General features: G+C 73.3%; 49 protein-coding genes (2 of these 49 running past the window's edge). 30 read left to right on the plus strand and 19 right to left on the minus strand.

Translation table 11 applies throughout. From position 1 onward, the window contains the following. Positions 1-298, minus strand: the 5' portion of a protein-coding gene (locus tag ACWGN5_RS13430; RefSeq protein ID WP_453514316.1) for an ABC transporter ATP-binding protein. 602 nt of this gene lie to the left of the window's left edge; 298 of the gene's 900 nt are visible here — the first part of the coding sequence; it begins with the start codon at positions 296-298; its stop codon lies beyond the left edge, outside the window. Positions 299-372: 74 nt separating this feature from the next. On the opposite strand from ACWGN5_RS13430, the gene ACWGN5_RS13435 reads away from it, so the two are divergent. Then, positions 373-891: a GbsR/MarR family transcriptional regulator gene (locus ACWGN5_RS13435; RefSeq protein ID WP_453514317.1), complete on the plus strand. Its 519-nt coding sequence runs from the start codon at positions 373-375 to the stop codon at positions 889-891. Here ACWGN5_RS13435 and ACWGN5_RS13440 read toward each other — a convergent pair. Both ACWGN5_RS13440 and ACWGN5_RS13445 read right to left on the minus strand, forming a co-directional pair. Further along, positions 879-2,318, minus strand: coding sequence for a hypothetical protein (locus ACWGN5_RS13440; RefSeq protein WP_453514318.1), 1,440 nt, complete (start codon positions 2,316-2,318; stop codon positions 879-881). The two genes, ACWGN5_RS13435 and ACWGN5_RS13440, sit on opposite strands and share 13 nt — an antisense overlap. Positions 2,319-2,360: 42 nt before the next feature. Continuing rightward, the gene (locus ACWGN5_RS13445) at positions 2,361-3,185 is read right to left on the minus strand and encodes a diacylglycerol kinase (RefSeq protein WP_453514320.1); all 825 of its coding nucleotides are present in this window, start codon (positions 3,183-3,185) and stop codon (positions 2,361-2,363) included. A gap of 110 nt (positions 3,186-3,295) precedes the next feature. Here ACWGN5_RS13445 and ACWGN5_RS13450 point away from each other — a divergent pair, with 110 nt between their 5' ends. Further along, on the plus strand, positions 3,296-4,579 hold the full coding sequence (locus ACWGN5_RS13450; RefSeq protein WP_362363217.1) for an adenylosuccinate synthase: 1,284 nt from the start codon (positions 3,296-3,298) through the stop codon (positions 4,577-4,579). 67 nt (positions 4,580-4,646) lie between these two features. Here ACWGN5_RS13450 and ACWGN5_RS13455 read toward each other — a convergent pair whose 3' ends face one another. The 4 genes from ACWGN5_RS13455 to ACWGN5_RS13470 form a co-directional block, all read right to left on the minus strand. Continuing rightward, positions 4,647-5,477: an oxidoreductase gene (locus tag ACWGN5_RS13455; RefSeq protein WP_453514322.1), complete on the minus strand. Its 831-nt coding sequence runs from the start codon at positions 5,475-5,477 to the stop codon at positions 4,647-4,649. Between the two features lie 249 nt (positions 5,478-5,726). Next, on the minus strand, positions 5,727-6,752 hold the full coding sequence (locus tag ACWGN5_RS13460) for a SpaA isopeptide-forming pilin-related protein (RefSeq protein ID WP_453514324.1): 1,026 nt from the start codon (positions 6,750-6,752) through the stop codon (positions 5,727-5,729). A gap of 269 nt (positions 6,753-7,021) precedes the next feature. Beyond that, the gene (locus ACWGN5_RS13465; RefSeq protein ID WP_453514326.1) at positions 7,022-8,881 is read right to left on the minus strand and encodes a serine/threonine-protein kinase; all 1,860 of its coding nucleotides are present in this window, start codon (positions 8,879-8,881) and stop codon (positions 7,022-7,024) included. A 34-nt stretch (positions 8,882-8,915) separates the two neighbouring features. Next, positions 8,916-10,442, minus strand: coding sequence for a substrate-binding domain-containing protein (locus tag ACWGN5_RS13470; RefSeq protein ID WP_453514327.1), 1,527 nt, complete (start codon positions 10,440-10,442; stop codon positions 8,916-8,918). 186 nt (positions 10,443-10,628) lie between these two features. Here ACWGN5_RS13470 and ACWGN5_RS13475 point away from each other — a divergent pair, with 186 nt between their 5' ends. From ACWGN5_RS13475 to ACWGN5_RS13485, 3 genes are all read left to right on the plus strand, one after another. Continuing rightward, the gene (locus ACWGN5_RS13475) at positions 10,629-11,579 is read left to right on the plus strand and encodes an NADP-dependent oxidoreductase (protein WP_453514329.1); all 951 of its coding nucleotides are present in this window, start codon (positions 10,629-10,631) and stop codon (positions 11,577-11,579) included. Positions 11,580-11,680: 101 nt separating this feature from the next. After that, positions 11,681-12,304 carry an FMN-dependent NADH-azoreductase gene (locus ACWGN5_RS13480; protein WP_453514331.1) on the plus strand — a complete coding sequence of 208 codons (624 nt, stop codon included), beginning with the start codon at positions 11,681-11,683 and terminating at the stop codon, positions 12,302-12,304. Between the two features lie 133 nt (positions 12,305-12,437). Then, complete coding sequence (locus ACWGN5_RS13485) at positions 12,438-13,328, plus strand: glycoside hydrolase family 19 protein (RefSeq protein ID WP_453514332.1); 891 nt, start codon at positions 12,438-12,440, stop codon at positions 13,326-13,328. On the opposite strand, the gene ACWGN5_RS13490 is transcribed toward ACWGN5_RS13485, so the two are convergent. Both ACWGN5_RS13490 and ACWGN5_RS13495 read right to left on the minus strand, forming a co-directional pair. After that, positions 13,325-13,564: a DUF397 domain-containing protein gene (locus tag ACWGN5_RS13490; protein ID WP_453514333.1), complete on the minus strand. Its 240-nt coding sequence runs from the start codon at positions 13,562-13,564 to the stop codon at positions 13,325-13,327. The genes ACWGN5_RS13485 and ACWGN5_RS13490 overlap by 4 nt on opposite strands. Further along, positions 13,561-14,397: a helix-turn-helix domain-containing protein gene (locus ACWGN5_RS13495; protein WP_453514334.1), complete on the minus strand. Its 837-nt coding sequence runs from the start codon at positions 14,395-14,397 to the stop codon at positions 13,561-13,563. The genes ACWGN5_RS13490 and ACWGN5_RS13495 overlap by 4 nt, the downstream gene beginning before the upstream one ends. Before the next feature lie 157 nt (positions 14,398-14,554). Here ACWGN5_RS13495 and ACWGN5_RS13500 point away from each other — a divergent pair, with 157 nt between their 5' ends. Then, on the plus strand, positions 14,555-14,968 hold the full coding sequence (locus ACWGN5_RS13500) for a hypothetical protein (protein WP_453514336.1): 414 nt from the start codon (positions 14,555-14,557) through the stop codon (positions 14,966-14,968). Here ACWGN5_RS13500 and ACWGN5_RS13505 read toward each other — a convergent pair. Then, the gene (locus ACWGN5_RS13505) at positions 14,955-15,851 is read right to left on the minus strand and encodes a hypothetical protein (RefSeq protein ID WP_453514338.1); all 897 of its coding nucleotides are present in this window, start codon (positions 15,849-15,851) and stop codon (positions 14,955-14,957) included. The two genes, ACWGN5_RS13500 and ACWGN5_RS13505, sit on opposite strands and share 14 nt — an antisense overlap. Before the next feature lie 68 nt (positions 15,852-15,919). Here ACWGN5_RS13505 and ACWGN5_RS13510 point away from each other — a divergent pair, with 68 nt between their 5' ends. From ACWGN5_RS13510 to ACWGN5_RS13530, 5 genes are all read left to right on the plus strand, one after another. Continuing rightward, complete coding sequence (locus tag ACWGN5_RS13510; protein WP_369145063.1) at positions 15,920-16,186, plus strand: hypothetical protein; 267 nt, start codon at positions 15,920-15,922, stop codon at positions 16,184-16,186. Further along, positions 16,183-16,581 carry a type II toxin-antitoxin system VapC family toxin gene (locus ACWGN5_RS13515; protein ID WP_453514340.1) on the plus strand — a complete coding sequence of 133 codons (399 nt, stop codon included), beginning with the start codon at positions 16,183-16,185 and terminating at the stop codon, positions 16,579-16,581. Before ACWGN5_RS13510 ends, ACWGN5_RS13515 begins: the two co-directional genes overlap by 4 nt. 112 nt (positions 16,582-16,693) lie before the next feature. Then, a complete protein-coding gene (locus ACWGN5_RS13520; protein WP_453514341.1) occupies positions 16,694-18,055 on the plus strand; it encodes an aminotransferase class III-fold pyridoxal phosphate-dependent enzyme in 1,362 nt (453 codons plus the stop codon). A 68-nt stretch (positions 18,056-18,123) separates the two neighbouring features. Beyond that, positions 18,124-18,825 carry a GntR family transcriptional regulator gene (locus ACWGN5_RS13525; RefSeq protein WP_453514343.1) on the plus strand — a complete coding sequence of 234 codons (702 nt, stop codon included), beginning with the start codon at positions 18,124-18,126 and terminating at the stop codon, positions 18,823-18,825. A 106-nt stretch (positions 18,826-18,931) separates the two neighbouring features. Then, a complete protein-coding gene (locus ACWGN5_RS13530) occupies positions 18,932-19,582 on the plus strand; it encodes a hypothetical protein (RefSeq protein ID WP_453514345.1) in 651 nt (216 codons plus the stop codon). An 87-nt stretch (positions 19,583-19,669) separates the two neighbouring features. Here ACWGN5_RS13530 and ACWGN5_RS13535 read toward each other — a convergent pair whose 3' ends face one another. Beyond that, positions 19,670-20,374 carry an SLATT domain-containing protein gene (locus ACWGN5_RS13535; RefSeq protein WP_453514414.1) on the minus strand — a complete coding sequence of 235 codons (705 nt, stop codon included), beginning with the start codon at positions 20,372-20,374 and terminating at the stop codon, positions 19,670-19,672. A gap of 281 nt (positions 20,375-20,655) precedes the next feature. Between ACWGN5_RS13535 and ACWGN5_RS13540 the strand changes: the two genes are divergently transcribed. The 3 genes from ACWGN5_RS13540 (at position 20,656) to ACWGN5_RS13550 (ending at position 22,374) form a co-directional block, all read left to right on the plus strand. Beyond that, on the plus strand, positions 20,656-20,991 hold the full coding sequence (locus tag ACWGN5_RS13540) for a YbaB/EbfC family nucleoid-associated protein (RefSeq protein ID WP_086825272.1): 336 nt from the start codon (positions 20,656-20,658) through the stop codon (positions 20,989-20,991). 67 nt (positions 20,992-21,058) lie between these two features. After that, positions 21,059-21,658: a recombination mediator RecR gene (recR, locus tag ACWGN5_RS13545; protein ID WP_030747474.1), complete on the plus strand. Its 600-nt coding sequence runs from the start codon at positions 21,059-21,061 to the stop codon at positions 21,656-21,658. A gap of 47 nt (positions 21,659-21,705) precedes the next feature. After that, positions 21,706-22,374 carry a DUF5063 domain-containing protein gene (locus ACWGN5_RS13550; protein ID WP_453514348.1) on the plus strand — a complete coding sequence of 223 codons (669 nt, stop codon included), beginning with the start codon at positions 21,706-21,708 and terminating at the stop codon, positions 22,372-22,374. On the opposite strand, the gene ACWGN5_RS13555 is transcribed toward ACWGN5_RS13550, so the two are convergent. Next, complete coding sequence (locus ACWGN5_RS13555) at positions 22,364-22,774, minus strand: hypothetical protein (protein WP_453514349.1); 411 nt, start codon at positions 22,772-22,774, stop codon at positions 22,364-22,366. The two genes, ACWGN5_RS13550 and ACWGN5_RS13555, sit on opposite strands and share 11 nt — an antisense overlap. Positions 22,775-22,979: 205 nt before the next feature. On the opposite strand from ACWGN5_RS13555, the gene ACWGN5_RS13560 reads away from it, so the two are divergent. The 4 genes from ACWGN5_RS13560 to ACWGN5_RS13575 all read left to right on the plus strand — a co-directional run bounded on the left by ACWGN5_RS13560 (position 22,980) and on the right by ACWGN5_RS13575 (position 27,534). Next, positions 22,980-24,251: an aspartate kinase gene (locus ACWGN5_RS13560; RefSeq protein WP_030323500.1), complete on the plus strand. Its 1,272-nt coding sequence runs from the start codon at positions 22,980-22,982 to the stop codon at positions 24,249-24,251. Continuing rightward, a complete protein-coding gene (locus ACWGN5_RS13565) occupies positions 24,248-25,315 on the plus strand; it encodes an aspartate-semialdehyde dehydrogenase (protein WP_453514351.1) in 1,068 nt (355 codons plus the stop codon). Before ACWGN5_RS13560 ends, ACWGN5_RS13565 begins: the two co-directional genes overlap by 4 nt. Positions 25,316-25,567: 252 nt before the next feature. Then, the gene (locus ACWGN5_RS13570) at positions 25,568-26,296 is read left to right on the plus strand and encodes a SigE family RNA polymerase sigma factor (RefSeq protein WP_453514353.1); all 729 of its coding nucleotides are present in this window, start codon (positions 25,568-25,570) and stop codon (positions 26,294-26,296) included. Then, positions 26,293-27,534 carry a hypothetical protein gene (locus ACWGN5_RS13575; RefSeq protein ID WP_453514355.1) on the plus strand — a complete coding sequence of 414 codons (1,242 nt, stop codon included), beginning with the start codon at positions 26,293-26,295 and terminating at the stop codon, positions 27,532-27,534. The genes ACWGN5_RS13570 and ACWGN5_RS13575 overlap by 4 nt, the downstream gene beginning before the upstream one ends. 139 nt (positions 27,535-27,673) lie before the next feature. Here ACWGN5_RS13575 and ACWGN5_RS13580 read toward each other — a convergent pair whose 3' ends face one another. After that, positions 27,674-28,414 (minus strand): SURF1 family protein, encoded by a 741-nt coding sequence (locus ACWGN5_RS13580; protein WP_453514357.1) that lies wholly within the window; start codon positions 28,412-28,414, stop codon positions 27,674-27,676. 24 nt (positions 28,415-28,438) lie between these two features. Next, complete coding sequence (locus ACWGN5_RS13585; protein WP_453514359.1) at positions 28,439-30,256, minus strand: prolyl oligopeptidase family serine peptidase; 1,818 nt, start codon at positions 30,254-30,256, stop codon at positions 28,439-28,441. A gap of 71 nt (positions 30,257-30,327) precedes the next feature. Between ACWGN5_RS13585 and ACWGN5_RS13590 the strand changes: the two genes are divergently transcribed. Next, a complete protein-coding gene (locus ACWGN5_RS13590) occupies positions 30,328-31,158 on the plus strand; it encodes a class I SAM-dependent methyltransferase (protein ID WP_453514361.1) in 831 nt (276 codons plus the stop codon). 38 nt (positions 31,159-31,196) lie between these two features. Here the strand turns inward: ACWGN5_RS13590 and ACWGN5_RS13595 are convergent, their stop codons facing one another. Both ACWGN5_RS13595 and ACWGN5_RS13600 read right to left on the minus strand, forming a co-directional pair. Then, positions 31,197-31,484: a DUF6191 domain-containing protein gene (locus tag ACWGN5_RS13595; protein ID WP_453514363.1), complete on the minus strand. Its 288-nt coding sequence runs from the start codon at positions 31,482-31,484 to the stop codon at positions 31,197-31,199. Positions 31,485-31,516: 32 nt separating this feature from the next. Beyond that, a complete protein-coding gene (locus tag ACWGN5_RS13600; protein WP_453514365.1) occupies positions 31,517-32,551 on the minus strand; it encodes an Lrp/AsnC family transcriptional regulator in 1,035 nt (344 codons plus the stop codon). A 119-nt stretch (positions 32,552-32,670) separates the two neighbouring features. Here ACWGN5_RS13600 and ACWGN5_RS13605 point away from each other — a divergent pair, with 119 nt between their 5' ends. Continuing rightward, positions 32,671-34,107, plus strand: a complete 1,437-nt coding sequence (locus ACWGN5_RS13605) for a tetratricopeptide repeat protein (RefSeq protein ID WP_453514368.1) — start codon at positions 32,671-32,673, stop codon at positions 34,105-34,107. Between the two features lie 226 nt (positions 34,108-34,333). Here the strand turns inward: ACWGN5_RS13605 and ACWGN5_RS13610 are convergent, their stop codons facing one another. Next, a complete protein-coding gene (locus tag ACWGN5_RS13610; protein WP_453514371.1) occupies positions 34,334-36,172 on the minus strand; it encodes an alkyl/aryl-sulfatase in 1,839 nt (612 codons plus the stop codon). 184 nt (positions 36,173-36,356) lie between these two features. Between ACWGN5_RS13610 and ACWGN5_RS13615 the strand changes: the two genes are divergently transcribed. Next, positions 36,357-36,638 carry a hypothetical protein gene (locus ACWGN5_RS13615; protein WP_453514373.1) on the plus strand — a complete coding sequence of 94 codons (282 nt, stop codon included), beginning with the start codon at positions 36,357-36,359 and terminating at the stop codon, positions 36,636-36,638. Positions 36,639-36,653: 15 nt separating this feature from the next. On the opposite strand, the gene ACWGN5_RS13620 is transcribed toward ACWGN5_RS13615, so the two are convergent. Continuing rightward, positions 36,654-37,811, minus strand: a complete 1,158-nt coding sequence (locus tag ACWGN5_RS13620) for a protein kinase domain-containing protein (protein WP_453514416.1) — start codon at positions 37,809-37,811, stop codon at positions 36,654-36,656. A 204-nt stretch (positions 37,812-38,015) separates the two neighbouring features. Here ACWGN5_RS13620 and ACWGN5_RS13625 point away from each other — a divergent pair, with 204 nt between their 5' ends. After that, positions 38,016-38,894: a glycosyltransferase family 2 protein gene (locus tag ACWGN5_RS13625; RefSeq protein WP_453514374.1), complete on the plus strand. Its 879-nt coding sequence runs from the start codon at positions 38,016-38,018 to the stop codon at positions 38,892-38,894. A gap of 60 nt (positions 38,895-38,954) precedes the next feature. Further along, on the plus strand, positions 38,955-39,653 hold the full coding sequence (locus tag ACWGN5_RS13630; RefSeq protein WP_453514376.1) for a 4'-phosphopantetheinyl transferase family protein: 699 nt from the start codon (positions 38,955-38,957) through the stop codon (positions 39,651-39,653). A 17-nt stretch (positions 39,654-39,670) separates the two neighbouring features. Here the strand turns inward: ACWGN5_RS13630 and ACWGN5_RS13635 are convergent, their stop codons facing one another. Then, positions 39,671-40,672: a helix-turn-helix transcriptional regulator gene (locus ACWGN5_RS13635; protein WP_453514377.1), complete on the minus strand. Its 1,002-nt coding sequence runs from the start codon at positions 40,670-40,672 to the stop codon at positions 39,671-39,673. Between the two features lie 140 nt (positions 40,673-40,812). On the opposite strand from ACWGN5_RS13635, the gene ACWGN5_RS13640 reads away from it, so the two are divergent. The 7 genes from ACWGN5_RS13640 to ACWGN5_RS13670 all read left to right on the plus strand — a co-directional run. Next, entirely contained in the window at positions 40,813-41,184 is a 372-nt protein-coding gene (locus ACWGN5_RS13640; protein ID WP_453514379.1) for a hypothetical protein, read from the plus strand. A 100-nt stretch (positions 41,185-41,284) separates the two neighbouring features. Beyond that, positions 41,285-41,479, plus strand: coding sequence for a hypothetical protein (locus tag ACWGN5_RS13645; RefSeq protein ID WP_453514380.1), 195 nt, complete (start codon positions 41,285-41,287; stop codon positions 41,477-41,479). A gap of 241 nt (positions 41,480-41,720) precedes the next feature. After that, positions 41,721-42,488: a thioesterase II family protein gene (locus tag ACWGN5_RS13650; protein ID WP_453514382.1), complete on the plus strand. Its 768-nt coding sequence runs from the start codon at positions 41,721-41,723 to the stop codon at positions 42,486-42,488. Further along, on the plus strand, positions 42,485-48,883 hold the full coding sequence (locus ACWGN5_RS13655; protein ID WP_453514384.1) for an amino acid adenylation domain-containing protein: 6,399 nt from the start codon (positions 42,485-42,487) through the stop codon (positions 48,881-48,883). Before ACWGN5_RS13650 ends, ACWGN5_RS13655 begins: the two co-directional genes overlap by 4 nt. Beyond that, positions 48,880-51,939 carry a type I polyketide synthase gene (locus tag ACWGN5_RS13660; RefSeq protein ID WP_453514386.1) on the plus strand — a complete coding sequence of 1,020 codons (3,060 nt, stop codon included), beginning with the start codon at positions 48,880-48,882 and terminating at the stop codon, positions 51,937-51,939. The genes ACWGN5_RS13655 and ACWGN5_RS13660 overlap by 4 nt, the downstream gene beginning before the upstream one ends. Then, positions 51,936-56,501, plus strand: coding sequence for a non-ribosomal peptide synthetase (locus ACWGN5_RS13665; RefSeq protein WP_453514387.1), 4,566 nt, complete (start codon positions 51,936-51,938; stop codon positions 56,499-56,501). Before ACWGN5_RS13660 ends, ACWGN5_RS13665 begins: the two co-directional genes overlap by 4 nt. A 30-nt stretch (positions 56,502-56,531) precedes the next feature. Next, positions 56,532-56,733, plus strand: the 5' portion of a protein-coding gene (locus ACWGN5_RS13670; protein WP_453514390.1) for a phytanoyl-CoA dioxygenase family protein. The gene runs 701 nt beyond the window's last position; only the first 202 of its 903 coding nucleotides appear in the window; the start codon lies at positions 56,532-56,534; the stop codon falls past the right edge of the window.

The following is a 56,733-nucleotide window of genomic DNA, read 5'->3' on the forward strand; positions in this document are numbered from 1 at the left end:
GGTCGATGACCTCGCCCCCGGACAGGTTGCGCCAGAGGGTGACGTCACCGGGGACGTACGCGATGCGGCGGTGCAGTTCGACGGCGTCGGCCCAGGGGTCGCGGCCGAGGAGCTGCGCGGCGCCGGAGTCGGCGCGGAGGAGGCCCAGGAGGACCCGGATGGTGGTGGACTTCCCGGCGCCGTTGGGACCGAGGAAGCCGTGGACCTCGCCGGTCTCGACCGTGAGGTCGAGGCCGTCGAGCGCGTGGGTGCGCCCGAAGGACTTGTGGAGTCCGACGACGCTGATTGCCTTCGTCATGCTTCTGAACGTACGGTAGTTTCACAAATTTGTGAAGTTAAGGAAGCGTAGAAACCCTTCGATAGAGTCAGGGGATGGGTGAGAGCGAGATGACGAAGACCGAAGGCGGCGACCAGGAAGCGGTGTCCCGCTTCGTCGAGCGCTTCGCGGGGGAGATGACCGCGGCGGGCATGCAGCGCATGGCGAGCCGCGTCTTCGCGGCGCTGCTCGCCTCGGAGAGCGCGTCCCTGACCTCGGCCGAACTCGCCGAACGCCTGAAGATCAGCCCCGCGGCCGTCTCCGGCGCGGTCGGCTACCTCACCCGGGTCGGCATGGTCAGCCGCGAGCGCGACCCCGGCACGCGCCGCGACCGGTACGTCCTCCACAACGAGCTCTGGTACGAGACCTTCACCCGCCGCGACCAGGTGCTGGTGCGGTGGGAGAAGGTCCTCCAGGAGGGCGCGGAGACCCTGGGCCCCGACACCGCGGCCGGCCGCCGCACGGCCGAGACGGCGGAGTTCTTCGCCTTCCTGCACGGCGAGATGGCCGGGATCATGGACCGCTGGCGCGCCCGCAGGCAGACGCGGGCGGCCGAGGGCCCTCAGGAGGCCTGAGCCTCCAGGGGCGGGGCGAGCCGGTCGAGGAGCACGGCGAACTCCTGCCGGTCCGGCTCGTGGTACGTCCCCGCCGGCCACAGCGGGCGCCCTTCGATCCACGGCACCACGTACGCCCGGCCGTCCACGGTGAAGTCCAGCCAGCCGTGCAGCGCGACCTTGCCCGCGGGCGCGGACGGCAGACCGCGGCGAAGATCCTTCTGCGGACCCGGCGGGATCAGCGGGATCACCGCCTCGGGCCCGGCGCTCCAGCCGCCGTACATCGGGAAGAGCACCAGGACGGGCCCGCCGCCCTGCGGGTCGTACAGCAGGACGTACCGGCGCAGGATGTGGACGGGGGCGGTCGCGGCCCGGGCCAGCAGCCGCACGGACGGCCTGCCGAAGGTCAGCAGCCGGTGGACGGAGTACACGAGCGCGACTACGACCAGCGCGCCGACGGCGTACAGCTTCGGGAGGTCCTCCTCCGGCGGCCCGGTCAGCGCGACGGCGCCCACGGCCGTGCAGAAGGTGAGCGCGATCAGCACCCGGTGCAGTCCGGCGGCCCGCCGCAGGCCCCGCACCCGCCACCACGCCACCTCGCGCACGTCCGCCTCCCGACGCGGCGCCCGGGAGGCCTTGGGCCCGGCCTGCCGGCGGGCGTGCTCGACGAGCTCGGCGTAGGTGGGCCCGGCCGGCGGCACGGGGGGCGCCTTGTCGAGCCGTACGGGAGGACCGTCGACGCGGCTGTCCTCGTCGGGGCCGTCGACACGGCTGTCCTCGTCGCGGCCGTCAACCGTGACAGGACCGGGCCGGGTGACGGTCTCCAGCCCCAGCACCCGATCCAGCGCCGCCCCCTGCCACTCCGGCTGTCGTGGTGACGCCCGGTGCATCAGGCCCTCCGCCTCCGCGCGGGCGACGACCCGGCGCCGCACGTGCGCGTGGCGCACCCGCTTCGCCCAGATCAGCTCGCCGCCGCCGGGCGGGGCCAGGACCCCGCCCGCGCGCGGGTCGCCGCACCACCACAGCACGCCGTCCGGTCCCGGCCGCACCAGTTCGTAGCGCTGCCGGGTCGCGATCACGGTCAGCGGCCACGCCTCGGAGCGGTCCGGGGAGCGCAGCACGACGGTCGTCGCGGTCCGGCCGTCGCCGATCGCCACGGCGGGGTGCGCCGACCAGGTGCCCGAGCCGAGGGCCCGCCGCATCCGCCACGCGTTGAACCAGGAGCCGATCCCGGCGCCCAGCGAGGGGATGCCGATCAGGCAGAGCCCGGTCGCGGCCTGGCCGGCCCAGGTCCCCCCGAGCAGCTCCCCGACGGCGAGGGCCAGGACGAGCAGCACCGCCCCCGCGCCGGTCAGCACGGAGGCCTTCCTCCGGTACCGCTCCAGCGCCCGCGCCGTCGTCTCGACGTCCAGCGCGGACGTCACCGCCTGCGTCTCCGCACGCGTCATCGCACGTCCCCCACCCCTGAGTGCTTGTCCCCGCTGGTGAGGTTATGCGGCTTCCACGGGCAGTGTCAGCCCCCAGGCCCCCGCCCGCACCGTCCACGTCCGCCGTCGCACCGGCCCCGTCAGCCGCCCGTCCGCGCGGTAGCGGAAGTCCGGGCCCGAGACCGTGACCGTGCGGGCGGTCGCGTGCCGCACGGGGGCGGCGGCCGGGTGGACGGTCACCTCGGCCGTACCGCCGACGGGCCGGACCGTGAGGCCCTCAAGGGGCGCGTCGACGTCGGCGAGCAGGATCCCGTCCGCCTCGACCCGCAGCCGGGCGACGGGCGCGGGCGCCGGGCGGACCAGGGTGCGGACGAGGGAGCGGCAGGTGCCCCACACGGACGGCGCGGCGGCGACGGGGAGGGGCGCGCCCGGGACCAGGAGGTCGCCGAGGACGACGCCGTCGCTGTCGTCGACGAGCAGGTCGAGGCGGCGTACGGCGCCGTGCAGGGCGACCCGGGCCGCCGCGGGCGTGGAGCGCGGCACGCCGAGGGCGTGGGCCACTTCCAGGGCGTCCGGGGGGCCGATCGGGACGAACGAGAGGGCCCCCTCGGCGAGCTCCCGTTCGCGGTGCAGCAGGGCGACCGTGCGGAGCAGTGTGCGGTCGTCGCCGAGCACGACGGGGCGCCGCGAACCGCGCCGGGCCAGGGCCCGGGAGAATTCTTCGGGGCCGTCCGGCAGGCAGATCTTCGCCTCCGCGCCCGCGGACAGCACATCTTTCGCGATCCGTACGGACTCGCCGTCCATTCGGCGGGCGACCGGGTCGACGATGACCAGCAGCTGGTCGTGATCCGACACCTCGGTCCTTCCTCGGGTAGCATCTTTGTGCAAGAGCCCCTTGCGCTATTGCGCCAGGGGCTTCGTCTATTCCGGGGCACACCGGTGAGGCGGCGTACGCCCCCTGACCTTGGACATGCCCCACCCGGAAGGGGTGTACGCCTGTGCCCGCACTTGTGCTGCTCGGTGCTCAGTGGGGTGACGAGGGCAAGGGAAAGGCCACCGACCTGCTCGGTGGATCCGTGGACTACGTGGTGCGTTACCAGGGCGGCAACAATGCCGGCCACACGGTCGTCGTGGGCGACCAGAAGTACGCGCTGCATCTCCTCCCTTCCGGAATCCTCTCCCCGGGGTGCACCCCGGTGATCGGAAACGGTGTCGTCGTCGACCCGGCGGTCCTGCTCTCCGAGCTGAGCGGACTGAACGAGCGCGGCGTCGACACGTCGAAGCTCCTGATCAGCGGCAACGCCCATCTGATCACCCCGTACAACGTCACCCTCGACAAGGTGACGGAACGGTTCCTCGGCAAGCGCAAGATCGGCACCACGGGCCGTGGCATCGGCCCGACCTACGCCGACAAGATCAACCGCGTCGGCATCCGGGTCCAGGACCTGTACGACGAGTCGATCCTCACCCAGAAGGTCGAGGCGGCGCTGGAGGGCAAGAACCAGCTGCTCGCCAAGCTGTACAACCGCCGGGCGATCGACGCCGCGCAGATCGTCGAGGAGATGCTCCAGTACGCGGAGCAGATCAAGCCGTTCGTCGCGGACACCACCCTGATCCTCAACAACGCGCTGGACGAGGACAAGGTCGTGCTGTTCGAGGGCGGCCAGGGCACCCTGCTCGACGTCGACCACGGCACGTACCCCTTCGTCACCTCCTCGAACCCGACCGCGGGCGGCGCCTGCACGGGTGCGGGCGTGGGCCCGACGAAGATCTCCCGCGTCATCGGCATCCTCAAGGCGTACACGACCCGCGTCGGCGCCGGCCCGTTCCCGACGGAGCTCTTCGACGAGGACGGCGAGGCGCTGCGCCGCATCGGTGGCGAGCGCGGTGTCACCACCGGCCGTGACCGTCGCTGCGGCTGGTTCGACGCGGTCATCGCGCGCTACGCGACCCGGGTCAACGGCCTGACGGACTTCTTCCTCACCAAGCTCGACGTGCTCACCGGCTGGGAGCAGATCCCGGTCTGCGTCGCGTACGAGATCGACGGCAAGCGCGTCGAGGAGCTGCCGTACTCGCAGACCGACTTCCACCACGCGAAGCCGATCTACGAGATGCTGCCGGGCTGGTCGGAGGACATCACGAAGGCGAAGACCTTCGCGGACCTCCCGAAGAACGCGCAGGCGTACGTGAAGGCGCTCGAGGAGATGTCGGGCGCCCCGATCTCCGCGATCGGTGTCGGCCCCGGCCGCACGGAGACGATCGAGATCAACTCCTTCCTGTAGGCATGTAGGCATGTAGGCACGCCGAAAGGGCCCGCACCCGAGGGTGCGGGCCCTTTCGTGTGTCCGGTCAGGCGTCGAACTTCGTGTCCCGCCCGACCTTGTCCCAGGCGTTCAGGTCCGCCCGGACCTGGTCGAGGTGGGCGTGGATCATGTCGATGGAGTCCTCGCCGAGGGCCAGCCGCAGGGGCGGCTCGTCGGCGGCGAGCGCGGTCAGGACCGCCGCCGCGGCCTTCGCGGGGTCGCCGGCCTGGCCGCCGTCGCCGCCTTCGACGAAGGCGCGGGTGGCGCCGACGGTGTCGGCGTAGTCGGCGATGGTGTCCACGCTGAGGCTGCCGTTGCCGAAGAGGGACGTGCGGAAGGCGCCGGGCTCGACGATGAGGACGTGGATGCCGAGCGGCTTCACCTCGGCGGCCAGCGCCTCCGACAGGCCTTCGAGGGCGAACTTCGTCGCGCTGTAGGCGCCGAAGCCGGGCATCGAACCCTGCCCGCCGACGCTGCTGAGCTGCACGATCGCGCCGGAGCGGCGAGCCCGCATATGGGGCAGGACGGCGCGGGTGAGGGCCGCGGGGCCGAAGAGGTGCACGTCGAAGAGCGAGCGCAGTTCTTCGTCGCCGGTCTCCTCGACCGAACCGACGTGGGTGCGGCCCGCGTTGTTGACCAGGACGTCGATGCGGCCGTGCCGCTCGGCGACCTCGGCCACCACACGGTCGACGGCGGCCAGGTCGGTGACGTCCAGGGTGACGGCGTGGACCTGGTCGGGGTGGGCGGCGACCAGGTCGTCCAGGGTGCCCGCGCGGCGCGCGGCGGCGACCACCACGTCCCCGGCGGCGACCGCCGCCTCGGTGAAGGCGCGCCCGAAGCCGCTGTTGGCGCCCGTGATCAGCCAGACCTTGCTCATGTGCGTGTTCCCCTCGTTGGTGTCCCAACAAGCTTGCCGCAAAAGCCCGTTGCATGGACGCGATCCGCCGGGGAGACGGAACGGCGGAGGGGCGACGGACGCCCTAGTCCGTCGCCCCACCCGGCGCATGGCCACAGCCCCGCGAGGCTGGCCGGCCCCCGGCGGGGCCCCCGCCGGGGGGGGGGCGCCCCGCCCGCCTGGGCCCGCCCCCCCTCCGGGCTCATGCCCTCAGCCGCGCTGCGGCGTCGGTCACGGGTCGACGATGATCTTGCAGTCGTACTCGCCGGGCGGCAGGCCCTCGACGTTCAGGATCGCCGGGTTCGAGAAGCCGGCGCTGTGGCCGTCGCAGATGATCTTGGAGTTGGTCTCGCCCGATCCCGCGTCGTCCACCCGCACCAGGAGGTCGGCGAGCGGCGGGTTCGTGAACACGGCCGTGGCGCCGTACGCCGGCTGGTTGGACGTGCAGTTCGTGCCGGGGACGACGGTCTTCACCACGTTCGTCTGGCCGGCGTTGCCGTAGCCGGGCGGAGGCGCGTCCTCGTTGACCGTGTAGTTGCCGGGCGCGAGCCCCGAGATGCAGACCTCGCCGATGGTCGGGTCCTCGTCGGGAGCCGCCATGGTCGTGTCGTCGGTCACGATCGTGTCGTAGCCGTTGGGGCCGGTGACGTGGAACCGCGCGCCGGCGTTCCGGACGAGCGGGTTCCCTTCCTTGGTGCTCTTCTTCAGGATCTTGAGAGCGCCCTTGTTCTTGATGAGACAGAAATTGACGTGGCTGAGGCCGTAGTACTGGCCGTTGGGGTTGTTCGGGTTCACCGGGGAATGGAGATTCCCGTCGGATGTCCGGCCGCCGGGACGGTAGTCATAGAAGTTGGCGACCGGGCCGCCCTTGGCGATCACGCCGATGGCGGCGAAGTCGCCATTGAGCTGGAAGGCGAACACCGGGCCCAGGACGGTGTTCGAGACGTCGATGGTGACGGTTCCCGAGCCGGTGATGCCGGCGGGCACGACGATCTGCTTCGTCCCGTCCGTGACCGGCTCGTACTTGAACTCGAACATCCCGGGGATCGACCCCATGGACTTCGCGCAGCTCGGCTGGTTGTCGTTGACGAAGACCGGCGTCACGTTGCCCGGGCTGGTCGGCGCCTCTGCGACCCGCGGCTTGGTGGCGGCCACACCCACGTCGGCGAGGGGTGCGGCGAGGGCCGTCGTGACGCCCATGGTGACGAAGGTCGCCACGAGCGCCGCGCGTCTCCGTCGGGTCGCGATAAGTGTCATGAAAATACTCCGCCTTTCGATGCCGGGCCCGGCCTTTTGGCCACGGTCTCGACCGGCGAGCAGTATTGCGGGAAAGGGGATGGATATGACGTGCACCACGCTATTCATCTGCGTGTGACCGCGAGATCAGCGGCTGAATCGGCGAATCTGCAAACCCACTTGGAGCAGATGCCCGGCTGCGGAGTGAGGCAATCGGGTGCATGCCCTTTCGGAATTCACCTTGTTTCAGCGTGAACAAAACAGGGGCCGCCGAAAGCGGCGGCGCCCGGCTATTCCCGGACGAACTCCGCCGGTTCGCCGTCCGCGCTCATGCCGTAGACCTGGAGCCGTTCCTTGCCCTGGTGGCGGACGATGCGGAGGTTGCTGGAGCCGTTCTCGGCGCAGTCCGGGTCCCAGGTGTCCGGGTCGCGGGTCTCGGGGCCGATGACGAGCAGGGAGCCCGCGCCGCCGACGACGGCGGTGGTGGCGCAGCGGACGGTGCCGGAGAGCTGGTTCCCCTGGTCGTCCATGCGCGGGTACGCCTGCTCGAAGCGCACGAGCGGTGCGCCGACCGGGCCCTGGGTGATGGTGAGCTCGTAGGACCAGCGGTCGGGGTCGGGCTGGGTCACCGTGTCCGGCGCCTGCTTCCACCGGCCGACGTACGCGGCGGGGACGATGTCCGTACCGGTCCTGACCCGCTGGAAGGTGGCCTTGGCGACGCCGGAGCCCCATTCGACGACGTCGTTCGAGCGCAGGGTGAGGGTCTGGCGGGCGGCCGGGGTGCAGCGCTGGGCGGGCACGCTCTCGGTGATCTCGGCCTCGCCGAGGACGAGTTCGCTGTCGGTGGCGGAGATCAGGGTGGCCCGGCCGATGCAGAGCTGTTCCCCGGTGACGTGGGTGTAGACGGCCGCCTTGGCGCCGGCCGCGCCCTGGGTGATCTCGATCCGGCTGGTCTCGTACGGGGCGTCCGGCTTGCCCTTGAGGACGCCTTCCCAGGCGCCGAGGAAGGCGGCGGGGACGATCCCGGTGGCGGGCCGGACGGGGCTGGTGGTGCCGTTCTTGCCGCCGCCCCCGCCCCCGGTGGTGCTGCCGTTCCTGGGCCAGTACGTGTACGCGGCGCCGGCCGCCGCCGCCAGGACGAGCGCCGTGACGGCCGCGAGCAGCGCGGTACGGCCCCGGCGCCGGGGCGCGGCGGGCGTGCTGGGGGTCGTGGCCGCCGAGGGCGGCGGGGGAGTGTCGGAGACCGGGGAGGCACCGCTCCCCTCCGCCTCCAGGAGCTGCGCCGCGTGCCGGCCGAGGCGGGCCAGGACGTCCGCCGGGAGCCACGGGTCGGCGACCGGGAGCGTCTCGACGATCTCGGTCGCGGAGGGCCGGGTCGCCGGGTCCTTGGCGAGGCAGGCCCGGATGAGTCCGGACAGCTCGGGCGGCAGGTCCGTCAGGTCGGGCTCGTCGTGCGCGATGCGGAACATCGTGGCGTGGACGCCGCTGTCCGCCGTACCGAAGGGAGCGCGGCCGGTCGCCGCGTACGCGAGCACGGACCCCAGGCAGAAGACGTCCGACGCGGGCGAGACCTGGTCGCCGCGGACCTGTTCGGGCGACATGAAGCCGGGGGAGCCGACGACGGCCCCGGTGCTGGTCAGGTTGCCGCCGTCGGAGACGTGGTCGACGGCGCGGGCGATGCCGAAGTCGATGATCCGGGGCCCGTCGACGGTGAGGAGCACGTTCGACGGCTTGAGGTCGCGGTGGACGAGTCCGGCGGCGTGGATGTGGTCGAGGGCGCGGGCCAGCCCGGAGGCGAGGGCCCGGACGGTCGCGGGCGGCAGCGGCCCGAACTCGTCGCCGACCACGGTCCGCAGCGAGGGTCCCGGTACGTAGCCGATGGCGACCCAGGGCGCCTCGGCGGTGGTGTCGGAGCCGAGGACGGGCGCGGTGCCGGTGCCGCCGACCCGTTCGAGGGCGGCGACCTCGCGGGCGAACCGGCGGCGGAACTCGTCCTGGGCGGCCAGTTCCGCGTGCACCACCTTGACCGCGACGGTCCGCCCGCCGGCCGAGCGCGCCAGGAACACCCGGCCCATCCCGCCGACCCCGAGGCGGCCGATCAGACGGAACGGGCCGACGCTGACCGGATCTTCCGCGTTCAATGACTCCACGTCGCCAGAGCATGCCAGACGAGGAGATCGGCGATCAGCCCTCTCCGCACACCGGAAGCCCCTTCGGGGTCGCGCAGGGCAGGTGCCCGTGCGCGCTGATGACGTCCTGGCCGCGCCCCGACCGGAGGTACGTGAGGAAGCTGGCGGTCAGGGAGTCGGTCGGGGGCAGCCCCCAGGTGTAGGCGTACTCGATCTCCCGGTACGGGTAGGGGGACGTGCCGATCTCGTCCACGAGGGGCCGCCGGCCGTCGACGGCCACCCGGTGCAGGCCCTTGCGCCCGTCGGTGGCCCGGAGTTCGGAGTAGCCGAGGGCGCCGGGGAGTCTGGCGACGGTGGCGAGGACCTGTTCGGTGGAGTCGAGTTCGCAGCGGATGACCTTCGACTCGGGGTCGTCGGAGGTCTGGCAGTCCTGGGAGGAGTTGGCGGGCTCGTTGCGTTCGAGGACGCGGCGCTGGAAGACCTGCCGGGTCCCGGAGTTGGCGTCGCGGCTGACGAGGAGGACCGGCCGGTCGACGCCGGGGACGAGCTCGCCCCAGTTGCGGATGTCGCCCCGGTAGACGCGCCGGATCTGGTCGAGGGTGAGGTCGTCGAGGGGCACGCCGTCGTTCACGACGACGGTGAAGAGGGAGACGGCGACCATGTTCTCCCGCAGTTCGGGGTAGCCGCCGGGCTTGCGCCCGTCGGAGAAGGCGATGACGGAGTCCTTGTGCGGTCCGGCCGCGGCCAGCTCCCGGATGCCGGCGGTGGAGCCGTGCACGTCGACGGTGACCGTGGAGCCCTCGCAGTCCTCCTCGTACTGCTCGGCCGCCGCCCGCAGGGCGGGTGCGAAGGCCGTCGAGCCGGTGACGGTGAGGCTGCCGCGGGCGCAGCCGATGGGCGGCGGGTTCTGCTCGCGGACGATGATCACGGCGAGGGCCATGACGCAGGCGGTGAGGACGAGGGTGACGGTCCGGGCGGTGGGGCTGAACCTGGCCGGTTTCTCGTCGGGGGTGGTGCTCCGGTTGCGCCGGATGGAGCCGCCCTGGAGGCTTCCGTCGATCTTGATGTCGCGGTCGGCGACGCCGCCGGAGAGCTGGACGAGCAGCTTGAAGTACTGGCCGCGTTCGAGGGCGACCTTGGGGACGAGGACGGCGTTGTCGTTCCGTCCGAGCTTGGGGGAGCGCTCCAGGTCCTCCCGTACGGCATCCCAGGCGGAGGGGATGGTGGCGACGACGCCCTGGACGGTCCGCTCGCCGAAGGTGATCTTCAGTCCGTGGGGGTCGGCGGCGGCGCCGTAGTCCTCGGAGCTGATGTCGAGCTCGCGGTCGTTCTCGATGCGGAGGAGGACGAGCGTGGATCCGTTGGCGGGCGCGGCCATCCCCACGACCTGGCCCTCCCGCACCGTCATGACCTCGCTGTCCTGGTTCTCCTCCCGGTGGAGCGGGGTGTTGAGCTGCACGCGGTAGCCGAGCCGCTTGCGCTGCGGCGAGAACCGGTCGATCCAGACGACGGCGAGCGTGACGAGGACACCGACGAGGGCCGTTCCCACGGCGATGACGTTCTCTGCGGTTATCCACTCCATGGCCGGGACGGTACGCACGCCTGTACGAGGGCGGGGGCGGCGTAGCGGGCCGCCACCTGGACTTCGCCGTTCGTTCAGCGGCGGCCTCGCGGAGGCGGCTCCCCGGGTGGACCGACAGAGGTTGCCCGGGGCTGTGGAGCGTGGGTGTAATGGCCACGAGGGGGCCTTCCGTCTGAGGAGTACCCGATGCGCGTCGTCGAAGTGACCGCCTACGGCGGACCCGAGGTCCTCCGCATGGCCCGCCGGCCGAAGCCGGAGGCCGGGGCTGTCCCGGGCAAGGTACGGGTGGCCCTGAAGGCGGCCGGGGTGAACCAGGCCGACCTGCGGATCCGCGCGGGCCGGTACGCCGACGCGGTCGGCGACCTCAGGCCCCCGTTCGTCCTCGGGACGGACTTCGCGGGCAAGCTGCTCGATCCCGTGCCCGGAGAGCCGGGGATGACGGTCGGCACCCGTGTGGCCGGTTTCGTGCCCTGGTTCGAGATGCTGACGGGCGACGGCACGTACGCCGAGATCATCTGGGCCGACCCGGAGTGGCTGTCCCCGATCCCGGAGGACGTGGACTTCACGGTGGCCGCGTCGCTGCCGCTGGCCTCGGCCACCGCCCAGCAGGGCCTCGAACGGCTGAACCTTCCGGCGGGAGCGAGCCTGCTCGTGACGGGTGCGAGCGCGGTGGTGGGCCGCCTGGCCGTCCAGTACGCCCATGCGGCCGGGCTGCGGGTCGTGGCCGTCGCCCACGAGGGCGACGAGCCCGAACTGCGGGTCATCGGCGCGGACCACGTCGTGCCGCGAGGCATCCCCGAGGACATCGTCGCGAAGGTGCGCGCGGGCGACCCGGACGGGGTCGACGGGGTCTTCGACGGGGCGCTCATCGGCGCCGAGCTGCTCCCGGTGGTCAAGGACGGCGGCGCGTTCGCCGCGCTGGCCCCCGACCGGGTGCCGGCCGCCGAGCGGGACATCCGCGTCGAGACCGTACGGGCCGTCCCGGACGCGGCCCGGCTCACGGAGAGCCTGCGGAAGGTGGCGGACCGCGAGCTGATCACCCGGGTGGCCGACGTGATGCCCCTGGAGGAGGTCGCGGAGGCGCACCGCAGGGCCGAGGCGGGGCACCGGCCGGGCCGGATCATCCTGATGATCTGAGGGTGACCGGGGTCACAGGGAGAGGGGACTGGACCTCAACTTTGGTTGAGGAAGAAAGATCTCTTTCACCAGCCCCCGCGACTCCCCAGGAGACGAACCCCATGGCCACGCTGCTGCACATCGACACGTCCTTCAACGGCGACGACTCCCACTCCCGCGCCGTCACCGCCGCCTTCCGCAAGGCCTGGGAGGCGGAGCACCCCGAGGGGACGGTGATCTACCGCGACCTCGCGGCGGATCCGATCCCCCACCTGGAGGCCGCCGCCTACTACGCGGACAGCACGGCGCCCGCCTTCGCGCTGCGCGGGAGACTGATCGAGGAGGCCGAGCGGGCGGACGTGATCCTGCTCGCCGCGCCGATGTACAACTACACGATCCCCTCCACCCTCAAGGCGTGGCTCGACCACGTCTTCCTGGTGGGCCGCACCTCGATCACCGAGAACCCCTCGCTCGCCGGCAAGCGGGCCGTCGTCGTCACCAGCCGGGGCGGCTCCTACCGCGAGGGCACGCCCCAGCACGGCAACGACTACGTCGAGAACTACCTCCGGCTGGCCCTCGGCGACATGTTCGGCCTGGACGTCAGCTTCATCGCCCCCGAGCTGACCCTGGCCCCGCACGTCCCGGCGATGGCCGGACTCGTCCCGCTCTTCGAGTCCTCCCGTACGGAATCCCTCGCGGCGGCCGAGTCGCTGGCGAAGGAGCTGGCGGTGCAACTGGCCGCGTAGGGCCGCGCCTTCGGAGAACGACCCCACGGTGGCGCCGTGGGGTCGTTTTCTGGTCTAGACCTTGACAGGTTCAGACCAATCGCGCTTCGCTGTGGCTTCCCACCCGGACCCCACCCGGAAGGAAGTACGCACCATGCTGCGTAAGTTGGTCACCCTGATGGCCGCGCTCTGTACGGCCCTCGGCCTCGCGGTCCTCCTCCCCACCGCCTCGGCGGGCGCCGCCCCCGCCTGCGTGGCCGCCTGGAACTCGTCCAGCGTCTACACGGGCGGCATGACCGCCTCGTACAACGGCCACAACTGGTACGCCAAGTGGTGGACCCAGAACGAGCGCCCCGGCTCCTCCGACGTCTGGCGCGACGAGGGCGTCTGCGGCACCGGCGGGGGCGGCACGGACCCGAACCCCTCCGGATTCGTCGTCTCCGAGGCCCAGTTCAACCAGATGTTCCCGAACCGGAACCCCTTCTACACGTACGCGGGCCTCGTCGCCGCCCTCAAGTCCTACCCCGGCTTCGCCACCACCGGCAGCGACACGGTGAAGAAGCAGGAGGCCGCGGCCTTCCTCGCGAACGTCTCCCACGAGACGGGCGGGCTCTACTACATCGTCGAGCAGAACACGGCCAACTATCCCCACTACTGCGACACGACCCAGCCCTACGGCTGCCCGGCCGGCCAGGCCGCGTACTACGGCCGGGGCCCGATCCAGCTCTCGTGGAACTTCAACTACAAGGCGGCCGGTGACGCCCTCGGCATCGACCTGCTGAACAACCCGTGGAGGGTGGAGCAGGATCCGGCCGTCGCGATGCAGACGGGCCTCTGGTACTGGAACACCCAGAACGGCCCCGGCACGATGACCGCGCACAACGCGATGGTGAACGGCGCGGGCTTCGGCCAGACCATCTGGGCGATCAACGGCAGCCTGGAGTGCAACGGCGGCAACCCGGCCCAGGTCCAGAGCCGGGTCACCAAGTACCAGCAGTTCACCCAGATCCTGGGTGTGCCCGCGGGGGCGAACCTGTACTGCTAGAGGGTCAGACCAGCGACAAACGCGGTCCAGGCGGCGGGCTCCACGACGAACGTGGGCCCGTCGCTGACTTTGGAGTCCCGCAGGTGGACGGCGTGGGCACAGGTGGCGACTTCTACGCAGTTGCCACCGCCATCGTCGCTGTACGAGGACTTGCGCCAGGCGAAGGCGACCTCGACGCAGTCACCGCCGCTGGAGCTGCTGTAGCTCGACTTGAACCAGTGCAGGGGGTCGTTCATCTCGGTGCTCCCGCCAACCGTTCGATGAGGCCCAGCGACTTGCGCGGGTCCAGGGCCAGTGCCCGGATCTTCGCATACCGCTGCGTGTACCTACTCACCTTTGCCCGGTCGGTGACGAGCAGGCTCTCGTCCTGGATCTCCAGGTAGACGAGACGGTCGTGCTCCGGCGTCTCGACCACGTTCATCATGCCGTGATCGCCCACGTACTCACCGCTCAACCCCGCATCCAGCGGCAGGACCTGAAGGTTCACGTTCCTCCGTTTCGCGCACTCCGCCAAGTACCCCAACTGCTCCCGCATGACCTCCTCGTCGCCGATCGGCCGCCGCAACACCGACTCGTCGAGGATCAGCTCGATCTCGCACACCGGCTTCCGGTCGAACAACGCCTTCCGCGCCATCCGGCCGACGACCAGCTCCTCGACCCGTTCCGGGGACGGCTCCGGGTGGCCGCCCGCGATCAACGCCCGCGCGTACGCCTCCGTCTGGAAGAGTCCGTGGACGACGTGGTTCGCGTACAACCACAGCGCCACCGCCTTCTGCTCGATCGGCGCGTACCCCCGGAACTGCTCCGGCAGCTTCTCCAGTCGTACGAGTTCCCTCAGCTCCTCGAAGAAGCCCGTGCCGCCGCCGAGGCCCCGTTCGAGCTGGACCAGCATGTCGTCGCTCACCGGATGGATCAGCCGTTCCATCGCGCTGATCGCCGCTCCCGTGAAGCCCGTCTGGCTTCCCAGGTACTCCTGTGTCCAGCCCTTCTTCTGCCGCATTCTCTTCGCCACGGTGGCCGCCGTCCTGGCCGCAGGGCCCACCGTTTCCTTGTTCTCGGCTCGCGCCATTCACGCTCCCCATTCGGACTCAACCGATCTCAACCGGTCTCAACTGCTCCCCGCCGAATTCGACTGCGCTGAGGGCGTGTTGGCGCAGGTCAAGGGGTTGCCGACGCGCCCGCCGCAGTCGTGGAAAACGCTAGCGCCGACGCGGGAACATGGTGCTGTGAATGCAGAGAACCGGGAAGTTGATGTGAGTTGGATTCCTGTTTCCGGATTCCAACTCCGCAAGGCGGGCGTACAATTCGACGCCGTTCGAGTGGACGGTGACGAAGGGCGCCGGCTCGCCGACTGGATGGAGGCGCTCACCGGGGGAGACCCGGGGCCCGTGGTCATCGAGGCGAACGGCCGGCGCGGGGTCTACTTCCTCGTGCCGCCCGGGTCGACGGCCCGCCGGGCGTGGCCGCGCGGGGTGACGCGGTTCAACGCGGGGCCGGCCCATGTGAGTTACGTACCGGTGCCCGCCCTGACGGGCCGGACCTGGCCGCTGGCGTGGCGCTTCCCGCCGACGTGCGCGGACCGTTTCGTGCATCCGCTGCTGCTGCGGAGTGCGGTGAGCGAGCTGTTCACACCCTCTTGACGACCCAGGTCAGGGCCAGGGCGGGGGTCAGGCAGGAGACGAGGGCGTACAGCTGGTCGTGGCCCGCCACCTGGAAGTCGAGGGCCTTCGGGAGGAGCAGGACCAGGCCGGTCAGCAGGACGGCGAGGGCGGGCAGGTGGACGCCGGGGTCGAAGCGGCGCAGTCGGTGCAGGTCGTCCGCGCCGCCCATCACCTTGATGGTGAAGCCCGCGACCAGGATGAGGGGCCAGATCCAGAGCCCGAGGAAGGCGACGAGGAAGAGACGGACGGTGGAGCGTCTGCCGTTCTCGACGACAGGGGTGTTCGGGTCGCGGGGCGCGAAGTAGACGTCGACCTTGCGGCCTGGCCGGGGCGCCTTGGATCGGGTGTACACGCCCCGGAGGGTGACCTCGCGGGGGCCGGGCTCGTACGGGATCCGCAGGGTGAGGTCGGTGAGGTAGTAGGGGTCGTGGTCCTCACCGCCCTCGTGGAACTCCGGCTCGCTCGCGAGGCGGACGACGGTGACCTCGTACTCGGCGTACCCGGCGCGCTCCAGGCGCTCGGTCTCGCGGCCGTAGGAGCCGCTGACGGTGAAGGCCGTCAGGAAGGCGGCGAAGGTGGCGAAGGGGACGCCGAAGCAGAGCAGGTACCGCAGGACGGGGTTCGGCTTCCGGGTGTCCGGGCGGGGCTTGTGGAACGGGTCGCGTTCGCGGGCCCCGGCGCGGTACGAGGCGAGGACCCAGCCCACCGCGAAGAGCGCCGAGAGGCCGGCGAGGAGCAGCTCGGGCACGAGCGGCGGGTGCGGCGAGACCCCCCAGAGGGCGGCGACGACGGCGGCGGCCCCGCTGAGGACCATGCCCCAGCCGGTGACGGCGGTGGCGGCACTGCGCGCTGACGTGCTCATGGCGCGGAGCATAGACGGGGCGGGTCGTTCGATTGCGTGCATGCAGATATGCATGCAATCATGGGGGCATGGTTGCACTGCAGATTCGTGATGTGCCGGAGGAGATGCGCGACCGGCTGGCGGCCATAGCGGGTGAGCGCGGCCAGTCGTTGCAGGCGTACCTGTTCGACGTGCTGACGGACGAGGTGCGGCGCCGGGACAATCTGGCCGTGCTCCAGGGCTTCTCCCGTGGGCGGTACGGCACTCGGCTCGGTACCGCCGACGTTCTGGGGGTGCTGCGCGCCGAGCGTGCCGAACGGGATGCGGGACTCGGTGTGCCGGGAGATGACGAGTGATCGTCGTCGACGCGTCCGTCTTCGCGTTCTCGCTGCTCGACGAGGGGCCGATCGGGGACCGGTGTCGCGCGGCCCTCGCAGCCGACAGCAGGTGGATCGCGCCGGAGCACTGGACGATCGAGGTGCTCTCGGTGATCCGGGGCAACCTGCTGGGCGGAAAGATCTCCAAGGAGCACGCGGAGGACGCCGTCGCCGCCCTCGCCAAGCTGGAACCTGTCGTGCCGTTGTCGCGGGTGCTTCTCCCCCGGATCTGGGAGCTGCGGGGAAACCTCACCGCCTACGACGCGGCCTACGTCGCGGCGGCGGAGGCGTACGGCTGTGCGCTGGTCACCGCGGACGGCCTCCTGGCCCGTGCGTCCGGCATTCGCTGCCCCGTGGATGTGATCGCCGGCTGAGCGCCCGCCAGGCTGCTCACCGCCCCGACCGGCAACGTGTCGGGTCCGCCACGGTCTCGGTGGACAAGATGGTGATGGCCCGTCCCACCTGCGGTTCCTTACCCTCGGTCCCATGACCCCTCATGTCGAACCCGATCCTCAGGCCGGCGCGGCCGTCAAGGCCGCCGACCGCGCGCACGTCTTCCACTCCTGGTCCGCACAGGGACTGATCGACCCGCTCGCCGTCGCCGGCGCGGAGGGTTCGTACTTCTGGGACTACGACGGCAACCGCTACCTCGACTTCACCAGCGGTCTCGTCTACACCAACATCGGCTACCAGCACCCCAAGGTCGTCGCCGCCATCCAGGAGCAGGCCGGGAAGCTCGCGACCTTCGCGCCCGCCTTCGCCGTGGACGTCCGCTCCGAGGCCGCACGCCTCATCGCCGAGCGCACCCCGGGCGACCTGGACAAGATCTTCTTCACCAACGGCGGCGCCGAGGCCGTCGAGAACGCCGTCCGGATGGCCCGTCTGCACACGGGCCGCCACAAGGTGCTCTCGGCCTTCCGCTCGTACCACGGTGCGACCTCCACCGCGATCAACCTGACCGGTGACCCGCGCCGCTGGGCCTCCGACACCGGTTCGGCGGGCGTCGTGCGCTTCTGGGCGCCGTTCCTGTACCGCTCGCCCTTCTACGCCACCACCGAGGCGGAGGAGAGCGCGCGGGCCCTCCAGCACCTGGAGGACACGATCGCCTTCGAGGGTCCGGCGACGATCGCCGCGATCATCCTGGAGACCGTGCCCGGCACCGCCGGCATCATGACCCCGCCGCCCGGCTACCTGGCCGGCGTCCGCGAGATCTGCGACAAGTACGGCATCGTCTTCGTCCTCGACGAGGTCATGGCCGGCTTCGGCCGCACCGGCAAGTGGTTCGCCGCCGAGCACTTCGACGTCGTGCCCGACCTGATGACCTTCGCCAAGGGCGTGAACTCCGGCTACGTGCCGCTCGGCGGCGTCGCCATCAACGCCGAGATCGCCGCCACCTTCGACAAGCGGCCCTACCCCGGCGGCCTGACCTACTCCGGTCACCCGCTGGCCTGCGCCGCCGCCGTCGCCACCATCAACGTGATGGCCGACGAGAAGGTCGTCGAGCACGCCGCCCACATCGGCGAGAACGTCCTCGGCCCCGGCCTGCGCGAGCTCGCCGAGCGTCACCCGTCCGTCGGCGAGGTCCGCGGCATGGGCGTCTTCTGGGCGCTCGACCTGGTCAAGAACAAGGAGACCCGCGAGCCGCTCGTCCCGTACAACGCGGCCGGCGAGGCCAACGCCCCGATGGCCGCCTTCGGCGCCGCGGCGAAGAAGCAGGGCCTGTGGCCCTTCATCAACATGAACCGCACCCACGCCGTTCCCGCCTGCAACGCCTCCGAGGCGGAGGTCAAGGAGGGCCTGGCGGCCCTGGACGCGGCCCTCTCGGTGGCCGACGAACACACCGTCTGACCGCGGAACGGAGAGGCCCCTTCCGTCTGGACTAGGGTGTCCGGAACCGGACGGAGGGGGCCCGACCCATGCCCGCGAGCGGAGCTGTCACTCGCAACACCTTGCGACAGCAGATCGCGGACGCGCTCCGTGACGAAGTGCTCGCAGGGCGTCTCCAGCCGGGCGAGGAATTCACCGTCAAGCAGATCGCCGAGCAGTACGGCGTCTCCGCGACGCCCGTCCGCGAAGCCCTCGTCGACCTCTGCGCGCAGGGCCTCCTCGACTCCGACCAGCACCGCGGCTTCCGGGTCCACCAGTACTCGATCGCCGACTACCGGGGCATGGTCGAGGCCCGGATGCTCGTCGTCGACGGCATCTTCCGCCGCCACGCGCCCGCGACGACCCCGCCGCCCGAGCCCGACCACAACATCGGCGTCGCGCTCGTCTCCGTACGGCGCCGCGGCGAGGCCGCGGCCCGTGCCGCCCGCGCCGGGGACCTCGACATCCTCATCGGCTACGACATCCGCTACTGGCGCGAGCTGGGGCGGCTCGTCTCCGCCAACGACTACATCGCCGACTTCCTGCACCGGCTCCGCGTGCAGGCCTGGGTCTTCTCGGTGCCCTACCTGCGCTCCGAGCGGGACGTCCTCGGCTGGCTGTGGAGCGGACACGTGGACCTGGTCGACGCGATCACCCGCGGCGACGCGGAGGCCGCCGTCCAGGTCGTACGGGACTACAACGCGCACTCCCTCGAATGGGCCGACAGGCTGGAGGCCCGGACCGTCCGGTGATCCGGGTTGAGGCGGGGGCTCCGGGGGCAGGTGGTCAGCGGGTGGGCGTGGTCGGCCCGGCCGACTACCCTGGCCGTCCCTGCAACTGACGGAGAGCGAGCCTCCCTTGGCCTGTGACCTGTGGCTGGTCCCCCTCGTCGACGTGCTGTGCCACAGCCCCGACAATCCCTTCGCCGAAGAGATAGCCGCCTACGACGCCGTGCTGAGCGCCTCGGGCCTGCCGACCGTGCCCGTCTACGCGTACATGCCGGGGCTCTCCGGCGACGTCGCCCCGGTCGCCGGCTTCGACTACGAGGCCCTGCACTTCCTGCGCCGCGCCTACCTGCTCCAGATGTGCCAGCTGCCGGTCGAGCCGGTCGGCGAGCTCGGCGGGGACTACGAGCAGCTCCTGGAGATGTTCGAGGCGACCGCCCAGCAGTCCCACCTCGTCTGGCACTACGACCACGCGGGCGCGTACGTGCCGGTGGACTTCCCGGTGCCGCTCGCCAGCGACGAGCTCCTCGAAGGCGGCGGGCCGCTCGGCTCCTCGTACGGGCTGCTGCGGGAGCTGGAGTTCGTGGCGCCCGCCATCGGCATCGACCCGGCGAACCCGCCGGCGGCCCCGGAGCCGCCGGACCGGCCCACCACCCTGGAGGAGCCGGCCGCGGCCGTGCCGTACGAGGACCACCCGTTCGCCCGGGAGCGGCACGTGTGGCTGGGGCTGCACGCGGCGGCGACCCGGAGCCTCGCCCAGGGCTCGATGATCATCCTGAGCTGAGCCCCTTCGGCCCCCGCGTCATCACGGGCTGAGCCCCTTCGGCCCCTGGATCATCACGGGCTGAGCCCCTCCGGCCCCCGGACCGCCCTAGCGGGCCTCCGGGGGCCGCTGGCGCGGCATGTTCGGCCGGGTGCCCGGCGGCAGCGGGAAGCGGCCCGAGGGGTGCGAGCTCTCCGCCCTGGCCGGGACCACGCCGACCGACTGGAGCGCCAGCGGCGCCGGGCCCGAGCGGAACTCGACCATCCAGTCCGCCGTCTCGGCCCGTACCAGCTCCGTCACGTCCTCCGAGAAGCGGCGCAGCACGCCGAGACATCGCTCGGCCGCCTCGCTGGCCGTGCCCTCCGTGGGGCCGAGGACCTCCCGGACGCTCTCCGAGGCCCAGTCGAACTGGAGCGCCTGGAGGCGGCGCTGCACGGCCTGGGCTGTCGCCACGTCCCTTATCCAGCCGGACGTGAGCCCGAAGTACCGGTCGCAGGCCATGCAGGCGGCGCCGAGCAGCAGCGACAGATAGCCCCAGCCCGCGGTGCCCTCGGCGACCCCGGTCAGGTCGAGCAGCGGGAGCGCGGCGCCCGCGATCACCCCGGCGGCCGTGCCGATCCGCAGGATCCGGGCGGCGCGGCGCTTCCAGACGCGGTCGGAGAGGTACCACTCGGCGGTGCGCAGGGCGTTCCCCTCGACCCAGCGGTACAGCTCGTCGAGCCGTTCGGCCGGCTCGCCCCAGTCGCCCAGGGGGAACGGCGTACCGGTCAGATCACGGGTGACGTCTCCCCCGGGGGGCCCCGGCGGCTGCATCTCCGGCTGCTGGCTCACCGGGGGACTCCTCTGTTCAGCTCAGCGCTCGTGTCCTTCTGTGACGTGCGGTGCACGTGGTGCCTGCCCTTCCTACCGCCGAATGGTGGGCGATGGGCCCGGAATCCCGGGATTTCCGCCCGCAAGAGGGTCTTGATCAGGTAGAGAGGCCCGCAGTTTCTCACTCGAAAGAGTTGCGTCGGCACCCCGGTCGAGGAGCACGTAGGCTCGGCATACCGACGTTCCGATGACCAGGACGTTCCGACCAGCAGGAGTGAGTGACCGTGATCCCCGGTGGTGGCCAGCCCAACATGCAGCAGCTCCTCCAGCAGGCCCAGAAGATGCAGCAGGACCTCGCCCGGGCGCAGGCGGAGCTCGCCGCGACCGAGGTCGACGGCCAGGCGGGCGGCGGTCTCGTCAAGGCGACCGTCACCGGCTCCGGCGAGCTGCGCGGCCTGGTCATCGACCCGAAGGCCGTCGACCCGGAGGACACCGAGACGCTGGCCGATCTGATCGTCGCCGCCGTGCAGGCCGCCAACGACAACGCGCAGCAGCTCCAGCAGGCCAAGCTCGGTCCGCTGGCCCAGGGCATGGGCGGGATGCCGGGCCTGGGCTTCTGAAGCCCTTCTAAGGCTCGCTTCCAGCCACTACCGTAAGAATCAAGCACTCCCGAGAAGGGCGCTGACGGTGTACGAAGGCGTGGTTCAGGACCTCATCGACGAACTGGGCAGGCTGCCCGGCGTCGGTCCCAAGAGCGCGCAGCGGATCGCCTTCCACGTCCTCCAGGCGGAGCCCACGGACGTCCGTCGTCTCGCGCACGCGCTCCTGGAGGTCAAGGAGAAGGTCCGGTTCTGCGCGGTCTGCGGGAACGTGGCGCAGCAGGAGCAGTGCAACATCTGCCGCGACCCGCGCCGCGACCTGACCGTCATCTGCGTGGTCGAGGAGCCCAAGGACGTCGTCGCGATCGAGCGGACCCGCGAGTTCCGGGGGCGGTACCACGTCCTCGGCGGCGCGATCAGCCCGATCGAGGGCGTCGGCCCGGACGACCTGCGCATCCGGGAGCTGCTCGCGCGGCTCGCGGACGGCACCGTCACCGAGCTGATCCTCGCGACCGACCCGAACCTGGAGGGCGAGGCCACCGCGACGTACCTGGCGCGGATGATCAAGCCCATGGGGCTCAAGGTGACCCGGCTCGCGAGCGGCCTCCCGGTCGGCGGCGACCTGGAGTACGCCGACGAGGTGACCCTCGGCCGTGCCTTCGAGGGGCGGAGGCTGCTAGATGTATGACGACAGGGCCGGTGCGCTCGTCCGCGCGCTCTCAGGGAGGCTGCTCGATGTCTGACGCCACACTGCACTCCGTCACGCAGGACCCGGACGACTTCGCGGTCCAGATCGCCGACTCGATCGAGAGCTTCATCGTCGCCACGACCGAGGTCGCCAAGGGCGACGAGCCGGACAGCGCGGTGCCCTTCCTGCTCCTGGAGATCTCCCAGCTGCTCCTGGCGGGCGGCCGGCTCGGCGCGCACGCGGACATCGTCCCGGACGAGCGGTACGAGCCGGACACGGGCCCGGAGCCGGACGTCGACGAGCTGCGCGAGCGGTTCGCGGTGATGCTGGACCCGGTCGACGTGTTCTCCGAGGTCTTCGACCCGTACGAGCCCCGCAAGGCACCCGTCCCGGCCCGGATCTCCGACAACCTCGCCGACATCATCACGGACCTGCGCCACGGCCTCGCCCACTACCGGGCGGGCCGCACCAGCGAGGCGCTGTGGTGGTGGCAGTTCTCGTACTTCTCCAACTGGGGCCCGACCGCCTCGGCCACCCTCCGCGCCCTCCAGTCCCTCGTCGCCCACGTCCGCCTCGACCAGCCCCTCGCGGCCCTCGACGGCCTCGACACGGACGAGGACCTCACCGAGGACGACCTCGCCGAGGAGGCCGGCCGCGTGATGCTGGAGGAGATCGGGGCCCCGCTGGGCCTGCCCGGCCGGCCGGTCAGGAAGTAGCCCGCTCCACGAGGCGTACGAGGGCGCTGATGTCCTTCTCGTACGTGAACTCGCGCAGCAGCGTCCCCCAGCCGCCGTGGGGGGCGCGCCGCCAGACGAAGGTGTAGAGCACGGGCAGGCCGTCCTTCACCCGGCGCATGACGATCGAGCCGTACGCGTCGTACGTGCTGGTCGCGAGGAAGCTCGCGTCGTCGACGGACTCCCCGATGCTCGCGCCCTGCGCCTTCAGGGCGCGGAACCGGCCCATGAACATGTCCTTCGTGAGGGTCACGGTCCGGCCCTCCTCGTCGCAGCGGACGTTCTCGAAGGCGGGGTCGTACAGGGCGTCCAGTGCCTCGACGTCCATGGCGAGGCCCGCGTCCATGTAGGCGCGCATCCGGTCCACCAGGGTCTGGTCCATGATCGGCTCCTCTGCTCTCGGTGTCTGTGGTCCCACCGTCGCGGGGGCCACCGACAGACCGCCGACCGACGGCCGACAACCCACCGATGATCACTCCCTGAGCCGCTCGTCTCACCATGCGATATCACAGGGGCGTTTCCGGGTCCCTCGATAGACTGAGCCGATCGCAGCGCCGGCTGCGGCACAGACTGAGCGAGGAGCGCACGTGGGCCTTGTCGTGCAGAAGTACGGAGGCTCCTCCGTTGCCGATGCCGAAGGCATCAAGCGCGTCGCCAAGCGGATCGTGGACGCCAAGAAGAACGGCCACCAGGTGGTCGTCGTGGTTTCCGCGATGGGCGACACGACGGACGAGTTGATCGATCTCGCCGAGCAGGTATCCCCGATCCCTGCCGGGCGTGAGTTCGACATGCTGCTGACCGCCGGAGAGCGGATCTCCATGGCCCTGCTGGCCATGGCGATCAAAAACCTGGGCCACGAGGCCCAGTCGTTCACGGGCAGCCAGGCCGGTGTCATCACCGACTCGGTCCACAACAAAGCGCGCATCATCGATGTCACGCCGGGCCGGATCCGCACCGCCCTCGACGAGGGCAACATCGCCATCGTCGCCGGCTTCCAGGGTGTGTCCCAGGACAAGAAGGACATCACCACGCTGGGCCGCGGCGGCTCCGACACCACCGCCGTCGCGCTCGCCGCGGCGCTCGACGCCGAGGTCTGCGAGATCTACACCGACGTCGACGGTGTGTTCACGGCCGACCCGCGCGTCGTGAAGAAGGCGAAGAAGATCGACTGGATCTCCTTCGAGGACATGCTGGAGCTCGCCGCCTCCGGCTCCAAGGTGCTGCTGCACCGCTGCGTCGAGTACGCACGCCGTTACAACATCCCGATCCACGTCCGCTCGTCCTTCTCGGGGCTGCAGGGCACCTGGGTCAGCAACGAGCCGCAAGGGGACCGCAAGGTGGAGCAGGCCATCATCTCGGGCGTCGCCCACGACACCTCCGAGGCGAAGATCACCGTCGTCGGCGTGCCGGACAAGCCGGGCGAGGCCGCGGCCATCTTCCGCGCCGTCGCGGACGCCGAGATCAACATCGACATGATCGTGCAGAACGTGTCCGCCGCCTCCACCGGCCTCACGGACATCTCCTTCACCCTCCCCAAGGCCGAGGGCCGCAAGGCCATCGACGCCCTGGAGAAGGCGAAGACCGCGATCGGCTTCGACTCGCTGCGCTACGACGACCAGATCGGCAAGATCTCCCTGGTCGGCGCGGGGATGAAGACCAACCCGGGCGTCACCGCGGACTTCTTCCGCGCGCTCTCCGACGCGGGCGTGAACATCGAGCTGATCTCGACCTCCGAGATCCGCATCTCGGTCGTCACCCGCGCCGACGACGTCAACGAGGCCGTGCGCGCCGTCCACACCGCCTTCGGCCTGGACAGCGACTCGGACGAGGCCGTCGTCTACGGAGGCACCGGCCGATGACCCCGAAGCCGACGCTCGCGGTCGTGGGAGCGACCGGGGCGGTCGGCTCGGTGATGCTCCAGATGCTCACGCACCACGCGGACGTCTGGGGCGAGATCCGCCTCGTCTCCTCCCCCCGCTCGGCCGGCTCCAAGGCCTCCGTGCGCGGGGAGGAGTGCGAGATCCTCGCGCTGGACGAGGACGTCTTCGACGGCGTCGACCTGGCGCTCTTCCTGGTGCCCGAGGACGTCGCCGCCCGCTGGGCGCCGGTCGCCGTCTCCAAGGGCGCCGTCGTCGTGGACACCTCCGCGGCCTTCCGGGGCGACCCCGACGTGCCGCTCGTCGTCCCCGAGCTCAACGCGCACGCCGCACGGGTACGCCCCCGGGGCATCGTCGCCGGACCCGGCTCCACCACCCTCGCGCTGATCGTCGCCGTCGGCTCCCTGCACGCCGAGTTCGGGCTCGCCGAACTGGTCGTCACCGCCCAGCAGGCCGCCAGCGGCGCCGGAGCCGGACAGTCCGGGGTCGACGCGCTCCGCGCCCAGCTCGGCCTGGTCGCCGCCGAGGGCGAGCTGGGCACCCACCCCGGCGACGTACGGCGGGCCGTCGGCGAGAACACCGGCCCCTTCCCCGGCCCCCTCGCCCTCAACGTCCTCCCCTGGTCGGGCACGCCCGGCGCCGACGGAGCCTCCTCCGAGGAGGAGCACGTCCGCGACGAGACCCGCCGCATCCTCGGCCTGCCCGGCCTCCGGATCGCCGCCACCTGCGTCCGCGTCCCCGTCGTGACCGGGCACTCCGTCTCCGTGCACGCCCGCTTCGAACACCCCGTGCCGGTCGGCCGCGCGCACGAGGTCCTGGCGACCTCGCCCGGGGTCGTGCTCTACGACGACCCGGCCGCCGGAGACTTCCCCACCCCCGCCGACGTCGTCGGCACCGACCCCGCCTGGGTCGGCCGGGTCAGACGCTCCCTCGACGACGAGCACGCGCTCGACTTCTTCGTCTGCGCCGACAACCTCCGCAAGGGCGCGGCCCTGAACGCCCTCCAGATCGCGGAATCCCTTGTCACGGATTTGTGGGATCTGTGAACGACCTGTGAGCAAAAAGGCGTCAGATACCTCTTGAACTGCGGTGATGGGGTGTTCGACGATGCACTTCCCCCGTACTGCAACCAGAGTTGGGCGGGGCGCGTCTCTGCGTGCACCTACGACGGTGTGGCGCGGGACACGCTCAAAGCGGGGCATCGGGGGAGAACGGCTACACATGAGGACGAAGAGCTCGCCGTCGAAAAGGGTGGCGAACGCGTACAACCCTGTCGGGGGGAAGCGTGTCCAACAGGCGTGGCAGAGGTACTCGACATCGCGACCATCGCCCCGCTGCGCGGCGCGGGCACGGCGGTGCTCCCCGTGCGGAGCAGCGCCGGCGCACCCGTACGCGGCTCCGCGGTGCGTCCGCTCAGACGCCCCCGCGCGCTCGGCGGGCTGCCGGTGATCGCCCCCGTGCCCACCGGATCCCGCACCGGCTCCGTGGACGGCATCCCCTCGCCTCGTAAGAGCGCAGAGGCCGCCCCGGCCGCCGGCACCACCGTCGACCACCTGACCGAGACCTACCGCGCCCACTACCGGTCGCTGCTGGGTCTCGCCGCGCTGCTCCTCGACGACACGGCCTCCTGCGAGGACGTCGTCCAGGAGGCCTTCATCCGCGTCCACTCGGCGCGCAAGCGGGTCCGCGAGCCCGAGAAGACGCTCGCCTACCTGCGCCAGACCGTGGTGAACCTCTCCCGGTCCGCGCTGCGCCGCCGCATCCTCGGCCTGAAGCTGCTGTCCAAGCCGATGCCGGACATGGCCAGCGCGGAGGAGGGGGCGTACGAGCAGCTGGAGCGCGAGGACCTGATCAAGGCCATGCGCGGCCTCCAGCGGCGGCAGCGCGAGGTGCTCGCCCTGCGGTACTTCTCCGACATGACCGAGGTGCAGGTCGCCGAGACGCTCGGCATATCCCTGGGCTCGGTGAAGGCGTACGGTTCGCGGGGCATCGCGGCGCTGCGCGTCGCGATGGGAGCGACGACATGAGCGAGGCACCCGGCGGGGACGGCGTGGCCCACGAGAACCGTGACGGCGACGACGTCCCCGAGAGGCATGCCGCCGAGAAGGACGGCGCAGCCTCCGAGAACCCTGACGCCCTGGATGTACGTGACGACCCGAGTGGACAGCGCATGGTGAAGATCGAGCCCGGACCCCACGAGGGCGACGACGAACTCGCTGTGCGGAAGCTGTTCCAGGACGCCGTCGGCGGCCTCGAGCCCTCGCTCGGCTCCCTCGAACACCTGCGCAGGGCCGTGCCCGCGCGGCGCGCCCGCAAGCGGCAGGCTGTCGTCGGCGCCGCGGCCGCCGCCGTCCTCATCGGCACGGCCGTCCCCGCCTTCGTGCACGTCGCCGCCTCGGGCGGCCTCTCCGCCGCCAACCCGGTGAACGCGGGCCACGGCGAGCAGGCCCAGGGCGGCACCGGCTCCGAGACCGGCACCGAGGGCGGCAAGAGCCCCCAGGGCCCCGCGAGCAGCGTCTCGCCGAGCCCCGGCGCCGTCGGCGCCTCGGGCGGACCGCAGAGCCCCGGCACCGGTGGCAACGGCCCCCAGCAGTCCCAGGGCGCAGGCGCGGACGGAACCCCCCGGTGCACCGCCGGCCAGCTCGGCGTCAGCCGGGAGGGCGCCGAGGGCGCCGACGCCGAGGGCAAGGTCCACGGCACCTTCCGCATCGCCAACGTCTCCGACCGGGTCTGCCTGGTCGACGGCGCGGGCACCGTCTCCTTCGAGGCCCGCGGGGCGGCCGACCCCGCGCGGATCTCGGTCACCCGGCACACCTCGGGCGACGGCAGCGGGCTGCCCGACCCCTCGCAGGAGTCCTTCGCGCTCGTCCTGAAGCCGAAGGGCAGCTACGAGGTGAAGTTCGTCTGGATCCCCAGCGAGACCTGCCCGACCGGCGGCGGTGGCACCCCGACGCCGACGCCGACCACCCCGACCGAGCCGCCGCCCACGCCGACCCCGACCCCGACGCAGAGCCCGACGGACGACCCGACGAGCGGGGCGGGCGGCACCGAGTCCGGCGGCGCCGGCACCAACCCGGGCACCGGTACGGAAGCGGGCTCGGGCGCCGGCATGGCTCCCCAGCTGCTCCACGAGGACGGCGCCCCGACGGACGCCAGCGTCGTGGTCAGCCACACCGTGGAACCGGGCGGCGCGACGGCCTCGGCCGTGGTGCCGAACGCCTGCGCGGGCACGATCATCCGGACGGGAGTCCTCCCGGCCTCCTGAGCCGACGCCGGGCGGATGGGTGGGTGGGCCCGTGGGACGGGAGTCCTGCGGGCCCCCTGTTTCTTACGGCTCTTACGGCTCTCGGCTTCTTACGGCTTCTTACGGCGGTGAGGCTGTGCAGCCTCACCGCCTCACCGCCTCACAGCCCCAGCGCCTCGTCGCGGGAGGCCTCCGCCTCGCGGCGGACGAGGCGGAACCACATGAAGACCACGAAGCCCGCGAAGACGAACCACTCCGCCGTGTAGCCGAGGTTCTGGAAGGCCTTGGCGTCCAGGCTCGTGCCCGCCGCGGCCGCCGCCGGCACCGGCGTGAGGCCGGTGGGGGAGTCCGCGAGGGTGATCCAGGCGTCGTAGACGTCGTCCGTCACCACGTTCACCAGGGACGCCGCGCTGATCATCCCGAGCTGCCCCTCGGGCAGCCCGCCCGCCGCGCGGACGCCCTTCGTGCCCGGGTTCTCCGAGGCCTGGAGCGCGCCCACCACCGTGACCTCGCCGGCCGGCGGGGCGGGGGCCTTCGCGCCCGCAGGGAGCCAGCCCCGGACCACCGGCAGCGAGCGACCGCCGTCGGTCCGCAGCAGCGTCAGGACGTACGAGCCGGTCCGGCCGTCCAGCTCGCGGTCCGGCACGAGGAACTGCTCCCCGAACCGGCCGCGCGCCTCGGCGGAACGGCCCGAGGTCTCCTTGTCCACCGGCAGCAGCGAGTCCAGCGGCTCGGCCTTCAGCGAGCTCGCCGCCGGCCGCTCCTCGGCCTCCCGGTGGGAGTCGACGCGGTCCTCGAACTTGCCGAGCTGCCAGGTCCCCATGAACACGCAGAACGGGATCGCGAGGAGGACGAAGACGTTGATCCCCCACCAGCGGGGCGTTCTCAGGAACCGGTACACGCCCCCCACGGTACGCAAACGGCCTCAGCCCTCCGACGGCCGGGTCCCCAGGTGTCTGGCCGCGAAGTCCAGGTCCAGGGCGACCTGCTTGATCCGCTCCTCCACCACCAGCGAGCCGTGGCCCGCGTCGTACCGGTAGACCTCGTGCACCGCGCCCCGGGCCGCGAGCCGGTCGACGTAGTTGTCGATCTGGCGGATCGGGCAGCGCGGGTCGTTGACGCCGGCCGACACGTGCACCGGGGCCTTCACCGCGTCCACGTACGTCAGCGGCGACGAGGCCGCGTACCGCTCGGGCACCTCCTCCGGGGAGCCGCCCAGGAGCGTCCGGTCCAGCGCCTTGAGGGCCTCCATCTCGTCCTCGTACGCCGTGACGTAGTCCGCGACGGGCACCGCCGCGAGACCCACCGCCCAGTCGTCCGGCTGCGTGCCCAGACCGAGCAGCGTCAGATACCCGCCCCAGGAGCCGCCGGACAGGACCAGGCGCTCCGGGTCGGCGAGGCCGCTCGCCACCGCCCAGGCGCGGACCGCCGCGATGTCCTCCAGCTCGATCAGACCGACCCGGTGCTTCAGCGCGTCCGTCCACTCCCGGCCGTACCCCGTGGAGCCCCGGTAGTTGACCCGCACCACCGCGTACCCGTGGTCCACCCAGGCCGCCGGGCCCGAGGCGAAGGCGTCGCTGTCGTGCCAGGCCGGGCCGCCGTGCACCTCGAAGATCGTCGGGAAGGGGCCCTCGCCCTCCACCGGACGCTGCACGAGCGCGTGGACCCTGCCGCCGGGGCCCTCCACCCACACGTCCTGCACGGGCACCGACGGGGGCGCCTTCGGGCCGGGCGGGTCCAGGACCACACCGCCGGCCGTGGACCGCACCACCGGCGGCTCGGCGGCCGAGGACCACAGGTACTCCACGGAGCCGTCGGGCCGGGCCGTCGCGCTCGACACCGAACCGGCCGGGGTCTCCACCCGGACCAGCGCGCCGGTCGCGATCTCGTACCGCCACAGCTCGCTGCGGGCCTCGAAGCCGTGCACGATCAGCAGCCCCGAGCCGTCCGGGTACCACTCCGCCGACACGTCGCCCGGCAGGTCGAGCCGCAGATCGGTCTCGGTGCCCGTCGCCACGTCCCACAGGAGCGGCTCCCAGCGGCCCCGCCGCTGGTGGCCGACGAGCAGCCGGGTGTCCCCGGCCAGCGGCGCGAAGCCGAGGACGGTGAGCCCCAGCTCCTCCGTGCCGCCCTTGGTGTCGTCGAGCTCGGCCACCACAGCCGCGTCCGAGGCGCGCAGCACCCGCAGCGAGGAGTGCATCGCGTCCCCGTGCTCGGTGTGCTCGATCGCGATCAGCGAGCCGTCGTACGACAGGTCGCCGACCCCGGCGGACTCCCGGTGCCGGTAGATCTCGACCGGGGCGGCGGCCCCCGGCCGTACGAGATGGACCGTCGAGCCGTCCTCGTCCGTGGAGCGGCCCACCACCAGCGTGCCCTCCCGGCCGATGGCGAGCCCCGCCGGATAGGAGGCGGCGAGACCGGGCACGGCCGGCTCGTCGGCGCCGCCCGCGAACGGCTGGCGCATCCACACCCCGAACTCGTCCCCGTCGGTGTCCGCGAACCACCAGACCGAGGCGCCGTCCGGCGACAGCGTGCCGTCCGTCGTCCCGTTCGGCCGGTCCGTGACCTGCCGCTGCTCGCCGCTCGCCCGGTCCCAGGCGTACAGCTCGTACGTCCCCGTCGCGTTGGACACGAACAGTGAGCGGTCCGGGGCCTCCTCGGCCCATTCCGGCAGGGAGACGCGGGGCGCCCGGAAGCGCTGCTCCCAGACGGGGGTGTCGCTGTGCTTGCTCTCGGTAGTCATGGCAACCATCATGCTCCGCGCCGCCGACAAACGGGTCGCGTCCTCCGCAGCCTGTGGATAACCTCCCCGGCATGTACTCTCCGACGCCCGAGGACTGGCTAGAGGCCAACCGCGCGAAGTGGGACGAGCGCGTCCCGATCCATGCCGCCAGCGAGTTCTACGACCTCGACGCCTTCCGCGCGGGCAAGGACGCCCTGCGGGACTTCGAGCTCGCGGAGGTCGGCGACGTCACGGGCCGCTCGCTGCTGCACCTCCAGTGCCACATCGGCCTGGACACCCTCTCCTGGGCCCGGCACGGCGCCTCGCACGTCGTCGGCCTGGACTTCTCCGAGCCGGCCGTCGACACGGCCCGCGCGCTCGCGGCCGACCTGGGCCTCCCGCAGGAGCGGGCCGCCTTCGTCGCCGCCGACGTGTACGACGCCGCCGAGGCCGTCCCCGACACCTCGTACGACATCGTCTACACCGGCCTCGGGGCGCTGTGCTGGCTCCCCGACATCGACCGCTGGGCGGAGACCGCGGCCTCCCTCGTCGCCCCGGGCGGCTTCCTCTACGTGGCCGAGTTCCATCCGCTGACCGACTCGCTCGACGACGAGACCGGCAGCCGGGTCGTGCACGACTACTTCGTCCGCGACCCGTGGGTGGACACGAGCCCGGGGACGTACGCCGACCTCGACGCCGTCACCGTGAACAACCGCAGCGTGGAGTGGGTGCACCCGGTCGGCGAGGTCGTCACGGCGCTCGCGAAGGCGGGCCTGCGCATCGAGTTCCTGCACGAGCACGACGCCTCGCTCTTCCCGCGGTACGGAGCCCTCAAGCGCCACGAGGACGGCTACTACCGCTTCCCGGCGGACCGCCCCCGCATCCCCCTGATGTACTCGATCAAGGCGACCCGCCCGGCCTGACGCCGAGGGTCAGGGCCGACCGTCGGGACCGGCCCCCGTCACCGCTGGATGCGGATGACGGCCCGGCCGCCGCCGAGGTCGACCGTCGAGTGGCGCGGCGGGGCGCCGTCCTCCTCGTCGTCGCGCAGCACGAGGGCGCTCTGCCGCTCCTTGAGCTCGTTCTGCTTGCCCTGCGAGAAGGTGGCGTGCAGCTGCTCGAAGCCCGTCGAGGAGACCTGACCGGTGCGCTTGCCGCGTCCGGTCATGCGGAGGATCTGGTCGGCGAAGGCGATCACGGTCAGCAGGATGACCAGACCGGGCAGCGTCACGAACACGGCGAACTCCATGCCCCCATCACAACACGCGCCCCGGCGCCCTGTCAGGGGACGGTCGAGGGCCTGATGTGGTGGGTGCGCCGCCCGTCCGCGCCGAGGACCTGCGCGCCGATCTTGTGGGTGCGCAGGGACACCGCGGTGCCCGTGATCCGCAGTGCCGGCGCCGCCCGCACGAGCGCGGCGGTCACGTCGTGGAGTTCCTCGACGGTGCCGAGCCACATGGCGAGAGCCAGGTTGTGGCGCCCGGTGACCGAGGTGACCACGCGGGTCTGCCGCAGCCTGCCGAGCGCGGCCACCGACTCGGCCACGTCCAGCGGCGGTACGTCCGCCGTGACCAGCGCCCACACCGGCCGCCCGGAGAACCGCGGGGCCGGCAGACAGTGGTGGTGGCAGGCGCCGGCCGCGCCGAGCGCGTCCAGCCTGCGGCGCACGGTCGACTCGCTCGTGCCGCACTGCCGGGCCAGTTCGGCGGCGCTGCGCCGGGCGTCGCCCGCCAGCTCCGCGACGATCCGCTGGTCCAGCTCCGTGACGTGCGGGTACGCGCGCGCGGGGGGCCGGATCCGCCGTTCGCCGCCGGTGAGCTCGGCGAGGTGCTGCACCTGTCCCGGGGTGAGCTGCTCGATCCGCGAGCGGTAGGGCCGGTTGTGCAGCTGGGTGACGACCTGGGTGCGGGCCCTGAGCACCCCGGGGAGCCGCCGCACCCGGCCGGCGAGGTAGCCGTCGAGGGCGTGCAGGTCGGGGCAGTTGACGAGCAGGATCAGGTCGGAGTCGCCGGTCACCTGGTGGACGCCGAGGGTGTACGGGTCCTCCGCGAGCTGGACCGCGGTGGCCTCGGCGTCGCCGGCCACGCACTCCAGCTCGACCCACGCGTAGAGGGTGGCTTCGGTGCCGCGGCGGGCGGCGAGCATCGAACTCCACGCGTACCCCCCGGTGGTGAGGGTCTCCCAGCGCCGGGCGAGGGTTTCGGGGCTCACGGCGAGGACGGTGGAGAGCTGGGTCCAGCTGGCGCGGGGCGCTATCTGCAGTGCGTGGATCAGCGCCAGATCCACCTCCCCCAGGACGGATTCCCTGGTATGCATGTGCCTCCTTGGTCGATCCCGGGGAAACCCTGGGTGCGGGCACGGGAAGGCCCCAGGATGTGGACCAGGGCTCATGCATTCAAGCCGCGAACCTGGCTGATTTCCATTAAATCCGTCCTATGTCACAGGAGAAGGGCGGAGAAGTGACACGGGGGCTGGACCACATGTGGACAGGAGAACCACCGGAGACCGAACGCCTGTGGGGCGAGACGGTCGGCCTTGACCAGATCGCCGCGGCCGAACGCGGCTACGAGAGCTGCGGGCCGGCCGAACGGCTCCTGTGGGAGCGGCTCTCCGTCTTCGAGGGGGCCTTCGGCCGGGAGGCCGCCCGCGAGGTCTGCGCCTCCGGCACGCTGCCCGCGGGGCGGATCGAGGCGGTCCTCGACCGGCTCGCCCCCCTCGCCCTGCTGCCCGTCGACGACCTCTTCGACGGCGAGGACGGTCTGCCCCGGTACTGGATGCCGCATCCGATGCGGGCCGTCGGCGCCCGCCGGCTCACCGCGCGCGGCGACCGCTGGGCCGTCCTCCTGCACCACCGCAGGTGGTGCGTGAAGGTCGCCCGGCGGGCCGCCGACTGGTGGCAGCGGGGCCGTCAGCTCGACGCCCGGGACCTCGCGCTGCGCGAACTCCCCGACCTGGCCGCCGCCATGGACCCGACGACCGCGCCGCTCTCGCCGAGTGCCGAGGCGGAGACGTCCGTGGAGATCGCGGTCTCCCTGTGGTTCCTGTGGGTGGCCTGCGGGCGGATCGCCGAGGGCCGCAGCAGGCTGCGGCACGCCCTCAGCCTGCACGCCGGACCGCCCTCCGCCCGTGCCCTGTGGCTCGCCGCCTTCCTGGAGCTGGAGTCGGGCCGTCCCGAGGACGCCGACCCGCTCCTCGCCCAGGCGTGGGCGGCGGCCGTACGGGACGGCGACGAGCGCTGTCTGGCGCTCCTGGCCCATCTGCGCGGCGCGACCGCCCTCTACCAGGGGCGTACGCGCGCGGCGGAGGCCGAATTCCGGGAGGCCCTCGCGCTGATGGAGGAGCACCCCGAGTTCGGTCCGACCCGGCAGGCCTGCTGGGTCGGGCTCGCGCTCTCGCTGTGCCGCTCCGACCCGGAGGCGGCGCAGGAGGCGCTGGACCAGGGGGACCTGGACCGCGAGAGCCGGCGGGCCTGGGTGGGCCGTGACATGTTCGCCGACGCCTGGGCGTACCACGTACGGGCCGAACTCGGGGCCTGGGACGGGGAGCGGGAGCGGGCCGCGGAGTACGCCAGGAGGGCCCTGCGCGAGCATCTGCGGCTCGGTTCGGCGGTGGGCGCGGCCTGCGCGGCGGAACTCCTCGCGCAGATGCGGGCGATGGAGGGGAGGTACGACGCGGCGGCCCATCTCCTGGGCGCGGTCGATCTGTTGCGGACCTCGGTCTTCGACTCCTCGTACCGGCCGGCGGAGTACTGCGTGGTCACCAGGACCCGGGGCGAGGAGGCCCTCGGGGCGCTGCTCGTCGACCCGGAGCTGCGGAGCGCGTACGAAGAGGGCGCGAGGCGCGGCCTGTTCGCGCTGGCGGGGGAGATCTAGCACCGGGTTTTCCACAGGGCGGGACTCGCGGCCGGGCCGTCGTCGGTCCGGATGCCTACGATGTCGGAACGCGTAGCCGACGAAGCAGAGGAACAGGAACGACACGTAGCTGAGGACCAGCATGGTGGTGCTCGTGACCAGGCCCAGGATCGGCGAGCTGGTGGCGGCCTTCAGCACCGCGAGGCCCATCACCCCGAACATGCCGAGTCCGGCGAGCAGCGCGAGTCTACGGGGTGACGATCGGGAACTGGGCGTCGGGCTTCGTCACGTACGAGAAGAGGCGGGCGAGCAGGGCCGGATCGCCCTCCACCCCGATGCCGAGCTCCTGGAGGCTCTTCCCGGCGAGCAGGCCGAGCAGCTGGGCCTTCCCGAGGGTGAGGGCCAGTCCGGCGGGCGTCCGGGGCTCGGCGACCACCCGGTGGGTGAGGGCGCCGTTGTGCAGGGTGAGCCGGTGCCGCTCGCCCGCGCCCGTGGGGCCGTCCAGGAGCACCAGGTCGATCGTCAGGTCCTCGTCACAGGCCCGCGGCCCGTCGATCGCGATGGCGATCGAATCGATCAGCATGGGGACGGTGAGGGCCATCGCCACCTCGGGGTTGGCCATGTCGACCATGTCGCCGGTGACGCCCTGCCGGAGCTCCTGGGCGCCGCGCAGATAGAAGTTCCGCCAGGTGGCGTTCTCGGCGCCGTACCCGAGATCCTCGTACACGGCGGCGAGGGCCCGCTTCGCCTCCTCGTTCCCGGGGTCGGCGAAGACCACGTGGTTGAGGAGGGTCGCGGCGAAGCGCGGATCGCCGGACTCGGCGTACCGGCGGGCCTTGGCGAGGGCCTCGGCGGGGCCGCCGGCCACGTCCACGTACCGCTGCGCGAGCTGCACCGGCGGGTGCTCCCACAGGTGGGCCGGGTTGCCGTCGTACCAGCCCAGGTACCGCTGGTAGACCGCCTTGGCGTTGTGGCTGAGGGAGCCGTAGTAGCCGCGGGCGTGCCAGGCCTTCTCCAGGGCCGGCGGCAGCTCGATCCGTTCGGCGATCTCGACGCCCGTCCAGCCCTCGTTGAGCAGGCGGAGGGTCTGGTCGTGCAGGTACGCGTAGAGGTCGCGCTGCTCGCCCAGGAACCGCACCACGTTGTCGTGACCCCAGGTCGGCCAGTGGTGGGAGGCGAAGCCGACGTCGTACTGCCCGTGGAAGTACTCGATCGCCTCGTCCAGGTAGTGGGCCCAGATCCGGGAGTTGCGGACGACCGCGCCGCGCAGGGTCAGCACGTTGTGCATGTTGTGCGTGGCGTTCTCCGCCAGGCACAGGGCGCGGTGGTCGGGGAAGAGGAAGTTCATCTCGGACGGGGCCTCGGTGCCCGGCGTCAGCTGGAAGACGATCGGCACGCCGTCGACCGTCTCCTGCTGCCCGGTCTCCGTGATGTCCACGGTCGGCGGGATCAGGCTGATGGTGCCGGTGGAGGTGCCCTGGCCGAGGCCCACGCCGATCTGCCCGTCGGGGGCCTTCGGCAGCCCGACGCCGTACATGTAGCTCGCCCGGCGGGTCATCGCCGTGCCCGCGTACACGTTCTCGCTGACCGCGTGCTCCAGGAAGCCGGCGGGGGCGAGGATCGGGACGCCCTCCTCGGTGCCGTGCGGGAGGACGCCCCGGACCCCGCCGAAGTGGTCGCCGTGCGAGTGGGTGTAGATCACTCCGGTGACCGGCCGGTCGCCCCGGTGCTCCTTGTAGAGCGCGAGCGCGGCGGCCGCGGTCTCCACGGAGATCAGCGGGTCGATGACGATCACCCCGCGCTCGCCCTCGACGAGCGTCATGTTGGAGATGTCCAGGCCGCGGACCTGGTAGATGCCCGCGGTGACCTCGTACAGGCCCTGGCGCGCGGAGAGCTGCCCCTGCCGCCACAGACTGGGGTGCGCGGTGTCCGGGCAGTCGCCCTTGAGGAAGCCGTAGGCGTCGTTGTCCCAGACCACGCGGCCGTCGGCGGCCGTCACCACACCGGGGACGAGGGCGCCGAGGAAGCCCCGGTCGGCATCGTCGAAGTCGGTCGTGTCCTCGAACGAGGGCAGGGTGTCGCTCATGTGCCAGGTGCTCCGTTCCGCTTGCGGGCGGTGATCGGCGTACCGGTCCATCTGAACACCGGGGTACTACGGCCGCACTTCGGAGCGGGCGGGGAACGGGCGGGCGCGCCGGACCGTGCCTACGCTGGAGGTACGCGTCCCGCTCCGTCGGCACGTGCCCACCCGCGCGGCTCGGAGGTGGCCCATGAGGGCACGCCACCACTTCCACATCGACTACCTCGGCCACTCGGTCTCCGCGACCGTGCAGACCGGGCACACCCCGGTCGTCGAGGTCCTCGTCGACGGCAAGGAGACCGGCCACGCCACGACCCGCGACGACCGGCCGGTCACCGTCGAGATCGAGCTGCCGACCGACCCGCCGACGCCTGTGACCGTACGGGCGACCCCGGGGCCCGGCGTACCGCGCTGCCTGCTCCTCGCGGAGGCGGACGAGGAGCCCCACGTCATGGCGCCGCGACTGTACTGACCTGCTCCCCGGCGCTCAGGACAGCCAGGCCATCCCGATGACCAGGAAGACGACGAAGGCGATGGCCCCGGCCACGGCAGCCGTCTTGCGCGGCCGGCGCCGGGACAGCTCGGCGAGCGCGCCGCCGGTGCTCGGCTGGCTCTGGCGCCGCCGGGCGGCGGGCGCGGGGCGGTTCATCGGCGGCCGGTTCATCGGCGGCGGGGTCGGCGCGGGCGTGTGCACCGGCGCGGGCATGGGCATCGGCGCGGGCCCGGCGGGCTGAAGGGGCGCGGGGGCCTGACGGTGGGCCTGAGGAGAGTGGGCATGCGGAGGGTGGGCCTGAGGAGAGTGGGCCTGGGGCCTGACGGGGGCGGCACCGGGGTAGGAGCGCCAGGCGCCGGAGGAGAACCAGTCCGAGATCGCCTGCGCCGACGGCCGCTGCTCCGGCTGCTTCGCGAGCAGGCTCAGGAGGTACGTCTCGAACTCGGGCGGCAGCGCGGCGCCGAGCCGGCTCGGCGGCACGGGCGCGGTGTCGATGTGCTGGTACAGCAGGGCGGTCGCGGTGTCCGCGCGGAACGGGGGTCTTCCGGTGAGGAGTTGGTAGAGCACGCAGCCGAGCGAGTACACGTCGGAGGCGGGGGACGCGGGCTGCCCGAGGGCACGCTCGGGGGCGAGGTAGAGCCCCGTGCCCACGATCTGGCCCGTCGTCGTGAGCGCCGCGGAGGGGTCGTCGACGAACCGTGCGATGCCGAAGTCGGCCAGCTTGACGGTGCCTTCGGCGTCGACGAGCAGGTTCCCCGGCTTGATGTCCCGGTGCACCACGCCCTGCCGGTGCGCGGCCGCGAGCCCTGCGGCGGCGTGCGCGGCGACCACCGCGACCCGCTCGACGGTCAGGACCAGCGGATCCGACGGGCTCCCCTGGAGGCTGTCGCCCTCGACCAACTCCATGACCAGGAACAGCTTTCCGTCCCACGTGCCGAAGTCGAAGACGCCCACCACGTGCGGGTGGCTCAGCCGCGCGGCGGTCTGCGCCTCCAGCCGGAAGCGGTCACCGGCGGAGGGGTCGGTCGCCTGGGCCAGCATCAGCTTCACGGCCACGGACCGGCCGAGGACCTCGTCGGTGGCCTGCCACACCTCGCCCATGCCGCCCCGGCCGATACACACATGAAGCCGATATCGGTCCGCGACCAGCACCTGGGAGACCACCCTTTCGACGATCGATCAACCTGACGGAAGGGAACCAGCGTAGAGCCGCCCGAAGCCCTCCCTCGTCCCGCGCCCCCCTAGCGCCTCCCGTCGGGTGCACGACACCCGTGGTCCTGGTGAACGGAAGGTGTCCCCGGACGGTTAGCATCGCGGCCCGGAGCGAGTTCCGGCGGACATGGGACGGAGTGGGTCGTGGCGCGACCTCGTGTGGGTGTGGCGGTACTGACGATGGGCACGCGCCCCGCCGAGCTGGGGGCCCTGCTCGACGCCGTGGCGGGCCAGGACGAGCCCGCCGCCCGGATCGTCGTCGTCGGCAACGGCACCGGGACGCTCCCCGAGCTGCCCGAGGGCGTGACCGGGGTCGAACTCCCCGAGAACCGGGGCGTCTCGGGCGGCCGGAACGTCGCCATCGAGACGCTGCGCGCGTTCGGCGACGTCGACATCGTGGTGGACCTCGACGACGACGGCCTCCTCGTCGACCGGGACGTCTTCCGCCGCGTGGCGGACCTGTACGACGGCGACCCGACGCTCGGCGTCGTCTCGTTCCGCATCGCCGACGAGACCGGCGAGACCCAGCGCCGGCACATCCCCCGGCTCGGGGCGAAGGACCCGCTGCGCGGCGGCGAGGTGACCACCTTCCTCGGCGGCGGCCACGGCCTGTCGATGCGCATGCTGGACGAGATCGGCGGCTGGCCGGAGGACTTCTTCTTCACCCACGAGGAGACCGACCTCGCCTGGCGGGCCCTGGACGCCGGCTGGAAGGTCATCTATGAGCCGAAGCTGCTGCTCCAGCACCCGAAGACCAGCCCGGCCCGGCACGCCGTCTACTACCGGATGACCGCCCGCAACCGCGTCTGGCTGGCCAAGCGCAACCTGCCGGCCCTCCTCGTCCCCGTCTACCTCGGCGTGTGGACCCTGCTGACCCTGGCCCGCACCCGCTCCCTGCCGGGCCTCAAGGCCTGGTTCGGCGGCTTCGCCGAGGGCGTCCGCCGCTCCTGCGGCCCCCGCACGCCGATGCGCTGGACGACGGTCCTCCACATGGCCCGCCTGGGCCGCCCGCCGGTGATCTAGAGCCGGTCCGGCCCTGATCCGCCGGACAGGCCCCGGGACCCGTCTGTCAGCATGACGCCCATGGGAACGTCACTGACTCCGTCGCGGGGCACCGGAGCCGACGACACGCTCGACGTGCGGGTGTGGGCGCTGCCGGTCCCGGACCCGTCGGCCGCGCTCGACCCGGGCGTCCTGGACGAGGAGGAGCGCCGCCGGGCGGCCGCCTTCGTCCGGGACGAGGACCGGCACCTCTACTGCTTCGCCCACATCGCGCTCCGGACGGTCCTGGCCGGCCTGACCGGCACCGCAGCCGGCGCGCTGCGCTTCGACCGGGCCCCCTGCCCGTGCTGCGACGGTCCGCACGGGCGGCCCGTCCTGCGGTCGGCGGCCGCACCGGAGTTCTCGCTGTCGCACACCCGGGGCCTGGTCGTGATCGGCGTCGCGCCCGTCCCGATCGGCGTCGACGCGGAGCCCGTACCGGAGGCGGGGACCGCGGAGGAACTCACGAAGGTGCTGCACCCGGCGGAACGCCAGGAGGTCGAAGCCGCGCCTCCGCAGGACCGGCCGGCCGTCTTCGCGCGCCTGTGGGCCCGCAAGGAGGCGTACCTCAAGGGCCTGGGCACCGGTCTCGGCCGCGATCTGGCGGCCGACGACGTCCGCGGCCCGCTCCCCGGCTGGCACCTCGCCGATCTCGCCGTGGGCGCCGGCCACGCGGCCGCCGTCGCGGTCGCCTCCCCGGCACCCTACGAGGTCCGCCTCCACCGGGGCCTGCCGGACTGAGCCCCCGGGCGGTGGCGTCAGCGGGTGAGCGAGAGCCAGCCCTGGCGGACCGCGTTGGCCCCCGCCTCGAAGCGGCTGCGGGCCCCCAGCCGCTCCATGAGGAGGGCGGTGAGCCGGCGGGCGGTCCGGGCGGAGACGCCGAGCCGCCTCGCGATGACCTCGTCCGTGAGCCCGGTGTCGAGGAGCCGGAGGATCTCGACCTCCTGGTTGCTCAGGTCGTTCTGGTCGACGACGGGCGGCGTGCCCAGCGGGGTCGCCGCGGCCCAGGTGCTCTCGAAGAGCGCGTAGAGCGCGGTGACGATCCCCTCGCCCTTGAGCAGCACCGCTCCGGTCCGCGCGTCGGAGGTGTCGAGCGGCAGGACCACCTGGCGGCGGTCGATGATGACCATCCGCACCGGGAGGGTGGCCGCGGTGCGGACCTGTCCGCCGCGCGAGCTCAGCCAGTTGACGTGTTCGAGGGTGGGGGCGTGGTTGCGCACGCTGTCGAGGTAGATCGTCCGCATCCGGATGCCCCGGTCGAGCAGCGCGGCGTTCGGCCGGCGGCTGGCCTCCAGGTCGGCCGCGGGGTGGGCGCCGCCGGGAGCGAAGGTGGTGATCTCCTGCTCCGCCTGGGCCGCCAGGAGCACCAGCCGCTCCCGTATGACGTCGACGCCTATGAGTCGCTCGGCGTCCTCGCCGGAGGTGGCGGCGGTGTTCGTCAGCGCCGAGCACTCGGCGATGAGCTGGGCGGCGGCGGCCCGCGAGGTCTCGATCCGGAGCTGCTGGGCGGCGAGGTCCGCCTGCTGCCGGGAGAGGATCAGCTCCATGGCGATCTCCGGGCTGACCGCGCGGTAGCCGCCGCCCTCCCGCAGGGCGGGCCGGACCAGGGCGAGGGTGCTGAGCGAGTCGAGACTCCGGTGGGCGTCCTGCTCGTCGACGCCGAGACGGGCGGAGAGCGTGGCCAGGTCATCCTGGGGATAGGCCAGCATGGACTTGTAGAGCTGTTCCGCCGCGGAATCCAGGCCCAGTGGCTCGAGCACCGTTCCCCCTTGAACTAACCGGTGTTTTCCTCTGACCGAGTCGGACGCAAGTATCACCGAGCGTGCAGGTTCAGGCAATGGCATAAAGCGGCCAATCCGCCCTGTCCTGCAGTGTTTGCCGGAGATGCGAGCCTGGGTCCATGTATATGGTTCACGCTCAACTGGCCTCGAAATCAAGCGAATCGTTGCCGGGCGGCGCCTCGGAAATCTTCCGGGGAAGTGCAAAGCCCGGTGAATCCGTCGAGTACGTCGTCGTGCATCCGGATACGCCCGTCGGCCCGGTCGTCGGCCTCTTCCTGCTCGCCCGCTCCCTGGAGCAGGCCGAGGAGATCGGGGCGGCCGTGTGCGGGAGGGCGCTGCGGACCCGCCGGGAGCTGAGCGGCTTCCTGCTGCTCGGCTGCGAGGGCAGGCTGGTCGGTCCGTACTTCGACCGAATGTTCGGGTGGGATCGCCCTGGACGGGTTATGCCAAGGCCGGATCATGACAGCGGAAACCCCTTCCTCGACTTCTGAGCCGTGGACAGACTGAGGTCATCAAGTCGATCAACGGGAAGAGCGGGGTCGGAGAACCCTGGCCACCGCACCTTCTCCGGTTGCTCCAGGGGGAAGAACCATGCTTGGAAAGCGCATCGCGCAGCACGTCGCCGCCGTCCTGCTGGCCGGTGCCGGCCTCTGCGCCGCGGCCGCCGCGGTCGTCGCGACGGACCCCGGCACGACCGCGCCGCAGGTGCGGGTCGAGGCCGCCGTGGCGCCGTCCGGAACGGCGACCGGTACGACGTCGGTGAACGACATCACCTGGGGTCCGTGAACCACCCCGGGCCGGGCGGCAGTTCGCCGCCCGGAGAGTGGAACTGAATTTCCGTCAATGGAGCGGCGAAGCCCTCCCACGGGAATCGAGAATTGATTCATCTCGGGCACGTGACGACTCCGTACCCGTAACCGGCCCGGATCTCATGGGCCTTATCCCTGCCGTTTCCGCTTTCCCGGCGGCCGCACCCTCATATCCGAGGGCGCTTCGTCGCGGGCTTTTTCGAGGAAGGTCCGGTCCTGTGAGCGTTTCCGCTGCGAGTCAGGTGCGCCGAAATGCACCCGGTCGCTGGCTGCGCACGGGCGGCGCGCACGAGGCCCCCGGGCTGCACGTCGTCTGCTTCCCGCCGGCCGGCGGCGCGGCGAGCTCGTTCTCCGCGCTCCGGAGGGCGGCGGGCCACGACACCGCGGTGACGGCGGTGCTGCTGCCCGGGCGTGAGGCGCGGATCGCCGAGCCGTTCGCGGAGGACCTGGACCAGGTCGTCGCGGCCGTGGGCCAGGAGCTCCTGCCGCTCCTGGCCCGGGACGAGACGCCCTACGTCCTGCTCGGGCACAGCATGGGCGGACTGCTCGCCTACGAGGCCGCCCTCCGCCTGGAGGCGCTCGGCGCCCGACGGCCGCTGCGCGTGGTGGTGGCCGGGACGGCCGCCCCGCGCGACGCGGGCTGGTCGGAGGTGGCGTCCCGTGGGCCCGAGGAGTTGATGCGGCTGCTCGGAGGGGTCCCGCCGGAGGTCTTCGCATCGCCGGAGCTGCTGGAGATCGTGAGCCGGGCCCTGCGCGCGGACCTGGCGATGATCGCCGGTCACCGCTGCTCGGGCGGGTTGCTGCACAGCCCGCTCGGCGTGCTGTACGGCAGCGAGGACCCGCTGGTCGGCGCCGAGGCGGTGGCGGACTGGACCGGCCTCGCGGCAGCGGGCGCGACGGTCGAGGAACTGTCGGGCGGCCACTTCTTCCTGGACGCCCACTACCCGCGACTCCTCGCGGACTGGCAGCGGGAGGCGGCGCGATGACACCGGACGAGCGGGGCGCGGTCGCGGAGACGGCCGGCGGGACGGGTGCGGGCGAGGCCGGGACGGCGGCCGCGGAGATTCGAGCGACGGACGGCAGGGGCGGAGCCATGCGGCAGAGCACACCTCAGGAGGCGCTGTCCTCCTCCGAGTTCGGGATCTGGCTGGCGAGCCGCCGGCACCCGGAGGCGTACAACATCCACCGCGTCTGGGAGATCGACGGCGACCTGGACGAGGAGGCCCTGCGCGCCGCGGTGGCCGAAGTGACCGCTCGCCACCGGGTGTTCGGCCGACGGCTGCGCGAGGACGGCGACGGCCCCTTCTGGGCGGCCGGGGACGCCGTCCCGGTCTGGTCGACGGCCGCCGAGACGCCGGACGAGACCGCCTGGAGCGCCGAACAGGGCGCCCACCGCTTCGACCTCGCCGTCGAGTGCCCCGTACGGGCCGGACTGCTGCGGCGCGGACCGCAGCGCCATCTGTTCTCCCTCCTGATCCACCACGTCGCCTGCGACGGGCTGTCCCTGGAGATCCTCCTCGCGGAGATCGCGACGGCCTACGCCTGCCGGACCGCGGGCGGCCCCGCCCTGCCGCCGGCCGCGGACCGGACGCCACCGGCCCCCGCGCCGTCGACGGGCTACTGGACCGAGCAGCTGGCCGGGGCCGAGTGGCCGGGGTCGCTGCCCCGCACCCCCGGACCGCGCACCCCCGACGCCGAGACCACCGTGCTGCCGCTGACGGGTGCGGAGACCGAACTGCTCAGGACGGCCGCCCGGAGCCTGCGGGCCACCCCTCACATGCTCGGCCTCGCCGCGCTGTACGGCACCCTCGCCGCGCACGGCAGCCGCCGGGACGTCATGGTGGCCACGCCCTTCGCGGGCCGCACCCCCGACACGGCCGAGACGGTCGGCTGCCTCGCCCGGGTGGTGCCGCTGCGCCAGCGCTGGGCGGCCGGTGACACCGGCACGGCCCTGGTCACCGCCGTCCGCCGGACCATGGCCGGGGCGCTGGGCCGGCTCGCCGAACCGATCCGGGAGGCCGCCGACCTGTTCAGCGCGGTCGAGCCCGGCGTCACCGTCGCCTTCCAGGCGCACGGCCCGCTGCCGGCGCCCGCACTCGCGGGCCTCGACGTGCGGGCGCTGCCCGAGGACGGCGCCGGGACGGTACGCAACGACCTGGAGTTCGACCTCTATCTGCGCCCCGACGGCGGCGACCTCGCCCTGACCCGCCGGCTGGCCGGCGGCACCACGACCGAGGCGGCCGCCCGGCTGCTCGCCGACTACCTCGCGACCCTGCTCCGCCTGGCCGGCGAGCCGGGCGCCCCGCTCCTCGGCTCCGGGCCGCTGAGCGCGATCGAGTCCCCCACGCTCGTGCGCGCCCGGCCCGGGGCGGAGGCCCTGCCGGTGATGGAACGGTTCGCCGAACTCGTACGCGAGCACCCGGAGCGCACGGCCGTCAGCTGCCCGGCCGGGGACACCAGCTTCGCGGAACTGGACGCCGCGGTGGACGCCCTCGCCGCCCGGCTGGCCGCCGACCACGGAGTCGTACCGGGAGACACCGTCGGCATCCTCGCGGAGCGCGGGGTCGCCCTGGTCGCCGCCGTCCTCGCCGTCTGGCGCGCGGGCGGCTGCACCGTGCTGCTCGATCCGCTGCACCCCGAGGACCGGATCGCCTACGTCCTGGCCGACAGCGGAGCAGGCATCGTGCTGCGCAGCCCCTCCCTGCGGGGGCGCGGCACGGGCACGGCCCGGGTCGTCGAGCTGCCCGAGGGGCGGGAGGCGACCGCCCCCGGCGCGTACGCGTTCCCCACGCCCACCCCCGCGGAGTTCCCCGCGCCCGCCCCCGCCGAGTTCCCCGCCCCCGACGCGTCCCGGCCGGCCTATGTCGTCCACACCTCCGGCACCACCGGCCTCCCCAAGGGCGTGCTCGTCGACCACGCCTCGTACGCGGCCTTCACCGAGGTGTTCACGCCCGGCCGCGGCGCGGCCCGGTCCGGCCTGGTGAGCTCGGTCTCCTTCGACCTCTTCTACCTCCAGTTCCTCGCCCTGTTCACCGGCTCCTGCCTGGTGGTCGCCGACGAGGACACGTACCGCAATCCGCAGACGCTGGTCGACTGGGTCGAGAAGCAGGACCTCCGCTTCCTCGGGCTCACGCCCTCGCTGTTCGGCGCCATGCGGAACTTCGGCTTCGAGGACGTGCTGCGGCGCGGCGGGCTCACCCTGCTGCTCGGCGGCGAGGCCCTGGACGAGCCGACCTGGCAGCTGCTGCGGGAGCTCGGCGTCGACGGGGTCAACGCCTACGGGCCGACCGAGACCACCATCTGCGTCACGGTCTGCGCGTTCGGCGAGCGGGACACCCCGGCCATCGGCCGGCCGCTGGAAGGCGTCTCGGCGTACGTCCTCGGACCCGACCTGCTGCCGGTGCCGGCCGGGGTGGCCGGCGAACTGTACGTGGCAGGACCGCAGGTGGCCCGCGGCTACCTCGGCTCGCCGGGAGTGACCGCCGACCGCTTCCTGCCGGACCCGTACTCCGGCCTCCCCGGCGCGCGGATGTACCGCACCGGCGACCGGGTGCGCGTGGCGGAGGACGGCTGCCTCGTCTATCTGGAGCGCGCCGACCACCAGCTGAAGGTCCGCGGCCAGCGGGTCGACCCGGTGGAGGTCGAGAACGTGCTGCGCGATCTGCCCGGCGTCCGGGACGCGTACGTCGCGCGCCGCGCCCCCGGCACCTCCAACGGGCTGCTCGCCTACGTGCTGCCCGACCGCGACGGCCCGTCCCTCGACCCGGCCGGGCTGCGGACGGCCTGCGCCCGGCGCCTGGCCCCCGCGGCCGTACCGGCCCACGTCCTCGTCCTCGACTCCTTCCCGCTGTCGGCCGGCGGCAAGCTCGACGAGCAGGCACTGCCCGCCCCGTCCCCGACGACCCCCGCGGCCGACACCGCGCGGGACGAGCTGACCCGGCTCTGGCAGGACACCGCGGGCGCGCCGGCGGCCTCGGACGACGAGGACTTCTTCGCCTGCGGCGGCAGCTCCCTGGACGCCGCCCGCCTCGTGGCCTCCGTCAACCAGGCGTACGGGGCCGAGATCGACCTCGCCGCGTTCTTCGCCGAGCCGACCCTGCGCGGCCTGCGGCACCAGCTGGAGACCACCACGGGCGGTACGGACCCGGCCGACGCCTCCGCCCCGGCCGAGGGCCTCTCGCCCGCCCAGCGGCGGCTGTGGCTGATGCACCTGCTGGACCCGAAGAGCCCCGAGTTCACCGTCCACTGGGCCGTGCGCCTGCGCGGCGCACTCGACCGGGAGCGGCTCGCGGAGGCATGGCGGGAGGTCGTCGAGACCCATGGCGAGCTGCGGCTGCGCGTGCTTGACGGTGCCGGCGAACCCGGCCGGGCGGCCTGGCCGGCCGAGGAGTTCGCGCTCCGCAGCCGGACGCTGCCCGAGGCCCGGCTCGACGAGGAACTCCGCGCGGCGGCCCGGCAGGTCTTCGACATCTTCGGCGAACCGCTCGCCGCGCTCGAACTGATCTCCCTCTCCGACCGGCCGGACGAGCACGTCCTGCTGCTGACCGGCCATCACCTCGTCCTCGACCGCCGCTCGGTGGAGCTGATCACCGGGCAGCTGTACGGCCGTCTCGACGGCCACCCGGCCGTGGCGCCCCGGCGCGGCTACCGGGACGTCCCGGCCCGCACCCCGGAACGGGCCGCGAACACCCGGGAGTTCTGGACCGCCGAGCTGGCGGAGGCCGCGGCGGCGCCCGGGATCGACCTGGGCGGCCCCGGCACCGAGACGCACCCGGAGCAGGTCGGCTCGGTACGGGCGGCCGTCACCCCGGCCGACTGGCAGCGCGCCCTGGAGACCGCGCGCGCCCACCGCACCACCCCGCTGGTCCTCGCCCTGGCCGCCTTCGCCCTCACGGCGGACCGCCACGGCGCCGCAGGGGAGGTCGTGGCAGGCACCACCATGGACGTCCGTCCCCCCGGATTCGAGGACGTGGTCGGACTCTTCGTGAACCCGGTGCCGGTCCGGCTGCGGGTCCACCCCGAGCTGTCGGGCGGCGGGCTCCTCGGCCGGGCGCACGAGGCGCTGCTGCGCTCCCACGCCCATCGCGACATGCCCTTCGACGAGCTGATCCGGGAGCTCGGCCTGCGCGCCGAGCCCGGCCGGACCCCGCTCTTCCAGGCACTCGTCGACTACGAGCCGGCCGCCCGGACCAGCGCCCCCGCCGGACTCGGCGTGCGGCCGGTCGACATCCCGGCCGAAGTGGCCAAGTACGACCTGGAGATCGTGCTGCGCGAGACCGCCGAGGCGGCGGGCAGCGGCCCGGCCGCCGAGGTCGAGATCGCCTTCCGGCACAGCCGGTACAGCGAGGCCCAGGCCGGCCGGCTCGCCGCCGCCCTCCGCGACACCCTGGTCCTGCTCGCGCACGAGCCGGACGCCCCGGCGCGGGTGCCGGTGGCGGACGGTGCCGTCCTGCGCCGACCGGCGCCGCCGGAGACGTACACCCAGGTCGGCAGGCTGGTCGAGCGGATCGCCGACACGCACCCGGACCGCGCGGCCGTGGTCTGCGGCGAGGACCGGCTGAGCTACGGCGGGCTGCGCTCCGGCGCACTCGCCGCGGTCGCCGCCCTCGCCGGGGCCTCAGTCGCCCCCGGCGACCGGGTGGCCGTCCTGGCCCCGCGCTCGACGGCCATGATCACCGCACTGCTCGGGGCCCATCTGGCCGGTGCCGTCGCCGTCCCGCTCGACGTGGACCACCCGGACGCCCGGCTGAAGGCGGCGCTCGCGGACTGCGGCGCCACCGTGCTGCTCGGCACGGCGGAGACGGTGGCCCGGGGCCGGTCCCTGGGGCTCACCGCCCTGGACCTCACCGCGCTGCCGGAACCGGCCGCCACCCCGGCCCTGCCGCCCCGGGGGGAGCGGGACGCCGCCTACATGATCTTCACCTCGGGCAGTACGGGCCGCCCCAAGGGCGTCGTCGTCGAGCACGGCGGGCTCGCCGCCTCGACCGCGGCACGGCGCGCGGTCTACCCGGGCGAGCCGGTGTTCCTGCTGCTCTCCCCGCTGGCCTTCGACTCCTCCGTGGCCGGGATCTGGGGCACCCTCACGGCCGGCGGGCGGCTCGTCGTCGCCGGACCGGACGACGTCCGCGACCCCGCCCGGCTGATCGGCCTGGTCGAACGCCACGCCGTCACCGACCTGCTGTGCGTGCCCTCGCTGCACGGCGTGGTCCTCGGCGAGGCCCGACGATCCGGCAGCGCGGCCGCCCTGCGCTCCCTGCGCCGGGCCGTGGTGGCCGGCGAACCGCTCCCCGAGCAGGTGATGGACCTTCACTTCGCCCTGCTCCCCGGGGTGGAGCTGGTCAACGAGTACGGCCCGACCGAGGCGACCGTCTGGTCCAGCTACCGCCGCTACCGGGCGCCGGGGCCGATCGACATCGGCGGTCCCGTGCCGGGCTACTCCCTCTACGTACTGGACCACGCGCTGCGGCCGGTGCCGCCCGGCGTCCCCGGCGAGCTGTACGTCGGCGGGCCCGGCGTCGCCCGCGGCTACCTCGGCCGTCCGGCCGACACCGCCGGCGTCTTCCTGCCGGACCCCTTCGACGGGCGGCCCGGTGCGCGGATGTACCGCACCGGAGACCGCGTCCGGCCGACCGGGGACGGCGGCCTGGCCTTCCTCGGCCGGGCCGACGACCAGCTGAAGATCCGCGGTCACCGGATCCAGCCGGGCGAGATCGAGACCGTCCTGCGTGCGGCTCCCGGGGTCCGCGAGGCCGCCGTCGTGGCCCACGGCCAGGGCCGGCTCGCCGCCTTCGTCACGGGCGGCGCCGACCCGGCCAGGGTCCGCCAGGAGGCCGTCGACCGGCTTCCCGCCGTGATGGTCCCCGGGGCGGTGCACGTGGTCGAGCGGCTGCCGCTCACCAGCAACGGCAAGGTCGACCGCAGACGGCTCGCCGAGGAGGCGGACCGCCGGGTGCCCGCGGCCGCGCCCGGCACCCGGGTACGCCCCGAACACGCCGAGGTGGTCGAGGCCTGGCGGGAGGTCCTGGGCGTCGCGGACGTGCCGGTGGACGCCAACTTCTTCGACGTGGGCGGCCATTCGCTCCTGATGCCCCTGCTCCAGGAGGCGCTGCACCGGCGTACGGGTGTCCGCGTGCCGATCCTCGACCTCTTCCGGCACACCACCGTCGCCGACATGGCGACCCGCCTGCGCCGGACCCCGACGGACGCGACCTCCGGTGCCTCCGACGGGACCGCCGGTGCCTCCGGCGGGTCCTCCGCCGGTATCCCGGCCGGTTCCGCCGCCGTACCCCCCGCCCCCTCCCGCCGGGACGCCTCCCGGCAGATGCGCCTGCGCCGAGTCCGGCCCGAGGCGTCCAGAGAAGCCCAGGAAGGAAACCGATGAGCCGCGACCGTTCGCTGGACATCGCCGTCACCGGAATGGCCGGCCGATTCCCCGGCGCCCCGGACGTGGCCCGGCTGTGGGAGGCCGTCGAACAGGGCCGCCCCCTGCTCCGCCGGCTCACCCGGGAAGAGCTCGAACAGGCCGGGATCCCGGCGGAACTCGCCGACGATCCGGCCTACGTGCCCGTGCACGGCCGCCTCGACGACGCCGACCGCTTCGACCACGCCTTCTTCGGCGTGAGCCCCCGCGAGGCCCGGCTGCTCGACCCGCAGCAGCGCCTGATGCTGGAGTGCGCCTGGTCCGCCCTGGAGGACGCCGGCCACCCGCTGCGCGCGCCGGACACCCGCCGTACCGCCGTCTACGCGGCCGCCAGCAGCAGCGAGCACCTGCGGGCGCTGCTGGCCGGCGGCGAGCTCGACGACCCCGAGTTCGACGAGGCGATCGTCGCCAACGAGCGGGACTTCCTCGCCACCCGGATCGCCTACAAGCTGGGCCTCACCGGCCCCGCCATGGCCGTGCTGACGGCCTGCTCGTCCTCGCTGGTCGCCGTGCACCTCGCCATGCAGGCCCTGAACAACGGCGAGTGCGACCAGGCGCTCGTCGTCGCCGCCTCCGCCAACGCCCCCCAGGCCGGCCACGTCCACATCCCCGGCGGCATCCTCTCCGCCTCCGGCGTCTGCCGCCCCTTCGACGCCGACTCCGACGGTGCGGTCGGCGGCTCGGGCGTGGTCGGGATCGTGCTGCGCCGCTTCCAGGACGCCGCCGACGAGGCCGCCCCGATGCACGGCGTCCTGCTCGGCTCGGCCGTCAACAACGACGGGGCGGCCAAGCCCGGCTTCTCCGCCCCCGCGGCGGCGGGCCAGGAGCGCGTGATCCGGGAGGCCCTCGCGGCCGCCGACATCGACGCCTCCTCGCTCGGATACCTGGAGACGCACGGCACCGGGACCCGCGTCGGCGACCCGATCGAGTGGTCCGCCGCCTCGGCCGTACTGGAAGAGCTCGGGGCCGACCCCGGCCAGGTCCGGGTCGGCGCCGTCAAGGGCACCATCGGCCACCTCGACGCCGCCGCCGGGCTCGCCGGTCTGGTGAAGGCCCTCCTGGTGGTCGGCCGCGGCACCGTACCCCCGCTCGCGAACTTCACCGGCCCCAACCCGCTGCTCGAACTGGACGGTTCACCGCTGGCCCTGCCGTCGGAGGCCGGCCCGTGGCAGGGCCCCGAGCCCCGCCGTGCGGCCGTGAGCTCCTTCGGCATCGGCGGCACCAACGCGCACGTACTCCTGGAACAGCCCCCCACGCAGCCGTCCGTCACCGCCCCCGCCGAGGACCTGCCGTCGGCCGCCGAAGCCCCCGGCGCGGACCCGCTGGTCGTGCTGTCGGCCGCCGAAGCCCCCGGCGCGGACCCGCTGGTCGTGCCGTCGGCCGCCGAAGCCCCCGGCGCCGCCCCGCTGGTCGTGCTGTCGGCCGCCGATCCGGCCGCGCTGCGGCGGGCGAAGGAGCGGCTCGCGGACCACCTGGACGCCGTCCCCGAGACGGTCGCCGACGTGGCCCGCACCCTCGCGCGGCGGGCGGCACTCCCGTACCGCGCCGCCGTCGTCGCCTCGACCGCCGCCGAACTCGCCGCCGGCCTGCGCGCGGCGGCCCCGGAAGCGGTCGCCGCCGAGCCGGTCCCGGCTCCGCTGGTCTTCCTCCTGCCCGGCCAGGGCACCCAGACCCCGGGCATGGCCCAGCCCTTCGCCCGGGCGCTGCCCGGCTTCGCCGACGCCCTGGACGCCTGCCTGCGGGCCTTCGAGCCCGCGCTCGCCGCCGAACTGGCCGAGGCGCTGCACGACGCGACCTTCCCCGCCGAGCGCCTTGAGGCCACCCGGCTCGCCCAGCCGGCCCTGTTCGCCGTGGAGTACGCGGCCGCCACCGCCCTCATCGGGCTCGGCCTGCGGCCCTCGGCGCTGATCGGGCACAGCCTCGGCGAACTGACCGCCGCCTGCCTGGCCGGCTCCCTCGACCTGCCCACCGCGGCCCGGCTCGTGGAGCACCGGGGAAGGCTGATGCAGGCGTGCGAGCCGGGCGCGATGCTCGCCGTGGCCTGCTCGGCACCCGAGGCCGAGCGGCTGCTCGCCGAGTCCGGCGCCGGCCTGGAGATCGCGGCCGTCAACACCGCCACGGACACCGTCCTCACCGGGCCGTTCGCGGAGATCGACGCCTTCACGGCGTGGCTCGGCGACCGGCACCGCAGCCGCCGGCTCCGCACGAGCCACGCCTTCCACTCGGCGCTGATGGACCCGGCCGCCGCCGGACTGCGGGAGGTGCTGGCCGGGATCCGGCCCGCGCCCGCCGAAGTGCCCTGGGCGGGCAACACCGACGGGGCGCTCGTCCCGGCCGGCGAGGTCGTGACCGCCGAGCGGTTCGCGGAGCAGCTGCGCAGGCCGGTCCGCTTCGCCGACGGGATCGCCACCCTGGCGGCCGCCTTCCCCGGCGCGCTCGCGGTGGAGGTCGGTCCCGGACGGGTGCTGTCCGCGCTCGCCGAGGCCGCGGGCCTCGACGCCGTGCCGCTCTGCCGGGAGGTGTCCGCCGAGGGCGCGGACCGTGCGGTGTCCGCCGCGCTCGGCCGCCTCTGGGCCGCGGGCCATGCGGTGGCCGTGGAGCGGCTCGCGGGCCCGGGCCGGGCCCGCCATCTGCCGACGTACCCCTTCGAGGGGCCGCGCTGGCCCCTGCCCCGCCGGCGCGTCACCGCCGTGGCGGTCCCGGCCCCGGAACAGCCCCTCGCCGAGGCGGAGGAGTTCCCGGCGGCCGAGGAGGAGACGCGCGGTCCGGTGGAGCTGGTCCGCGAGCTGTGGTCCGAGCAGCTGGGCCTCGACGCGACGCCGGACGGGGCGGACTTCTTCGAGCTGGGCGGGGACTCGCTGACCGTGACCCGCCTCGCCCGCCGGATGGGCCAGGTGTTCGGAGTGGACGTGCCGGTGCGCGAACTGCTGGCCGTCCGCACCGTCGACGGTCATGTCGCGCTGGTCGAGGACCTGTTGATCCAGCAGCTCGTAGCCGAGGCCGAGGGGGCCCTGTGAACACCGCACGTCTCGACCGACTGACCCCCGAGCAGCGGGCCGAACTCGAACGCCGGCTGGGCGGCCGCAGGACCGCACCCGCCCGGGAACGGGAACGGGAACGCGCCGGCGACCGGGCCCCGGCCCCGGACGGCCACGCCGGCAGCCATCCGCTCTCCGACACCCAGTACCGCCTGTGGCTCGCCGAGCAGGCCCACGGCCCCTCGGCCGCCTTCACCGTGCCGGTGGCCCTGCGCATCGAGGGCCCGCTGGACACCGCACGCCTCCAGACCTGCCTCGACCTGCTCGCCGTCCGCCATCTGGCCCTGCGCGCCAGGATCGTCCAGGAGGACGGGACCCCCCGGCAGCGCTTCGACCTGCCCGTCCGCATCCCGCTGGAGGAGCGGACGCTCGACGGCGGCGAGGCCGCGCTCGACCGGGCCCTGCGGGACGAGGCCGCGCACTCCTTCTCGCTGCGGCGGCCACCGCACGTGCGCGCGCTGCTGCTGCGCACCGGCCCGGACACCGCGGTCCTCGTCCTGACGCTGCACCACGCGTTCTGCGACGGCTGGTCGCTGGAGATCCTCATCCGGGAGCTCTTCGAGGCGTACGGAGCACCCGGCGCGCCCGCCCTGCCCGCCGCGCCGACCGCGCAGCACCTCGACTACGCCCGCTGGGAGCACTCCGCCGCGGGCCGCGACCGGCTGGCCCGGAACGGCGCCTACTGGGCGGACCGCCACGACGGACCGGCGGACCCGCCGGAACTCCCCTTCGCGGGTGGACCGCAGCACGGCGGCACGTCCACGGGCGACGGGCACGACAGCACCGAACGGGCCTCGGTCTTCACGCCGCCCGCCGGCCTGGACACGCGGGTCGCCGAACTGGCCCGGCGGGCCGGGGCGACGACGCACGCCGTCTGGCTCGCCGCCTTCGCGGCGACCTGGCACCTGGCCACCGGCGCCCGCGCCGTCCCGATCGGAGTGCCCGCCGCCAACCGCACCGACGCCCGCTGGGACGGTGCCGTCGGGGCCTTCGTCGCCACGCTGCCGCTGGTGCTGGGCGTTCACCCGGCCGAGAGCTTCACCGACCTGGTGCGCCGGGCGACCGAGGCGCTCCTCGACGGCTCCGGCCACGCGGTGGTGCCGCTCGACGGCCCGGCGCTTCCCGCCCCCGCCGCGATGTTCGTCCTCACCGGGGAGGGCTCCCGCCGGGAGATGCCCGGCGGTCTCACCGTCGAGACCCTGCCGATCCGGGTCCGGGGGACGCAGAACGAGCTCACCGTCCAGCTCGTGGAGCGGCCCGACGGAGTGACCGGCGTGCTCACGGCCGCCCCCGGGCGCTACGGCGCCGCGGACCTCGACCGGCTGGGCGAGGCCTATCTGGGCTGCCTGGACACGCTGCTCGCCGACCCCGCCGCGCCGCTGGCCGCCGCGGACCTGCTGGACGAGGAGACGCGGACGCTGCTCGCCGCCTCGGCCGAGGCGCCGGCCGCGCCCTCCTTCGGCCTGCCCTACGAGGCGTTCCGCCACTGGGTGGAGGAGACCCCGGAGGCCTTCGCCACCTCGGACGACCTCGCTCCCGGTGCTTCCGGTACCGAGGGCGCCGACGTCACGGCCCGGACCCGGCGGTTCGGCTACCGCGCACTCGCCGACCGGGTGGAGTCCTTCGCCGCCGGCCTGTACGAGGCCGGGGTACGGCCCCACAGCGCCGTCGCGGTCTGCCTCCCCAGGTCCAGCGACTACCTGGCGGTCACCCTCGCGGTCTGGCACCTCGGAGGCTGGACCGTCCCGCTGAACGTGAAGGACCCGCAGGACCGGCTGCGCACCCTGCTGACCGGCGCGGGAGCGGCCTTCCTGGTGCGGCGCGCCGACGCGCCCGCCGTGGAGCTGCCCGGGGTGACCGAACTCGCCGTCGGGGAACTCGCCCGCACCGGCCGGCCCGCGCCGCCGCCGGTCGCCGTCCGCCCGGCCGATCTCGCGTACGCGGTGTTCACCTCGGGCACGACCGGGACGCCCAAGTGCGTCACCGTGCCGCACGGGGCGCTCGCCAACGAGCTCGCCTGGCGGCGTGCCGCCATCGGCCTGGACGGGCGGGACCGCGTCCTGCAGACCATCCCGCTCGCCTTCGACCCGGCGTTCTGGCAGTGCTTCGGCCCGCTGGCGGCCGGCGCGGGAGTGATCTTCCCCGGCACCGACCCGGACGCCACCCCCGGCGCGGTCGTGGACCTGGCGCTGGCCCACGGCGCCACCGTCGTCGACCTGGTCCCCTCGCTGCTCGCGGCCCTGGACGACGAGGACCTGCGGCGGCTGCCGGCCCGCGTGGTGTTCTGCGGCGGCGAGCCGCTCCCGGCCGCGCAGGCCGAGCGCTACCGCAGGCTGGGCTCCGGGACGCTGTACAACCAGTACGGACCCTCCGAGACCTGCATCGACGCCACCTCCCACCGGTACGGCGAGGGGCCGGAGGCCGACGGCACCGTGCCGATCGGCCGGCCGATCGGCGGCGTCCGGCTGCACGTCCTCGACCCCGCGCTGCGCCGCCTGCCGGTCGGCGTGCCCGGCGAGCTGTACATCGGCGGACTCGGCGTGGCCCGGGGCTACGCGGGCCGTCCCGCGGAGACCGCCGCCCGCTTCCTGCCGGACCCGGCGGGCCCGCCCGGCGCGCGCATGTACCGCACGGGGGACCGGGCCCGCTGGAACCCGGACGGCACCCTCCAGTTCCTCGGCCGGGCCGACAACCAGGTCAAGATCCGCGGCCACCGGGTGGAGCTGGAGGAGGTGGACCGGGCCCTGCTCGCGGTGCCCGGCGTGCGGGAGGCCGCGGTCGTCGTGGTGGGCGAGCGGTTCCGCCGACTGGTCGGCTTCCTCGCCGGAGAACCGGACCTGGACCCGCAGTCCGTCCGGGAGCGCCTCGCCGCCGCCCTGCCCTCGTACATGGTCCCCGCCGAGCTGCGCGTCCTGGCCGGGCTGCCGACCACCGCCAACGGCAAGGCCGACCGGCGCTCGCTCACGGAGCTGGCCGCGGGCCGCCCCGAGGGCCGGCCGGACGGCGCCCGGGCGGACGACCCCGTGCTCGCCGCGGTCCTGGACGCCTTCGCCGCCGTACTGGAGCTGCCGTCCGCGGCTCCCGACGACGACCTCTACGACCTGGGCGGGGCCTCGCTCGGCGCGGCGAGGATCGCCGCCGAACTGACCACGCGCCTCGGCACCGAGGTCCCGGTCCGCCTCGTCCTCGGCAACCCCCGCGCGGGCGACCTGGCCACGGCCCTCGGCGCCCGGCACACGGCCGCCCCCGGACTCGCCGTACCGGCGACGGACGGGGAGCGGTCGGAGGGCGGGGAGTCCCGGGGCGACGAGGTCCCCGGGCCCGAGCAGCGGCACGTACTGGCACTGGAGCGGCTGCTCGGCCATCCCTCCCCGCCGGTCCCCGTCCTGCTCGACCTCCCGGCCGACCCCGGTCCCGAGCGGGTGGCGGACGCCGTCCGCCGTCTCGTCGAACGCCACGACGCGCTCCGCCCGCTGCCCGGCGCGACCGCCTCCGACGCGTGGCTGCCCTGCGTGACGGGGGAGCTGCCGGCCGAGCCCGAACTGCTCGACTGGCCCGCCGAACTGATCGAGCGCCGGCTGCCTCACGGCCACCCCGGCCTGCAGGCCGTACTGCTGCGCGGGTCCGCCGGGACGGCACGGCTGCTGCTGCTCCTGGCCCGGAACCGGGCCGACGGGCCCTCGGCGGGCGTGCTCGCCGAGGAGCTGTCCCTGCTGCTCGCCGGGCGGGAACCGGCCGGTCCCGCGCCGAGCTACCGACAGCACCTCCGGGAGCGCGCCCACCGCCGGGAGCGCGACCGGGCGGAGCTGGAGCGGTACTGGACGCGGACCCTGGCGCCGCTGCCCGACGACCCCTTCGCCGCGCTGCGGTCGAGCGGCCGCGGGTTCCGCAACGCGGGCGTCCGCATGAGCCTGCCGGCCGAGCTGGACGCCCGGCTGCGGGCCCGCTGCACCGAGCTCGGGACGGCCCCGGCCGCCCCCTTCCTGGCCGCCCTCGGCGGTCTCGTCGCCCGGATCGCCGGGGCCGACAGGGTGGTCGTGGGCACACCGGTCGGGCACCGGTCCGGCACCGCCGAGGCCGGCCTGGTCGGCCGGGCGGTGGACATGCTTCCGGTGGTCCTCTCCGCCGGGGGCGACCCGGCGGACGCCCACCGGGCCCTGCTCACCGCGCTCGGCAGCCTCGACCTGCCGCTGGAGCGGATCGCCGAGCTGGTGGACCCGGTCGACCCGGCCGTCCGCCCGCCGGTCTGCGCGGCGGCCCTGCTCACCCACGACTACGACGGCGTACCGGAGAGCACACCCGCTCCGGCGCCCGGTAACACGGCACCCGCTGCGGCCTCCGGCGACCCGGCACCCGCTCCGGCGGCCGGCCATGCCGTGCCCGAGCACTGGTCCGACCTCGACCTGGTGCTCCATGTGGAGCCCGGGCCCGACGGCACCAGGGTGCTGCTGCTCTCCGGCGACACCCGGCTCTTCGACCACACCGCCCTGCGCACCGCGCTGGCCGAGCTCACCGACCAGCTCGGCCGCTGGGCCGCCTGAAACCCCACACCACTTCCACGAGGAGAAGACATGAACGAGGAAGAGAAGTACCGCTTCGACCTGAACGGCTACCTCGTCCTGGAGGACGTGCTGGACGCCGACGAGCTCGCCGCGCTGAACTCCGCCCTGGACGGCCACGGCCTCTGGGAGGGCGAGAACAAGCACGACTTCGGGCTGCTCAAGCAGTACAACCCCTTCATCGCCAACGCCGGCCCCCTCCACACGACCGACC

It is taken from the genome of Streptomyces sp. NPDC055815, assembly GCF_053616475.1.

Excerpts from the sequence above, each read along its gene's own strand:
- ACWGN5_RS13630 (WP_453514376.1), top strand. The coding sequence starts at position 38,955 with ATGGGAACGTCACTGACTCCGTCGCGGGGCACCGGAGCCGACGACACG.
- ACWGN5_RS13490 (WP_453514333.1), bottom strand. The coding sequence starts at position 13,564 with ATGAACGACCCCCTGCACTGGTTCAAGTCGAGCTACAGCAGCTCCAGC.
- ACWGN5_RS13460 (WP_453514324.1), bottom strand. The coding sequence starts at position 6,752 with ATGACACTTATCGCGACCCGACGGAGACGCGCGGCGCTCGTGGCGACC.
- ACWGN5_RS13495 (WP_453514334.1), bottom strand. The coding sequence starts at position 14,397 with ATGGCGCGAGCCGAGAACAAGGAAACGGTGGGCCCTGCGGCCAGGACG.
- ACWGN5_RS13610 (WP_453514371.1), bottom strand. The coding sequence starts at position 36,172 with ATGAGCGACACCCTGCCCTCGTTCGAGGACACGACCGACTTCGACGAT.
- ACWGN5_RS13480 (WP_453514331.1), top strand. The coding sequence starts at position 11,681 with ATGGCCACGCTGCTGCACATCGACACGTCCTTCAACGGCGACGACTCC.
- ACWGN5_RS13565 (WP_453514351.1), top strand. The coding sequence starts at position 24,248 with ATGACCCCGAAGCCGACGCTCGCGGTCGTGGGAGCGACCGGGGCGGTC.
- ACWGN5_RS13505 (WP_453514338.1), bottom strand. The coding sequence starts at position 15,851 with ATGAGCACGTCAGCGCGCAGTGCCGCCACCGCCGTCACCGGCTGGGGC.
- ACWGN5_RS13455 (WP_453514322.1), bottom strand. The coding sequence starts at position 5,477 with ATGAGCAAGGTCTGGCTGATCACGGGCGCCAACAGCGGCTTCGGGCGC.
- ACWGN5_RS13640 (WP_453514379.1), top strand. The coding sequence starts at position 40,813 with ATGTATATGGTTCACGCTCAACTGGCCTCGAAATCAAGCGAATCGTTG.
- ACWGN5_RS13510 (WP_369145063.1), top strand. The coding sequence starts at position 15,920 with ATGGTTGCACTGCAGATTCGTGATGTGCCGGAGGAGATGCGCGACCGG.
- ACWGN5_RS13535 (WP_453514414.1), bottom strand. The coding sequence starts at position 20,374 with ATGCAGCCGCCGGGGCCCCCCGGGGGAGACGTCACCCGTGATCTGACC.
- ACWGN5_RS13435 (WP_453514317.1), top strand. The coding sequence starts at position 373 with ATGGGTGAGAGCGAGATGACGAAGACCGAAGGCGGCGACCAGGAAGCG.
- ACWGN5_RS13615 (WP_453514373.1), top strand. The coding sequence starts at position 36,357 with ATGAGGGCACGCCACCACTTCCACATCGACTACCTCGGCCACTCGGTC.
- ACWGN5_RS13600 (WP_453514365.1), bottom strand. The coding sequence starts at position 32,551 with ATGCATACCAGGGAATCCGTCCTGGGGGAGGTGGATCTGGCGCTGATC.
- ACWGN5_RS13555 (WP_453514349.1), bottom strand. The coding sequence starts at position 22,774 with ATGGACCAGACCCTGGTGGACCGGATGCGCGCCTACATGGACGCGGGC.
- ACWGN5_RS13590 (WP_453514361.1), top strand. The coding sequence starts at position 30,328 with ATGTACTCTCCGACGCCCGAGGACTGGCTAGAGGCCAACCGCGCGAAG.
- ACWGN5_RS13470 (WP_453514327.1), bottom strand. The coding sequence starts at position 10,442 with ATGGAGTGGATAACCGCAGAGAACGTCATCGCCGTGGGAACGGCCCTC.
- ACWGN5_RS13655 (WP_453514384.1), top strand. The coding sequence starts at position 42,485 with ATGACACCGGACGAGCGGGGCGCGGTCGCGGAGACGGCCGGCGGGACG.
- ACWGN5_RS13520 (WP_453514341.1), top strand. The coding sequence starts at position 16,694 with ATGACCCCTCATGTCGAACCCGATCCTCAGGCCGGCGCGGCCGTCAAG.
- ACWGN5_RS13585 (WP_453514359.1), bottom strand. The coding sequence starts at position 30,256 with ATGACTACCGAGAGCAAGCACAGCGACACCCCCGTCTGGGAGCAGCGC.
- ACWGN5_RS13440 (WP_453514318.1), bottom strand. The coding sequence starts at position 2,318 with ATGACGCGTGCGGAGACGCAGGCGGTGACGTCCGCGCTGGACGTCGAG.
- ACWGN5_RS13605 (WP_453514368.1), top strand. The coding sequence starts at position 32,671 with ATGTCACAGGAGAAGGGCGGAGAAGTGACACGGGGGCTGGACCACATG.
- ACWGN5_RS13550 (WP_453514348.1), top strand. The coding sequence starts at position 21,706 with ATGTCTGACGCCACACTGCACTCCGTCACGCAGGACCCGGACGACTTC.
- ACWGN5_RS13645 (WP_453514380.1), top strand. The coding sequence starts at position 41,285 with ATGCTTGGAAAGCGCATCGCGCAGCACGTCGCCGCCGTCCTGCTGGCC.
- ACWGN5_RS13525 (WP_453514343.1), top strand. The coding sequence starts at position 18,124 with ATGCCCGCGAGCGGAGCTGTCACTCGCAACACCTTGCGACAGCAGATC.
- ACWGN5_RS13475 (WP_453514329.1), top strand. The coding sequence starts at position 10,629 with ATGCGCGTCGTCGAAGTGACCGCCTACGGCGGACCCGAGGTCCTCCGC.
- ACWGN5_RS13575 (WP_453514355.1), top strand. The coding sequence starts at position 26,293 with ATGAGCGAGGCACCCGGCGGGGACGGCGTGGCCCACGAGAACCGTGAC.
- ACWGN5_RS13595 (WP_453514363.1), bottom strand. The coding sequence starts at position 31,484 with ATGGAGTTCGCCGTGTTCGTGACGCTGCCCGGTCTGGTCATCCTGCTG.
- ACWGN5_RS13660 (WP_453514386.1), top strand. The coding sequence starts at position 48,880 with ATGAGCCGCGACCGTTCGCTGGACATCGCCGTCACCGGAATGGCCGGC.
- ACWGN5_RS13485 (WP_453514332.1), top strand. The coding sequence starts at position 12,438 with ATGCTGCGTAAGTTGGTCACCCTGATGGCCGCGCTCTGTACGGCCCTC.